Raw genomic sequence first — 57,671 nt, 5'->3', positions numbered from 1 at the left:
GATTTTATCTCATTACAGCTGTTTTGGATTCGATATGGGACTGCTTCAAATCAGCAGGCTTGCTGAAGTAGGTCATCGTCGGCTGGTGAGCCGTCTTTTAGTTTTGAGCTGTTTTTCAATCAAGCCAAAAACCACTATGAAAACCGATGAAACCTTACAAAAGGATGTGATGAGCGAATTACGCTGGGAACCCGTGCTGAATGCGGCTGAAATTGGCGTAGCCGTGAAAGATGGCGTGGTTACCTTAACGGGCGAGGTAGATAATTACCTGATGAAAATGGCGGCTGAACGAGCCGCCAAGCGCGTAAAGGGGGTTACCGTGGTGACGCAGGAAATCACGGTGAATTCTGTGTTTGGCGGGCACAGCGACGAAGAAATTGGGCAGGCCATTCTACGGTCTTTTGACTGGCACAGTCAGGTGCCCCAGTCTATGATTAAAGTAAAGGTCCAACGGGGATGGGTGACGCTTGAGGGGGAAGTTGACTGGAATTATCAGTCACAGGCCGCCGAACGAGCCGTCGAAACTATTTCCGGCGTAAAGGGCGTATCGAATCTAATTCGGGTTAAACCTCAGGTAATTGCCCAGGACGTAAATTTAAAAATTATCGATGCCCTGAAACGAAATGCCGTCGTGGAAGCGCAGCAGATCAAGGTTGAAACGAATGGCAATAAAGTAATCTTACGCGGCAAAGTTCATTCCTGGGCTGAACGAAAAGAAGTAGAGAATGCGGTTTGGTCCGCACCGGGGGTACTGATTGTCGAGGATGATCTGGTCGTTACGACGTACTAGCTATTTGAAAATTCACTCAAAAAGCACTCCACCCGAGAATCTCGGGTGGAGTGCTTTTTCTTTAATAATTCAAACTAGCAGATAAGCCTTGGGTGAAAACGGGATTATATAGTATGTATCGTTGCACTACGTCACTATTTATGGACGTAGCGGATTGTCTGTCAGAAGAAATACTAGGCTGTATGACTCTCGGAAATTTGAGGCAGGTCGAGGGACCGCTGATAGCAGCGCCCCGTTTTGCTTACGATCTTAATTCGGTAAACAACCGGATAGACCACTTTATGACCCCTTGGCGACTCGACACCCGGATAGCCAAACCGTTCGTCAGCAAAGACTGGAATCTTGCGTTGACGCAGGAAAAAAAGGGCATCTTCCCGCTCGTCACCCTGCAATTCCTCATAAATCCCTTCAATAACTACGCTTCGCCAACTGGCCTGGCTGACTACCTCGTCAATCTCAAACGCTACGTTAGGGTTTTTATGCAGCAATTGCGTTTTGGTGCCCTCCCGAGTTAGCCCGTAAATAAAGTGCCCGTCGTAGTAATACATAACGGGTTCAATTAGAACCCGGTTATTGGCGGAACAGCCAATCCGGCCGAAGTACTGATTGATCAGCATCGTTTCGATCACATCGGAAGATAGTTCGCTCAGCATGAGGTTGGGTAGCAGGCTGTTTTATAGGGAACCGCCACTCTAAAAGTACCCTACTGACAAGCCATAAAGAATGCTGACGGTCAGTCAACCAGCTGATTATTGACAGCCCAGGTTTGACCAAGAAGTCATTGCTCAGGCTACGCAGAATAGTTACCAGTTCGCCTGGCGCAGCTTCTCGGGTTGTAGCATCCGAATACTGCCCGACGAGTTTATCTCGATCAGGCCATCCTGCCTGAACTCACTCAGAGTACGTATCAAGGATTCGGTAGCCGTGCCGGTCATGCAACTGCCTGCATTTGTGCTGGTCAGCCAGGGTACGGAGTTATGGTGGCACGAAGGGCTGCCTCCCGAGAACGTACTGAATTTGATTGAGCCTTATATTGTATAAGAAACTGTTTGTTCGGTTTCGCGTTTCCTCCATTTATACACTTCTACCCAAAACGTACCGGCAAAGCTAGCCAGCAAACACTGGCCCAATTGAACACGGCTTAACGGCGCAAACTGCATAAATGAGCGGATAGCAGGAACAAATAAGGAGACAGCCAGGATAAATACGGTAATACCGAGGACGCTCCAGAGAACTGGATTGTTTTTTTTTAGGGTCTGTAGTAGTGAATCCCGATTGGATCGACTTACCAGCGTCAATCCAATGTTGCTCAAGACCAGCGTCGAAAACGTTATGGTTCTGACCGTCTCTATGGACTGTCCCTGTTGCATACCAAAATAATAAACCATCAATGTAGCGAGGGCAATCAGTAATCCCTGAATAATACTCATACCCAATTCATTTGCCGTTAAAAAAGTGGTGCTTAGCGGACGGGGTGGCTGATGCATCAATCCCTTTTCGGCAGGTTCCTGCTCAAAGGCGATCGAGCAAGTTGGCCCCATGATCAGTTCCAGCAGAATGATATGAATGGGACTTAACAGGTTAGCATACTGCCAGTTGACTAGTAGCGGCAACGTAACGATCAGAATGATGGGAATGTGAATGGAAATAATATAGGCTACCGCCTTTTTAAGATTCTGGTAGATGCGACGTCCGAGCGCAATGGCCTCAACCATGCTGGCCAAATCATCTTTCGACAGAATAAGCGATGCTGCCTGTTTGGCTAGTTCAGTACCGCGCTGACCCATAGCTACACCAATATGGGCGGCTTTTAAAGCAGGCCCATCATTGACACCATCGCCCGTCATGGCGACGATCTGTCCGTTGGCTTTGAGTGCCTCAATGACTCTCAGTTTGGCCTGGGGCAGCATACGGGCAAATACACGTATCGAGCCCACCTGCTTCCGTAAGGCTTCGTCGGATAAGAGCATTACCTGCACACCCGTCAACACCTGATTGTCATCCGTCAAACCGACTTGCCTGGCAATAGAAAGAGCGGTTTCAGGCGAGTCACCGGTAATCAGTTTAACGGCAATACCCGCCTGTTTAAACTGATCAATAACCCAACGGGCATTCGGCTTCGGCGGGTTCTCGAAGGCAAGTAATCCTATAAACGACCAGGTAAAATCGTCCTGATCAGTTGGATACGTAGCACCAACCCACTCGCTACTGGCTACGCCCAATACCCGGAAGCCTTCGGCCGCTAGCTGGTTCGCCTGCTGTAAAATAATAGCCGCTTCGGGTTTGGTTAAGCGGCAAACCCGAATGATTCGTTCGACGGCTCCTTTGCCCGCAACCTGTACAGTGCCCGCTTTTGGGTCATATACATGCGTCATCATGGGGGGCGTTCCCGATAGTGGATACTCGTGTACCAGGGGACGCTGGCAGGAATCACCGGGCGGATGATGCGTCCGGTATGCCGTCAGAATCGCTTGTTCCATTGCATCAAAGGGTTCGGGTTCGCTAGCCCAGCGGGCACAAGCTAGTACGTCCCAGGCAGCCGCCGAAATTACTTCCGACAAGGGAACAATACGTTGCTCGGAACCGATATAAAGTTGAACCAGCGACATGCCTTCCTGGGTAATCGTTCCAGTTTTATCGACGCAGATGACGGAGGCCGATCCTAAACTTTCAACAGTCTGTGGTTGCTTGGTCAATACGCCAAATTTCGCCATCCGAGCTGCTCCCAGCGCCATAAAGCTGCTAAAAGCCACCGGAATTTCTTCGGGTAGAATTGTCATGGCCATCGTCAGCCCAAACAGCAGGGATGTGACCCAGTCACCGGAATGAGCGAAATTAACCGCCCAGACCAGCAAAAAAGCACTCAGGCCGATCAACGCCATTCGGTTCACAAACTGGTGAATCTCTTGTTGCAGGGGTGTTTTTTCAACCATAATGGCTTGGAGTGAACGGCCCAGTTTACCTAGTTCGGTGTTAACCCCCACAGCATTGATGCGAATATAAATACGACCCGAGGTGATCACCGTTCCCCCAAAACAAGGTGTGCCAGCTTCCGTTTTAGGCAGAGGAACTGATTCCCCCGTCAACATGGCTTCATCGACGGAGCAATCGTTAGCCTGAAGCAATACCCCATCCGCAGGAATAGTTTGACCTTCTGTTAGCAGCACAACGTCGCCCACCACCAACTGCTCGGTGGGTAAGCTGATCAGTTGGGAAGTACGCAGCACTTGAACCGTGGCCTGGGTTAACTGCCTGAGCACCTGCATCGCCCGGTCACTACGAAGGGTTTCATATACCGAAAGAGCCGCTACCAGTAACATCGCGATGCCCAACGCCACTCCTTCTCGCCATTCTCCCAGAAATCCATAGATGGCGCAGGCTCCGGCTAACAAGCCAAACATAGGTTCGGTAATAATGTCTTTTAAAAGACGCCAGTCCGTTGACGGATCGGGCACAATATTAGTGCCGTAGCGCTCCCGTGATGCATCAACCTCAGGGGGCGTTAGGCCGATTAGGCTGGAAGTGGGTATAAGCACAGGAGACGCCATTGCCGGGCTAAGTATTTAGTAATCACAAAGCTGCAACCAGCTGATTGTAAGGAGTCTGACTTTCGTCAGTAGCGTCTATGAGCTTACTCAGGCTAGTAAGGTAATTTTCGTATCGACCACTGAGTAAAGTCAGACGAACGCCTAAGGCCTGTCAGTTTAGCGCGCTGGGCTGGATGCCAAATTTGTCCTGAGCCAACGTCCGAATTACTTGCCCTTCTATACCCCTTTCATGATAAACCAGACTATTGACATCTCAACGACTGAGCCGACGCACCAGCGACTTGCCAACCTGCATCGCTACTGGCAGGCCACCAATTACCTCGGCGCTGCCCAACTCTACCTACGTGACAATGGGGCTGTACTGCCGATTCTGCACATCAACGGGTGCAAACTGTCGGGCCCAACGATTTATGGGCGCATGAGTCATAATGCGCTGACGAATCTGTTTACGGGCTATGGCTATCAGGTACGTATCGTTGGCGGCAGCGATCCCATGCAGGTTCACACGGCTATGTGGCAGGCTATGAACTGGGCATATGAAGAAATCCAGACCATTCAACGGAACGCCAGAGCGGGACTGCTGACGGGCGTACCGCCCTGGCCCCTGCTGATTCTGGAAACGCCAAAAGGGTGGACGTGCCCGCTGACCGTTGACGGTCAAGCCATGGAGAACACCTCGCATGCTCACCAGTTACCCGTTGCCGACCCGGCGGGCAAACCTGCTCAACTGGCTACGCTGGAAACCTGGCTCCGCAGTTATCGTCCACAGGATTTATTTGATGGCATGGGGCGGCCTTTCCGGAATGTCATTAGCGATTGTCCAACTGACGCCCGACGTATCGGCATGAATCCACATGCTAATGGAGGACAGTTGCTGGTAGGCCTCGAACTTCCAGATTACACCCGTTATGCGGTGGACGTATCGTCGCCCGGCGAATCTACGCGGGGCAACGAGTCCGTCGAAGGGACGCATACGCTGGCGCGTTATTTACGCGACGTGTTTTGTCTGAACGAAACGGCTCAAAACTTTCGCATCGTTTGCCCGGATGAAACAACGTCGAATCGCATGACACCGCTCTTTGACGCTACACAGCGGGCCTGGATGGGACCGATGGTCGAAACGGACGAGTATCTGGCACCCGATGGCCGGGTGATGGAAATCCTGAGTGAGCACACTTGTCAAGGCTGGCTGGAAGGCTACTTACTGACGGGCCGACATGGGCTTTTTGGGTGTTACGAAGCGTTCATTCCTTTGGTCGATTCAATGCTGAACCAGTACGCTAAATGGCTGAAAGTGAGCAAAGAGACGACCTGGCGTAAACCGCTGACCTCCCTTAATTACCTGCTCACGTCGCACGTTTGGCGGCAGGATCATAATGGCTATACGCACCAGGTTCCCAGTTTCATTAATTCGGTGGTGGCCAAGAAAAGCTCGGTTGCCCGAGTATATCTGCCACCCGACGCCAACTGTCTGCTGTCGGTAACGGCTCATTGCCTCCGCAGTCGCGATTACATCAACCTGATTGTAGCGTCCAAAGCGAGTCAGGCCCAGTGGTTGTCTATCGAAGAAGCGAGCGAGCATTGCCGTCGGGGCATGTCGATCTGGGCGTGGGCGGGCAATCCCGGGCATGAGCAGCCCGATGTCGTACTGGCTGCCGCGGGCGATGTACCGACCAACGAGACTATTGCGGCTGCGGCTATTCTACATCAACACCTCCCTTCCCTTCGGGTACGGGAGGTGAACGTAGTGGATCTGTCAACGATCATGCCGCCGGAGGATCACCCGCACGGTTTTCCAGAAGCGGCTTTCGTCCAGCTCTTTACGCTTGACTGGCCCGTGATCTTTACTTTTCACGGCTACCCGACGCTCATTCATGAATTGCTGCATCACCGGACGAATCCTACCCGGTTTCATGTTCGGGGCTATGTAGAAGAAGGTCGTACCACGACCCCTTTGATATGCTCATGCAGAACAATATGAGTCGCTACCAACTAGTACTGGCTGCCCTGAAGCATATCAATAAGCATCCCGGCATTCAGGTGCTGACCCAATGGTGTCAGAACAAACTTGCTGAACATGCTGCCTATATCCGACGAGAAGGACAGGATATACCTGAAGTGAGAAGTTAAGCTTGCTTTTCTACGGTACGATTACTAGACAATCAATCAGGTATAATCGCGCGTATTGAAACAACAAACCAACACCAGTAGAAAGTTACGGGTGTGGCATCATTCTACTATGGACAAGCTATCGCTCTCTTCGCCACCAGTTGAACAACTTTATCGTGCGCTTCACTCATCGCCAGATGGGCTAACGACCCGTGAAGCGACTAACCGCATCCGGGAACAACGCCAGCAATTGCATACGCAAAGTCGCTTCCGTCGTGAGTTGGCCTTGCTGGTCCGTCAGTTTACCAGTCCGCTGGTACTGCTCCTGGTGGTAGCGGTTATTTTGTCGGCGATGCTGGGCGAAACCTCCGACACACTCATTATTCTGGTCATTCTGCTGGCAACCGGTTTTTTGGGATTCTGGCAGGAAATGAATGCCGGGCGCGCCATCGAAAAACTACGTTCAATGATTGCCATGAAGCATGCAGTCCTACGCGATGGGCAGGAACATCAGGTGCCTACCGAGGAAGTTGTGCCGGGCGACGTAGTGATTTTCAATGCGGGCGACAGTATTCCCGCCGATTGCCGGATTCTGGACAGCAATGAACTGCACGTCGATGAGAGCTCGCTAACCGGCGAGTCTTATCCCGTTGAAAAGATGGCCGGAACGATTGCCGAAACGTTGCCTTTGAATCAGAAAACCAACTGCCTTTGGCAAGGTACCAACGTGATCAGCGGTTCTGCCCGAGCGATGGCGGTGCAAACCAGTAGGCAGACCCTATTCGGGCAGATGACCCACAGTCTGGCACAAACGCAGGAAACGGCTTTTGAAAAAGGTATCAAACGCTTTGGCTACTTCCTGCTGCGGATAACCATTACGCTATCGCTGGTCATTCTGGCGGCCAATCTGTACTTCAAAAAGCCTTTTTTCGATTCCGTCCTGTTCTCGCTGGCTCTCGCTATCGGGATGGCTCCTGAACTGTTACCCGCGATCATGACCTTTGCGATGTCGTCGGGGGCCAGGCGCATGCTGAATAAGAAAGTAATCGTCAAAAAACTGTCCTCTATTTTCAATTTTGGGGAAGTAACAATATTGTGCACAGACAAGACCGGCACCATTACGGAAGGAACGGCTACGGTTAGTGATATGGTAAACTGGCAGGGAAAATCCGACGAACGGGCTAAGCTATATGCATACCTGAATGCTTCTTTTCAGCAGGGTTTTACCAACCCCATCGATCAGGCCATCACGTCCTTACACCTGCCGATTGATGACTATCAGAAACTGGATGAAATTCCTTACGATTTCATTCGGAAGCGGCTCAGCATTGCCGTACAAAAAAGAGAGCAACGATTTTTTATCACCAAGGGCGCGTTAAGCAACGTACTGGATGCATGTAGTCAGGTTGAAGCACAGCCCGGTCAGCCGGAACCCATTAACGATTCTATTCGGAAGTCAATCGAAGATCGCTTTGCTACGTACTGTCAGGCCGGGTACCGGGTGCTGGGCCTGGCCTATAAGCCGTTGACTACGGCTAAAATCAGCCGGGATGACGAGACGCAAATGACATTCTTAGGCTTTATTCTTCTGGAAGATCCGCTCAAAGAAAGTGCCCTGGCGTCTCTCAACCAGCTCCGGAAATTGCAGGTAGCCGTAAAAATCATTACGGGCGACAACCGGTTTGCGGCTCTACACACGGCTCAGGCTATCGTAAACAATACACCCGTCATGCTAACGGGCAGCGAGTTAGATCAGTTAACACCGGAAGCCTTACGGGTCAAGGCGCTCCAAACCGACGTATTTGCTGAAATCGAACCACACCAGAAAGAACGGATCATCAAGGCCCTGCAACAGGCCAGAGCGACCGTTGCCTATATCGGCGATGGAATCAATGACGTAGCCGCCATTCATGCCGCCGACGTGGGGATCTCGACCAGCAATGCGGTCGACGTAGCGCAGGAAGCGGCCGATTTTGTGCTGTTGGAAAAAGATCTGTCGGTACTGGCCGACGGTATTCTGGAAGGGCGCAAATCCTTCGCCAACTCGATGAAGTATATTTTTATCACTACGGGCGCTACGTTCGGCAATATGTTCAGTGTGGCGGGGGCTTCCCTGCTGCTGTCGTTTCTGCCGATGCTACCCAAACAAATTTTGCTGACCAATCTAATCACGGACCTGCCATTTCTGACCATTGCTTCCGATGAAGTTGACGAAGACCAGTTGACCAGGCCGCTGCAATGGGATATGAAGCAGATTCGTAATTTCATGATTGTGTTTGGGTTACACAGTTCCCTCTTTGATTTCATTACGTTCTATACCCTCTTCCAGTATTTCCATCTGTCGGGTTCGCCCTTTCAAACGGGCTGGTTTATTGAGTCATCGATTACCGAACTGCTGATTCTATTCATTATTCGTACCCGGCACTCATTTATTAAAAGCAGACCCGGAAAATGGCTGGTGATAACCGGGTTACTAGCGGTAGTAATTACCATTTATTTGCCAATTTCTCCCCTGGCACCCTTGTTAGGCTTTTCAGTCGCTCATGTCCAACAAGTAGTGGCGCTGACTCTAATTCTGATCGCTTACGTCATAACGGCGGATTGGCTGAAGATGCTGTTTTTTCGATTCAATAGTGGGGTGAAAAAAGAATCATTAGACCAAGTTAAACTCATCTTACCCAACCAAGAAACCATTATCACCCTGCACTAGAGGCATCTTCAGGTGCGATACTCTTACGTACAATCAAGACATTGATTTGCAGATATTTACTAAAATTCAACGGCTTGATTACACGTAAAAATCATGAATCTAATTGGTACTTATCTCTTATTTAGCCAGATAACCGCCGTCGACGGGGTAATAGGAACCTGTTACAAACGAGGCTTTCTCCGAAGACAGCCAGACCACCAATTCTGCCACTTCTTCCGATCGACCAAGCCGACCGATGGGATGAAGATCGACCAGCGCTTCTCTAACTTCGTTTGGCAATACGCCCAGCAATGGCGTGTCAATGAAAGCGGGACCAACGGCGTTGATACGGATGCCTTTGGGGGCGTATTCAATGGCGGCCGTCTGGGTTAGTCCAATGATGCCGTGTTTGGCCGCTACGTATCCGGGCGACTGAGCTGTACCTACCTGACCTAGAATAGACGCCATGTTCACAATAGAACCTGGGCTATTCTGTTTCAGCATCGCTTCCAGTTCATACTTCAAGCAATAGAAGACACTGTTGAGGTTGACGTTGATAATTTTCTGCCAGCCTTCCACCGAGTAATCCGCGGTTAAATTCAATTCACCCCCAATAGCCGCATTGTTGAAAGCAATATCTAAATGACCAAAGGCAGAAATAGTTGCCTGAATAAGGCGTTGGCACTGGGCTGCGTCGCCTACATCGGCCTTGAAAAAGTGAGCAGCCCCACCAGAAGAATTGATTTGGTCAACCACTTCCTGCCCTTGAGTTTCATTCACATCCGAAAGCATCAGATGCGCACCATGCTGACCATAGAGTAGGGCAGTCGCTTTGCCAATCCCAGAAGCCGCCCCCGTTACCAGGGCCGTTTTTCCTAGTAAGTCCTTGTCCATAACAGTCCTTTTTGATTTGTGCCTTCAATGACTGGCTATTTTACCCAACCCAGCCGTTTATGGCACAAATCAAACCTTCATGCCCCTTTCTTTTGATGAAGAAAGTCAGGCTGTAACTTGATTAGAATCAATGTATTGACAAAGAAGAGTCATTGGCGAACTGGTAACCATACTCTAGCTTGCAGCCGCATCTGGAAGTCACGTACCGACTTGAATCGGTTTCGGACGCAACCGTATTGATCGTTCTTTCTAAACCCTTGCTAGAATGATAGTCCACAAAAGGAATATATATTGCTTACTCCTAATGCTCTTGTTACAAACCCAAGGGCGGGGGCAGAGAATCTGGGGTGGGGCTGGTTTTTTCCAGGGTGGTCAGAGTGTATGGCCGGGTTTTGCCAATGCAATTCAGCAAGTAAATAAGACAGATAAGACGCTTAGTGATAATCAGTATTGTATACTGGGTGCTGAGATCTATGCCCGTCGAAATCGGTGGCTTGTGGGCGCCGGTGTATCGGCCCTCGTCAATAAACGGGTTCTGGATGTAGTTTCCCAGACGACCATCGAATCGTCGGCCTCGAATGCGCATATCTGGTTAGGCTGGGTAGTCTGGCAGACCAGGCGCGTAAAGCTTTACCCCAGTCTGGGTCCGGGACTCAGTTCATTTAATATCAATTCGACCACATCGTCTGGTACGTTAACGACGCACGTACTCGATGGAATCTCGACCGATATCGGCTTAACAGTTGACTGGCTAGTTTTAAAATCGGGCACTGATCCTACATTACAGGCTGGGCCTATACTTAGTCTTCGGGCTGGGTATCGACGAATGACCGCATCAACGGAATGGCATGGAGATCAACAGGGGGCTACCTTATTGACACCCATGCGCTACGTCCCATATGGTTTCTTCGTCACGTTAGGGGTTGGCGGGGGCGGGTTTCGGCATAAATAACGAGCGGCCAACTGTTTGGTTTAAATCGGATAGTTTGCCTATAAACATGGTCAACTTTTCCGATTTAGGGCGCCGTTGATTGAGTAGTATTTACAGGGTAGTCTTGCCGAAGCGCGTTAATTTGTCTGGCTGTCCAGACGATCCATACAGGGAGAAAGGCCGCGACTAAAATCAAAACCAAAGCTTTACTGTCGAGGGGTTGGATTGCTAATAACTGGTGAATTGCCGGCACATAGTACGTAATCAGCAATATACTTACACAGATCAGCAAGGCAATCCAAACGTATCGGTTCCGGGTGATTTCATTGCTGAGTAACGATGCGTGTTTACCAGTATATAGATTAAATACGTGCGTTAGTTGTGCAACGGACAGCGCATAAAAAGTAAGTGTACGACTTTGCGACGCACTATAAACCCATTGCCAGCGAGCAAACGCATATACCCCCAATACCGAGCCTGTTAAAACGATGGCATAAAACAACACCCGACGCCAGTCGGCCCGGTTGAGCAACTGACTACCCGGGCGCCGTGGAGGAAGTTTCATCAGGACGCTGTTCTCCCGGCCAACCCCTAAGGCTAGCGCCGGAAATATGTCGGTCACGATATTGACAAACAGAATTTGTAAAGGCAGCAGTGGGCTGCCCACCCCCATTAATCCGGCGATGGCTACCACAAAAATTTCGCTCAGGTTACAGGATAGTAGAAATAAAACAAACTTGCGTATATTTTCAAAAATGACCCGCCCCTGACCAATGGCCCGCACGATAGAGGTAAATGAATCATCTCTAAGAATAATGTCTGCTGCTTCTGCGGCCACAGGCGTACCGCGAAGTCCCATGGCAATGCCAATATCGGCTTTCTTCAGTGCAGGTGCGTCATTAACTCCATCCCCGGTCATACCAACGATTTGGCCCTGTTGTTGATAGAAGTTGATGAGGGCTAATTTCTGAGCAGGGCTTACGCGGGCGAATACCCGGCAACGTAGTAGCCGTGCCTGCTCGTCCGCCGTAAGCTCATTCACAGGTTTCAGGTCTTTACCCGTTAGAACCAGTTTGTTATCAGCCTCTATTAGTTCCACTTGCCGGGCAATCGTCAACGCGGTGGTTGGGTGGTCGCCGGTAACCATGATTACCCGAATACCGGCTTTTCGGCAGGCTTGCAGGGCGGGAGTGACAGCCATGCGGGGCGGATCCAGGAAACCAATTAGTCCGGCAAATGTCAGATTATTCTGTGCGAACATAGTAAAATCGGGCTTTTCCAGCGTTTCCCGATACGCAAATGCCAGCGTCCGCAGTCCGTCCTGCGCCATCAATTCGGCCCGTTGCTGCTGCCAGGAACGTTGGTCTGGAGACATCGACGAACAACGAAGTAGTACCTCTTCAGGGGCCCCCTTGACGGTTACCAGATAACCCCTATCCATCTGATGAAGCGTTGCCATGATTCGAGTATCGGAACTAAAGGCCAGTTCGGCTAAGCGGGGAAACATTTGACGTATCCTACTGGGAACGTGACCTGAACTAAAGGCGAATTTGAGCAGGGCTATTTCGACGGGATCGCCAAGTTCATGCGGTTGAGACGTAGCAAGTTCTACTTCGGCATTGTTGCAAAGAACACCCAGGCGCACCAATTGTCTAAAGGCATCCGTTTCGGCTACAGTTGACTCACCCCGCACAACGTTAAATGTATGAGCTACTGGATTGATCTGTACTTCGACATAGCTATCCTTCTCTTGGCCAGGCAATTGCAGACTAAACACCTCAATTCTGTTTTCGGTAAGTGTCCCGGTTTTGTCAGTAAAGATGACACTGGTGCCACCCAGTGTTTCCACGGCCGATAATCGTTTAATCAACACTTTATGGTCGGCCAGACGTAACATGCCATACGCAAGCGCTAGAGTAGCCACCACCGATAATCCTTCAGGAATGGCCGCTATCGCCAGCGCAACCGAAGTCTTGATCAACGGCACGGCTGCTTCGCCCCGAAACAGTCCAACAGCAATAAATAGCGTAGTAAGGCCAAAAGTGACCGCAATCAGAACCTTCGATAAAATATCAAGTTTAGCTTCTAAAGGAGTTGCCGTTCGTTTAGCCTGCGAAACCATGGTGGCGATGTTGCCTAATTCGGTCTGACTGCCAACGGCCGTTACGAGAGCCCGGCCAGCACCAGCCGTCACGGCTGTACCTTTGAAGAGCCGATTACGTTGTTCGCCAAGGGGTGCGTCGGTGGAGGTTGGCTCAAGCGTTTTGGCAATGGGTAACGATTCGCCCGTCAGTGTCGATTCGTCAACTTCAAGTTGATGCACCTCGATTAGATCGGCATCGGCGACAACCATATCGCCTGCTTCCACCAGTAGCAAATCGCCGGGTGTAACTTGTTCAGATGGAATTTCCTGTACATGCCCATCGCGCAGTACATGAGCCCGCGTTACGTCTAACCGGCGAAGTGCCTGCATCGACCGACTGGCGTTCCACTCCAGCACAAATCCAGTCAGAGCATTAATCGCTAGTACAGCCAGTATCGCCAGTCCTTCGGCTGTTTCCCCCATACTAAATGATAGGCCAGCCGCCACAGCCAGTACGCAGACGAGGAGGCTTTTAAACTGGCGAACGAACAGGAAAATCCAGCGTTCGGGTGGTTCCGTCTCCACCACATTGAGTCCGTGTTCGCGTAGGCGTCGTTCGGCTTCCGATGTCGTAAGTCCCTGAAGTGGATGTTTATCCGAAAGCGAAAAAGGAATGGATGGACTTATCATCTGATCATCGGGATTGAGAAGAGATTATAAAGTCAATTTCCATAAACCGTATATATCCCGATATACCTGTACGGCGCCAGCTTGGTCCAGATCCACTACATTATAAGTTACAATGACAGGTACGGCTTCAGGTAGATTAATCGTTTGAGAGCTAGGTTTTTTAGGGCAGCTTGTTAAATAGTTCTTGTCGAAGCGGTTGTATCCCAGCAGCAGGTTGGCCAGTTCGACTGGTTTCTCGACTCGTATACAACCGTGGCTTAAATACCGATTCTCATTGGCAAACGCCCATCGTGCGTTAGTGTCGTGCAAATACACATCGTAGGGGCTAGTTATGTTGAACTTCAATACACCCAGCGCATTATCGCAACCAGTCGATTGCCGTAGCCGGTAGGGAAACGATTTGGCAGAAACAGTCCAGTCGATAGCTTTGGGATCAACTAGTTTGCCGCTTGCGTTCAGTACCTGCATTTTCAGCCCTTCCAAGGTAAGAACAGGGCTTTTTCGAATCATGGGTAGCAATTCATTCACCATAATTGAGCGCGGTACGTTCCAGTAGGGATACATAACCAGGCCAGGAATAAGAGCCGTAAAAACAGGGGTCGGCGTATTAGCCTTTCCAACGACAATTCGGCTCCAGAGCAGTGTATTACCCCGCCGGTCAATAACCCGGAGTGTTGCTGAAGGAATGTTAACGATGACCCGTTTATCAAAGGCAAAGCGATTCAGCCAGCGATAGGTATTGAGCGTTTCCTGCACCTGGCCAATAGTTAGGGAATCGGCCATATAATCATCGACCAGGCAACGCATGCAATAGGCTATTAACTGTCGGTAATGAGGGTCTGATGATTCGAGCGAATCCAACAGCGGGCACCAGTTCAAACCGGCCATAAATTGACTGGTTAGCTGGCTGATACGTACCGAATCAATATGCTCCGATACGCCCTGGTAACCCATTCGCAGGGGCACTCGTCCATAGATAATCTGGGTGAAGTAGCGCTTAAGGCAAATTGGGTCGGGACTGGCGCAAAGGCTGTCTACTCCAATGGAGGTGGCATAATTACGAAGTCGTGCCCAATCGTCAGGACGCTGAGCATTCGCAAACGATGGCAGTATGAACAGGCTGACAATCAGATAACGTAGCATGACAAGGCAGTAAAGATTAATTACTCAAAACTGCTTGTTATGACTGACTTTTATCCTGATGACAATCAGTTTAATAGCTGAATTCAATTAAGTCGAACCCTGTTATTTATCATGGACAGGCGACTCTCCCGGGTGTTAGCTTTGGGTAGCGAATCAATATTCACTACTTATTTTTAAGGTCATGACGTTTGAGCCTGCTTCCCAATTATTAGCATTCGTACTACCAACCTCTTTTCTGAAGGGTGATCTTACGTTCAGCCGTATCAGCAGCGTCCAGGAGATTATCCAGATTCAGGTTACACCCACAGCAAAACCGCGCCATGTTGTATCAACGGCCCACCTTGCCAGAGGGACCTGGCGAGTATGTCTTCATTGGTCAGATGGGCGATTGCAGTACCTGGATGAGAAAGTGATTAATGCGGGCTGGTAGACTCATTTTCATTAAAAGTAAAAAGTCGGTTTTTCTCCTTAGTACCCGACAGGCAGATGTACCATGCCACAGTCTCTAACCGGGCTGTAAACAAAAAAAGCCAGTTCTATGGAAGAACTGACTTTTAAACTATCCATTCACTACACTATGTTAAGGGTATGTGTTAAACCCGGAGAAGCAGGCAGCCTGTTATAACTAACCTCGAGTATATTATTCGTTACTGGGGCGAGGTGGTGCTCATTGGTGATGAGGAACCGCTACCCTGGTTGCCACGATTACGTTTCATTTTACCGCCGTTTCCTTTTCCTGATCCATCCTGGGTAGACATCGTACCCGTTCCCTGACTGCTGTTCATACTACCACTGGAAGAACTGTTAGAGCCTGTCCCCGAGTTCATGTCAGAGGAATTGTTGGATTTACTCCGCTTCATGCGGCCATTTCCCGTCGAGCCTGAGCCCGTTGTTGGCGTTTGGTCCATAGTCGACCCACTGGTACCGCTGGTGGTGCCGTTTTGCGAAGCTGAACCATTGGTAGCATTGCCACTTCCACTACCTGTGCTAGTAGGAGTTGTCTGGGCCTGAGCGCTGAAAGCCGCTACACCTAGTAGCATGGCTCCCATTAATACGATTTTTTTCATGGTCTTACGTTGAGATGTTAGACTTGTTTGAACTAACATAGGATAAACACTCCATGAAAAACAAAAGCTAAAAAATAGTATTTAAGTAAGGCAACGGGGACATGAATGAGATAGGTGATCAGAACATGTATTCGCTAGTACGTCTTTATTTTCGAAAATTAGTAATAGCCTCTTCGTAAATGCGTACGCCAGGGATACTACGTTCACCACTGGCAATAGCAGCTTTAATAGCGGCCTCATCAATTATCCAGTAGCCATTAGGAACCTGATTCGGATCAATAACCTCAAAAGTCCACCGCATCTGTACACCCTTGGGAATAGCTACTAAGGACACTTCAGGCGTTAGCCAGTTGCCATCATCTTTATGAGCCAGCTCAGCCTGATCCGCGGCTTCAGCCTGTTGATGGGCACGAACACGTAAGATTTCCTGATTATAGCGCTCAACAGCCTCTTTCAGTGGTTTCAGAGCCTCTTCAATGGGAGCCGTCAACTCTGCCTCCACCTGCATCCAGTCGTGCTTCTGTTTATCAAGCTGGCGGGTGATCTTAAGCCGTTCAGCCGCCACCAGCTTGATCAAATCATGCCCTTGAGCAATATGCTTGAGTAGCGCTACCTGCTGTTCAGCACTGCCACAGACCGCAGGCTGTCGTCGTAAGAAAGTGATATAATTGGTAATTGAGGCTTTTAACAGGTCGCGTCCACTGGAATCGTTGAGCGACAGATCGGTATTAGGCTTGGTTTGCGTATCCATGTACCTAAAAACAGATAGCTTGTATAAATGTTAACAAGAGCATGCTTGTTTTTATTACCGTCTGTCTTCACTGTGACTCCTGCATCTATCCTGACTAAGCTCTTCTTTCAACTGCTTAACCACGCTGCCCCCGTCAAACCAGCCAGCAGAACACAGGTATAAAAGGAAAGTCCTTAAGCACCTTCAGTCAGTTTACCAACCCTGACTCTCCTCCTTCCAATAAGAAACTCTGCTTGGTTTTTGCGGATCGATCTGCTTTCCAATGTCTCTGATCAGATTCAGTAAACGTTGCTGTTCATCGGGGGATGCCTGTTCGATGAAGCTATCAGCAACCGTAAAAACATAATGCTCCAGCAAGTTTTGAAAAGATGAGTCAATATTCATAACGTCTTTAATTTAGCTAAGGGAGTTTACCAAGCCTACCAGTTCTCCTTCAAATAATCCCACCTCACTTACCAGTTTAACCTGTTGAGATCGGTGAAATACTTAATTCTTTTACACACGTAGCAACATTCTCCGTACTTTCCTGATCGTTCTAGAGCCCTTTCGCCTGGATGATAGCCTGACTTATTGCGGTCTAAGCCAAAAGAAGACGTGAACTCAAGAAACAGCTTATAGCTATGCACCTACTGGTTAGCGAGTGCATAGTACATTGGCTCTGGAACAAAGCTAGCTATTTAGTTGTCCAGCCACTTTCTAAAGTAGTGAACGACTGAAAAATGGTCGTAAACGACAAAGGTTGATGGATAAACCTATTTTATAGCTGGTTTGGCTCACGATTTAGGTTGATGTAAAAGCCAGTTCTCGCCTTATAAAGTAGCTCTTTCTCTATTACCAGCCAGAAAGGCAATTCAAGGGCCTATATCAAGTGGCGAATTCTCATTAGTATACACTATGTATTAGAGTAGTATGTTACTTAAATATTAACAATTACAACAGAAATATTTCTTTTACGATTACAGCGACCAAATAATAAATAAGTGAATTTACTAAAATGTGCATATATATATTTGAGGTGTATCAATTAAACAAAATATATGACATTACGCTCTACATATCCTCTGCCTGGTCTTTACCTTTATGCATACCCCACTTTTGTAGATACTCCACAACAGATCTGCGTTCATTTTTTTACCCCTGACCGGCAAAAAGTCTTTGTTAGTTATCCTCATCATCGGAATCACAAAGCGGCTCAACTTATTGATGTGAGCTGGTTTGATTCCGTAGATCTGGTAAAACTGGATGGGCATCCCCAGTTGATGCACTTTTTAGACGTAGTACTCCCAAATTTACTCAATAATTACCCTGCAAAGGTGATTCCTCTTGATTCATTGGCTACCGGGCGGATTACCTGTGGAATCAATGAATTACGTATCGCATTTGGCTAAATAAGCAGAAGGACATTGACATTGTGCTGGCAGACCAACTCTGGATTTGATTGTTATGATCGGCAAACATTGCCTGTTATTAAGTTCAACTACGCATGCATACATCGGGATTAGTTTCAACACCTACGCCGGGGCGGGGTGTTGAGGTCTACTTTCGACGTTGTTTCCAACCTTTCATCTTGCCTGGAAGCCATAAAATCTTCTAATTCTCATAGTTGCCTAGGGCTCGGGGGATGGCCGTGGCTGAGCGCAGGAAGGGCCGTCAGGATGTGGAAGCAAATCGGATTAACCGCTCACGGTAAAGATCAAGGGACGGATCACTGGCCTGCTCAGCGGCCACCTCCAGCCGTAGCCATTCATGGCGGTCACCCAGGCGCTCGGCCTGGATTTCGAAAAACAGTTCAGTCAGTATCCAATCTGGCGATCTACCGAGCTGGTCGGCCTGGTAGATCACCCCTTCTACGATGGCCTTGGTGCGTTCTATATGGTTGGTGAGGTTTGAAGTTCCTCGAAGGCCATTCTATACTGGCTAAAATTCAACATACCAGCCTTGTCTTCCACTTGTTCCCAGTGGAGGACCATTTGACGAAATAACTCATTATTAGTAGGCTCCATGGGCTTCTTATTGCTACTCCTTAAGCTACTCAATTATCCCTTTTTATAGCTGTGTTGTGGGTATGCTTAATAGGTTAAGTGTTATGTCTGGCCTACCCTCCTGTCGATCCCCTTGATTTTTTACTTCCTTTTCTTACTCCTGACCCGCACAATAATGGCCACGACTACAATAATGACTCCAAGTAATGGGATGAGAAACGGACCTTTGTAGACGGTACCATAATAATCACCCGGTTGCGCTATAGTATCTGGTTGGCTTGTGCTCATCATAGGAAAGAAATGATTGCGGTTACCCAAAAGTTATCTTTCAAAGTCAACACAAACCGGCTTATACCCGTGACTTTCCTGTGGTTCGAGTAAACGGCAAGCTACTATAAAAAAACAACATTCCTACGTATTCACCTCTGCTTCAATTATACCCGCAGATATGCTGAGCAAAAAGTTGTACCCCATGTATTCAGTAAGATTCCTGGCTTGGCACCTGTCAAACTCTATCCGTACTGTTGTTCGATCCAAAATATCCGGACCTCTTCCCACCATGAGCGATGATGACGATGGTTTAACCAGCCATGACTATATGCGTATGCTGCTTAAAACCCGTTAATTAATGAGTTAGCCACACTTGCTGTGTAAAGGCGCCATTGATGGCAGCATCCCACACTTCGACACGTACCCAGGCTCTGTTTTTTAGGTTGGTTTCAAACTGATACTGCTTTTTGCCGAACGGCGTCGTGTTGGTCAGGTCGATTTTCTCCCGAAATACCTGCTTGCCGTCTCCGGAGATCAGTTCGGCAAATGTGAGGGGGAAGGTCCAGTTAACGTCCAGCAGGATCGTCGCTTTGCCGTCGGTCGGTAGCGTAAGGGTTTCGCCGGCGCCTTTCCCGTTGACGGTGAATGCGGGTAGCATAATTTCGCCCGTGGTCACGAAGAACTTACCCTGTTGCATAACGTCTAAAATGGGTTGCCAGCCCTGACTATAATCGGGCAGTTTGTCCAGTTGCAGGTAGTTGACGTTCAGGTGCGCGTAGGTTTCGTTTTCAGGTTCCATCGTGAAAATATCCGACTCCGCGATCACATGCTTTTTAAAACCCCAGTTAGCCATATCGTCCATCAGGTCCAGTACGCGCCGACTTAAGCGGGGTTCTGACATATCGGCGGGGATATTTTTCCAGGCGGCCCCGAAGAAATGATCCGATTTGTAAAAGTCTTCATCCTTGTACTTATCCGGATACCCTGTTGACCCTTTGGTACGTGCGTGAGCCGTCCAGGCCAGTCCGTTTTCAGCTTCCAGCAGTTTCAGCATGTCGTTTTTATCAGCAATACGATACACCGTTCCATACGGCGGATCATTCATCACAAACGGCATTTCGGGTTTGCGCGACATGATCCAGTACACGGGTTTTGGAAAGAACTCCAGCCAGTGGCCACCAAAAAAATTGTTCGGCTCTTCGCCGGGAAGCAACAGGAAATCTTTGCCGGATAATCGTTTACACTGGTCGAACAACGTTTTCAATTCCAGCAAACGCAGACTGTCGGGACCTGTTGGGTGGCCGGGACCGTGAAACTCAGCCAGATGAACAATATTGACGCCCGAGTTCTTGAAAACCTTTACGAAATTGGGCACTTCAGGAACGGGTTTACCAGCCAGCACAACTTTCGTCGTAAATTCATTGTGAAAATGACTCGACATGGTTTTATAGCCGGGTACTTCCGGGTATTTGTCGTTATGTGTGAATCGCTTCACCTCATCAAGCGCTTTGCCGGGCGTATCGGTGCTTAGCAGACAGAAAAAATTAAGTCGTTGGCGTGTTTTCGGTGGCGCATTGACCCAGGGCACCCAGCGTTTGTCGCCCATCAAATCCTGACGAATGCCAATTCCGAATGCTGGAATGAGGCTCCGATAATTGATTCCATACCACGTAAAGTCCAGGTTAAAGGCTTCATCCAGTGGATAAAAATACTGGTGAGGGGCTGGAAATACGGCCAGACTGCCACGGGTGTTCGTTCCAATTATAGTTCGGTATTTCACCGCCTGCGCTTTATTGGGCTGCTTCAGATCGGCCGGTACGCTTTGCATCTGGTTATCGGTATCCGACCAGGCAATCGACTTCCAAACCGGCTGGGTAGTCACCAGACCCGCATCGTAGAGAATGGCGGTCGAATCAATGTCCGTCGCCATCACAGCCGCTACGTTAAATAGCGGACTACCATTGTAAACGGTAATCTCAAGATCGCCCGCAAACGTTGGCGTTTTAACCTCCGATACGTTCACGACAGTTCGGGAGCCAATGGTTTTGACACTGGCTGTCCGTTTGTTCAGCTCAACCGCGTATACCTTATGGGGCAGTTTATTCGTCTTATCGAAAAAGATATTCCAGCCATTCTGCGAGATTAAGTCCCGTTTGCCGACGGTCAGCACAAAGGCTGGGTCCAGAGACGTAGCAATCTCGTTGAACTTTCCTTGTCGCGACAGCTGAATGCTGTTGAAAAGCGGTTTCCCTTTATCCAGATTAATGACCAGTTTAGCCGTTTCCTTACCACCTGCCGGCCAATTAACCACCAGGTTATTACTCTGGCTTGTTACGCTAACACCACTATTTTTCTGAAAACCAGACAGATTCACCGGCGTCTGCGCATTGACAACCGAGCAGGCAATCACGAATAAAATCGGGAGGTAACCTTTCATTATCATTCAGATAGTAAATTCGGCAATATCAGACGCGGGTTGCTGGTCAGGTTAAACAATCCTTTCCTGAAAAGGCGATCGAGTCGGCTCAACGTTGTCTTTTCTACAGGAGAATAGCCCTACTTCACGGAAGAATATCAGCGCTTGAATTTACTTGTAATTTGTGTTCAGGCTGCGGTGGCTGGGCAGGCTCTAAGGCTGTAGGCCGCTCCTACCAGGCTCATATTGGCTTAACCAATACCTGAATAGTTAAACTGGCCGAGGCTAGTCAATAACCAAAGGGCGATTTGAAGAACTGATCGTTGGATGGCGACGAGGTAACGAGATGGTGAAGGTTGTTCCCCGATCAAGTTCGGAACGTACCGTAATGGAACCACCGTGCATTTTAATGATTTTTTCCGTCAGCGAAAGCCCAATTCCACTGCCTTTGATGGTGTGCGCATTGGTAGCCCGGTAAAAGGGTTGAAAAATATAATCCAGCTCCGCGTCGGCGATACCAATACCCTGATCGGCAATCGTTACCTGCACGGACGTATCACTAAGGTTAACAAGAAGTCGGCTATGGTGATCTGAGGAAAACTTACAGCCATTTTCGATCAGGTTTATAAAGGCGGTTTTTAATAACGACTCCTCTCCCTCTACCTGCATCGTTGGCAGGGCTTCGTCCGACGGGTCCGTTACTATGGTTATGGTATACGTAGGATTTTTTTGCAGGATTGTTGCTACGGCTTCGTACAGCACCTCATCGAGTTCAACGGGAGCCCAAGCAATATGCATCTGCTTCACATCAAATTGAGCCAGTTCGAGCAACCCGTTCGACAACGTATTGAGCTGTCTGATATCTTCGAGTAAGGATGCCAGCAAGTGCTGATACTCGTCTACCGATCGGGCTTTAATGAGCGCGACTTCAATCTGATTGGTTAAGAGCGTCAGCGGAGTACGCAGTTCGTGGGAGGCATTGGCCACAAAGCTCCGCTGAAGTTCAAAGGCCGAAATCCGGTCGAGCATCTGGTTAAACGTAGCGGCCAATCTGCCTAATTCGTCATGATCGTTACTCACGGTCAGATGGGCCTCTAAATTCGACACGCTGATCTGATCGATTTGATGCATCATGTTGGCAATGGGCTCAATGGATCGGCGGGCAAAAATCTGGCTTAATACAATGACCAACAGAAAAGCGACTAAAAACGAGGCTCCCGACACAAAAATGGCTTCCCGCGTTTTGCGAATGCCATAATCGTCAATTCCGTAGCTGACGACTTTAAAAACCCGTCCCTGATACCGAATCAGTAACCCGACCCCCGACCGTTTCCCATCGCTTATGGTCACTTCCTGCTGCTGGCCAATCTGACTTAGTAGTGTGGGCGTTATCGATAATGAAGGGCCAATTTTACCGGGGTTATCCAGTTCACCGCTATCGTAGAGTAAGTGGTTATGCTGGTCGAAAATGGCTACCCGCCGGTCGGAGAAGGATGTATACGTATCTTCATCGATTCGCCGAAGCAACGACTCATTGATTGACCGTTTTTCGACCAATAGATGCGTCATGGTAATGGCCCGGTTTTTCAGCTTGATCAAAAAATCTTCCTGTTTCGAATTCGCAAAGTAGTAATAGAAATTACCCAGAAAGAGTAATAAAATTGGCGATACGACGGCGATAAACGTCAGCGAAAAACGAGTACGAAGATTCATCAGGTGGCTAGGCCTCCACTTTCATCATATACCCAATACCTTTCCGGGTATGGATGAGCTTGATGGGGAAGTCATTGTCGATTTTTTTACGGAGCGAATTTATATAAACATCGATCAGATTCGACCCCGAGTCAACGGGAATATCCCAGACATTTTCGGCAATTTCATTGCGGGTCAGTACCGTGCCCTGGTGCCGGAGAAAGTATTCGAGCAGGGCAATCTCGCGGGGCGTCACATTAATGGGGTGCCCCGCCCGGCTTACTGATTTTTCGCGCAGGTCAATAACCAGATCAGCTAATATTAATCGGCTGGCATCCAGCGGGTTATTGGCCTGTATGCTCCGCTTCCGGATTGCCTGGATCCGGGCCAGTAATTCGCTAAATTCAAAAGGTTTCATCAAGTAGTCATCCGCGCCGGCATCAAAACCCGATAATTTATTTTCGATGGTTCCCAGCGCCGTAAGCATAATGACAGGTATATAGGCGTTACGGGTTCGAATTTCCCGACATAATGTGAAGCCACTGACGTCGGGCAGATTAACGTCCAGAATGACCAGATTAATGTCGCCAAAGTCAATGGCACGCCGGGCAGACTCCCCATCTAAGGCTACGGAGGCCTGAAAGCCAAACTCCTCCAGCCCTCTTTTTAGGGACACAGCCAGCTTAAGTTCATCTTCAACTACCAGTATTCGCATAGGTATTACAGAAATTAACGACTGCCAAATTAATAGAACCAGTTGGCCAAAACACGGCCTTCATAAACTTCTAATCGTTTCTTAAGGATTCCTTAATGTCGACCATTCCCCCAAAATCTACTTTTGTAACAGGCAGTTACGGGTTTTATCAGCCTGGTGAAATCCGTTGACTACGCTTGGGAGATGCCTTCACATCCCATATATCGAATACAACTATGAAACTGAAATCCGCTTCATTTAATGACTTGACAGTGCTTGAGGAGTTAGCACTCTTTTTTCCTACCCACGCCCCGCCCAGTGGCCGATGCCTATCTCTTAAAAATTGTCAAAATAGTTTAGCGTAAAAAATAAGATTATGATGAAGAGAATTTTCGTACTCACGCTTGTGAGCTTATGTACCTTGTTGGGTTATACAAGCTGTAAACATAAGGAAGAAGAAAAGGAAGAAGAAGTTAAGTTCCAGGTCACCAGCCCCTTAAAGAGAGACACCACAATCACTAATGACTACGTCTCTCAAATTCACTCTATACAGCACATCGAAATAAGAGCGTTGGAGAAGGGCTACCTGCAGAAAATTTTTGTGGACGAAGGTCAGTACGTCAAAAAAGGGCAACTCATGTTTCAGATTCTGCCTATACAATATCAGGCCGAATTGCTGAAAGCCCAGGCCGAAGCCAATTATGTAGACGTCGAATTCAAAAACACAAAACTGCTGGCGGATAGTAATATCGTTTCGAAAAATGAATTGGCCCTGGCTAAAGCCAAGTTAGATAAGGCCAAAGCTGAAGTATCCGTCGCGCAGATTCACCTTGGATTTACGGAGGTACGAGCACCTTTCGATGGGATCATGGACCACTTCCAAGTTCGACTAGGCAGCCTTGTTAATGAGGGCGACTTGCTGACCACACTCTCCGACAATAGCAAAATGTGGGTGTACTTCAATGTGCCGGAAGCCGAATACCTGAACTATAAGACGCACGCTCAGGAAGAAAACCTGAATAGTGTCAACCTGCTGATGGCCAACCAGCGAGTATATGATCATCCTGGTGTGGTTCAAACCATTGAAGCTGACTTCAACAACGAAACGGGTAACATCGCGTTCCGCGCTACGTTCCCCAATCCTAAAGGACTGTTACGGCATGGCGAAACCGGTAATATTCAAATGACTTTGCCGATGAAGAACGCCCTGATCATTCCGCAGAAAGCTACCTTCGAAGTCCTGGAAAAGAAGTACGTATACATAGTGGATAAAGACAACAAAATCCGGTCGAGGGAAATCACCATATCCGCCGAAATGCCTCACATTTTTGTTGTTCGAAGCGGTCTGACTAAAGATGATAAGATCCTTCTGGAGGGCTTACGCCAGGTAAAAGAAAACGAAAAGATAAACTACACATTCGTAAAGCCTGAGTCTGTCATCTCGAATTTAAGCTTGTATGCCGAGTAGATAAATGTAAAATGGATAATGAAAATGGATAATGAAAATCACCTCATTATCAAGTCATTATTCTGAGTGGGCAGGCCCGGTTATTCATTTTACATTATTCATTATCCATTCTTTAACGCAGACGTTATGTTCTCAAAATTCATCCGCAGGCCCGTTTTCGCTATTGTGATTTCCATCATGATAGTTTTTATCGGTGTACTGGCAATTAAGCAATTGCCTATTTCTCAATTTCCGGATATTGCTCCCACAACCGTCAATATATTTATTGCATATCCCGGCTCCAGTGCCGATGTATTGGTAAAATCTACCCTGATTACGTTGGAACAGGCTATCAACGGCGTTCAGGATATGCGGTATATAGCCACCGATGCTACCAGCGCTGGTGAAGCTACCCTTCGGATTATTTTCGAACCGGGAACGGACCCGAACGTCGCCGTTATTCGGGTGAAGACCAGGGTGGATCAGGTTATGCCGCTTCTACCCGAACTGGTTCAGCGGGAAGGGGTTATTATTTCGCCTGTCCAACCCAGTATGTTGATGTACGTCAATCTCTATGCCAAGGAAAAGAGTATTGACGAAAAATTCCTGTTCAACTACGCCACCGTAAAAATGATCCCCGAAATCCAGCGGACCAAAGGGATCGCCAGAGCCCAAATATTGGGTAGTCGGCGCTATGCAATGCGCCTTTGGTTAAACCCGGAGCGCATGCGGGCTTATAATATCTCCACAGAAGAAGTCATGAAGGCCGTTGGGGAGCAAAGTATTGTAGGCCGACCCGGCCGGATTGGCCAAAGCTCCGGTATAGCGGCTCAGTCACTGGAATATGTGCTTACCTACAAAGGACGTTACAACAAGCCGGAAGAATATGAAGGTATTATTATCCGGGCCAATTCAGCCGGTGAAAGCATTCATTTACGGGATATAGCCCGCGTTGAGCTGGGAAGTGAGTTCTTTGATATCTACTCTAACTTGGATGGCCATCCGTCGGCAGCTATTGTGTTGCGGCAGAACTATGGCAGTAATGCCAGTGATGTTATTGAAGAAGTAAAAAAGAAGCTTGAGGTAATGAAAGAGTCCTTTCCTCCGGGAGTGGACTATAAAATCAGCTATGACGTGTCCAACTTCCTGGATGCGTCGATCGAGCAGGTAATCGATACGTTGCGAGACGCGTTTATCCTGGTTGCCCTGGTTGTGTTCATATTCCTGGGTGACTGGCGTTCAACCCTGATCCCGATCCTGGCGGTTCCGGTATCCTTAATCGGGGCGTTTTTTGTCATTCAGGCGTTTGGCCTCTCCATCAACTTAATTACGCTCTTCGCCCTGGTGCTGGCCATCGGTATTGTGGTGGATGACGCCATTGTGGTGGTAGAAGCCGTGCACGCCAAGATGGAGGAAAAACCTTATCTAACACCTTTCGGGGCCGTTAAACAAGTGCTTGGGGAGATTAGCGGAGCCATTATCGCTATTACGCTGGTGATGGTCTCGGTATTCCTGCCTATCTCGTTCATGTCGGGACCGGTCGGTACGTTCTACCGGCAGTTCTCCATTACCATGGCCAGTTCCATCGTGATTTCGGCCCTGATCGCCCTAACGCTTACACCCGTGTTATGTGCCATGTTGTTGAAAAATCACCATGGACATGCCCAAAAGAAGAAAAACTTCCTGACCAGAGGGATCGACAGTTTCAACCGGGGCTTCGATAAAATGACGGGATGGTACGTAGGCCTGTTACGATTAATCGTCAGCCGCCGATTCGTTACGTTCGCCATATTGGTAGGCTTTTGTCTGGGAATAGCATTTGTGAATCAAATTCTGCCAGCCGGATTTATTCCGAACGAAGACCAGAGTACCATTTATGCCATTATTCAGACGCCACCGGGGTCTACGCTGGAAAAAACCAACCAGGTGTCGAGAAACCTTCAGAAAATTTGTGAAGAAGTTCCAGGCATAGAATCGGTATCGTCGCTGGCCGGTTACGAGATCATGACCGAAGGGCGGGGCTCCAATGCCGGTACGTGTCTGATCAACCTGAAATCCTGGGGCGATCGCGACAAGAACGTGAAGGAAATCATGGAAGAACTGGAAGGCAAGACGAGGAATCTCGGAGCGGTGGTCGAATTCTTTGAACCACCCGCTATTCCTGGATTTGGTACGTCAGGCGGTTTTTCCATGCGCTTGCTGGATAAGACAACCGATACGGACTACCGTGAATTTGATAAAATCAACAAGAAATTCATGGAGGATTTGGGCAAACGGAAAGAGCTCACTGGCTTATTTACCTTCTTTGCCGCCAATTATCCGCAATACGAACTGGAGATCGACAATAACCTGGCCATGCAAAAAGGCGTATCCATCGGAAAAGCGATGGACAACCTCAACATCATGATTGGTAGTACGTACGAACAGGGCTTTACCAAATTTAACCAGTTCTTCAAGGTGTATGTGCAGTCCGATCCTAGTTTCAGACGGCTTCCCTCCGATCTTTTAAAGCTCTTCGTCAAAAACGATGCGGGCGAAATGGTACCTTATTCGGCGTTCATGACGCTTAAAAAAGGTCAGGGTCCCAATGAAATTACCCGGTTCAACTTGTACAATTCAGCCGCTATTCAGGGTCTTCCAGCCAAGGGATATACCACGGCGGATGCCATACAGGCCATACGGGAAGTTGCCGCCAAGACGTTGCCAAGAGGATACGACATCGCGTTTGAAGGTCTTTCCTACGACGAATCGATCCGGGGAAATGAGTCACTGTATGTGTTCCTGATCGTCCTGTCCTTCGTCTACTTTGTGTTGGCCGCTCAGTACGAAAGCTTTATCATTCCATTGGCCGTAGTCTTCTCGCTGCCGGTCGGGATATTTGGCTCGTTCCTGCTGCTCCAGTTAATGGGGCTGGAGAACAACATTTATGCGCAGATCGGACTCATCATGCTGGTTGGTCTGTTGGGTAAAAATGCCGTACTGATCGTCGAATTTGCCGTTCAGAAGCGCCACCAGGGAGAAACGATTCTGAACGCAGCCATTGAAGGGGCCAAGGTTCGTTTCCGCCCGATCTTGATGACCTCATTCGCCTTTGTGGCCGGCTTGATCCCCTTGATCAGCGCAACCGGTGCCGGGGCTATCGGTAACCGTACCATTGGTGCTTCTGCCATGGGAGGTATGTTATTTGGTACCATTTTCGGGGTCATCATCATTCCTGGTTTGTACTACATATTTGGCAGCCTGGCTGATGGAAGAAAGATGATTAAAGATGAAGAAAATGATTCTTTGACCGAAAATCTGGTTCACTCAGTCGACATTTTTCCACAACCAGAAGAAATTGAAGATAATGCGTAATAAAAGACAATTGACTCAGGTAGGGATAACCCTGGTTACCCTATTCCTGGGTGGCTGTACTGTACCTCGCCTGGTTCAGAAAACAGAGAATAAACTAGTACCTGCGAGCTACAACAGCTCGCAGGATTCTACCAACTCGGCAAAGACAACGTGGCGGCAGTATTTTACCGACCCGTACCTTACGGCCCTGATTGATACGGCATTATATAATAATCAGGAGTTGAATGTTACGTTACAGGAAATCCAGATTGCCAATAACGAGGTATTTGCCAGAAGCGGGGCCTATCGACCCTTCGTTAGTCTTGGCGGGGGTGCCGGTATTGATAAAGTGTCGCGCTACACCAGTCAGGGAGCGGCTGATGCAGCTACCGAAATCCGACCAGGGGTAGAAACACCAGAGGTTTTGCCGAACATGTATTTTGGGGCTACAGCCAGTTGGGAAGTGGATATCTGGCACAAACTACGTAATGCCAAAAAAGGAGCCGTCGCCAGTTATCTGGCTTCCATCGAAGGGAAAAATTTCCAGGTGACGAACCTGGTGGCTGAAGTCGCCAATAACTATTATGAGCTTCTGGCGCTTGATACGCAACTGGAGATCATACAGAGAAACCTGGTTATTCTTAACAATGCCTTGTCTATCACGAAGCAGGAAAAAGAAGCGGCCAAAGTAACGGAACTGGCTGTACGCCGATTTGAGGCCGAAGTATCCAAAACGCAAAGCCTTCAGTACGAAATTAAGCAGAAGATTGTCGAAACGGAAAACCGTATTAATTATTTGGTGGGGCGCTTCCCGCAGCGTGTTCAACGGGACTCCCAGAGTTTTACCAACTTAGTTCCACCTACCATCCAGGCAGGCATTCCATCGCAGTTGTTAGCCAATCGGCCTGACATCCGGCAAGCCGAATGGAACCTGGAGGCCGCCAAGCTGGATATAAGTGTGGCCAGAGCAAACTTTTATCCGTCGCTAACGCTGCGAGGATTTTTAGGTGTGATGGCCTACAATCCGTTGTATCTAGTGTACACTCCGCAAGCGTTGGTTGCTTCACTAGCCGGGGACCTGGTTGGCCCGATCGTCAATAAGAATGACATCACGGCCAGGTATAAAAGCGCGAATGCCAAGCAAATACAGACCGTTTATAACTATGAGAAAACGGTGTTGAATGCGTATATTGAGGTGGCCAATCAGCTGTCGAATATCGACAACCTGGCAAAAAAATATGACGCAAAAAACAACCAGGTTCAGGCACTGACCGAGTCAACGAATATATCGATTAAGTTATTCACCTCAGCCAGAGCCGACTATATGGAGGTACTGCTGACCCAACGGGATGTACTGGAGGCAAGAATGGAGCTTATTGAAACCAGAATGCAGCAAATGAATGCGCTGGTCAATACGTATCGGGCCTTGGGTGGCGGCTGGAAATAAGCTGATTTATATAGTCCACAGCGACGAAAAATCGTCGGCTTCGACATGTTCAAAACCGCTATATGCACAGCATGTAGCGGTTTTTGCGTTACAAAAACAACCGTGAAGAGTTACCTGCCTGAATCGCACTAATACAAGCGATTTCGCTAAGCAAGTTGCCACAGGCGGATGTCTTCAGCAATGCCTTTCAAATGCACGATACCTAGCTGTTTGGTGCCATTGGGCATATTTGGCAAATCATTCACTACGTCCTGACTGATCAGCATTTGGGAGCCATATTCTTTGTTAAGTTGCTCAATACGAGCAGCCTGTATCACAACTTTACCCGTAATATTGTATTGCTGACGGTTATCCGTCCCGATATTGCCAACAACGGCGTCACCCGACTGGATACCAATGCCAATGGATGTAGGTGGAATAAGTTGCGTCCGGCTAGCATCCTCAACGGCTTGCAGAATAACCAGGCCAGCCTTAACGGCCTGTTCTGCCGGGTTATCGAGCGCAAGTGGAGCGCCAAAGGTAATCATGCACCCATCGCCCAGAAACTGATTAACAATACCGCCGTACTCCTGCACCACCTTGGCCACCAAGCCAAAAAAGGCACTTTGATAGGCAATGACGTCTTCGGGCGAGTGGGTATCCGCATAGATGGTGAAGTTCCGGATATCCAGAAACATAATGCTGACTTTACTATGTCGGGGCGCCAGCACGCCGTTCTGGTCGAGAATAGCCTGCACAACTTCGGGCGATACCTGCTGGCCAAACAATGTCCGGATCTGTTCATTGGCTTCCATTCGCTGGATAGATAGCTGAACACTCAGGCTAATCTGGCGGGCAACATAGGCCGCCAGTCCCCCCGTTATCAGCATAATTATTGATTTCACTACGTAGGGGAAGGCGCTGCTAAGAAAAAAAGTAATTTCCGTAAAGTGGGCTGCTCCGGCGGGGGATTTCGCCAGCAAATAACGGCTCAACAGGTAATATTCAAGCCCGGCTAATCCGCCGGTCCAGAGCGATACGGCGATGCTTAGCCGAAGCGTCGATAGCACGATAAATACAAAATACAGATACGTAATGGGCGACAATAGCATCAGAATCGGCTGCCCAAACGATTGACTGCTGATATACAAGACGACCGTCAGAGCCGTGATTTCGACCGTAGCATTCCCGAATTTAGCCATATAGGGCAAGCCCCGTACGTACCGGCTGATTGTCCCCAACATCCGCCATATACCGAATTCGTAGAGCAACATACCGCCCATATAGATGGCGATGGAGCGCGTAGTTGTTTCGTGGCCCGGCAGGTCGTCAATCGACCGGGAGAAGAAGTGGATAATGACGCCATAGAGCACAAAACCCAGGCTGAACAGGACAACCAGAACACCCGCCCGCTGGCGCTCACGCCGAAAATCTTCCTGTTCAAATTCATACTGAAACGACGTAATTGCCTCTTTCTGTCGATTAGGAAGCCAGTTCATAAGTATACCGCTGATGCGTAGTGATTCGCAGTCCTATAATAGTGTAAAAATCAGCCAGAATTGAGCCATCGGCTACGTTACTGGCAAAATAAGTTTAACCTTCTTGTCTAGAAGGGCAACCCATTTAACCGTTTTTGTTTCGTTTACCAGTCTATAGGAAGGTATTGAAAGAGGATATATCTGGTATACGTATCAAAAAATGAGGCAAAATTCCGCCGGGTCGAATCAGTAGAATTCAGCCTTATGTTGGGTTTACTATCATTAGCCTGCTGATTGGCTTTTACAAAAACTGCTTAGAAACCCCTACCCGTTCGTTATGGCATTTTCACGTTCCATTTCCCGCAACCAGTTTCTCAAAACCAGCGCTCTTGCCCTGACCTTACCGCTGCTGAACAAAGTCGATGCCTGGGCTAAACCAATAAAAAATGTTGGTTTACAACTCTACACGGTACGTAATGAAATGGCGAAAGATGTAGAGGGAACGCTTAGAAAAATAGCGCAGATCGGCTACACGGAGATTGAAACGGGCAATTATTTCGGCAAAACACCTAAAGAATGCAAGGCATTTTTGAGTGGTATGGGCCTGCGTGCACCCAGTGGTCTCTACATGACAACCGTCATGAAAAAGGATTGGAACAAGACCGTCGATCAGGCGGTTGAGGGCGGGCAGTCTTTTATGGGATGTGCTTATTTAACCCCGGATGAGCGTAAAACAATTGACGATTATAAAAAGATTGCAGAGTTGTTCAACCGGTCGGCTGAGGTTTGCAAAAAAGCAGGCATCCAATTTATGCACCACAATCACGATTTCGAGTTTCAGCCACTGGAGGGACAGGTTCCTTACGATATTATTTTAAAAGAAACTGACCCTAAACTCGTTAAGCTGGAATTAGATGTCTACTGGGCAACCAAAGCTGGGCAGGACCCGGTAGCGCTGTTCAACCAGCATCCGGGGCGTTTCCCCATTGTTCATCTGAAGGACATGGAAAAAACACCCGACCGGGCCTTCGCTCCGGTGGGCACCGGCTCCATTGATTTTCAGCGTATTCTGGATGCCCGTAAAATTGCTGGCATTGAACACTACTACGTGGAACAGGACGTTTGCAAAATTCCCCCGCTGGAAGCCATCGCCATCAGCTTTCAGAACGTTAAAAAATTGAGTGTTTGATCATTTTTTAACGTTCTGATATTACAGCTTTCGATTGGCAATCGCTTTGTTGATTACGTTCATCGTGGACGCTTGCTGCTGCTGCACAAAGGCCATAGCGTTGGCCACTTTTTTCTTTGCTCCGGCATAGTCCTGATGGATTAACCGTAACTGCTTTGTCCAGTCGGCGGCTGATGATTGATCGACCTGAAACAGCCAGTCTGGCAACCCAATATCGCGAAACATCCAGGCTTTCCGTCCGTGCGAGGGTGGCCAGGCATGCATGACCGGTACGCCCAGGGTCACACCCATAATGAGCGAGTGCGGTTCCATCCCAAACAGGCTATGCGCCCGAGCGTATACGGACATGGCTTCGTCGGCGTTCCAGAACGTGTCGCGCCAGACAACGTTTGCCTGCACATCGGCGGGCAACTGATCGTACAGAAACGTTTTGGCGGGCTCAATTTCTTTGGTCACTTCGGGCGCTAACAGCACCTTTAGCCCCGTTTCGCGGACCCATTTCGTAATCATCTCCCGAATTTTCGCCATGCGAGATCGGTCCTCTTCCTGCCAGTCCGCAGGCGATTTGCCCAGATCAATGGCATTAGGTCTTCGGTTAGCGTAGGGCGTATTGGTGAGGATCACCACGGCCAGGAATTTCTGGGCTTCCAACCCTGCTTTTTTCAGATACGCGAGTCCTTTTTCTTCATCTCGTACGTTGATACCGAAACAACCGTCCGGTCCAAACTCAAGTACGGGTGTCCGAAACTCATTCTCTTTCAGAAACTTGAGTGATTCGCCATCCCGGCAGTACACGAACGCAGCCTGACTTAATACGTTCCGATACGCATACATCGAGGGAAAATCGAACCGGTCGAATGATTGGCCGTAAATGCCAAACGGAATGTTGTTTTCAGCACAATAGATGTACGGCGTCAGGCTCGACATATTTCCGCCCCAGTCTTTGCCATACAAGCCAAAGTTCATGGCCATACCCGAGTTGAAGATGAACATATCAGCCCGTTCGAATGCTTCTTTGATCTCTCCCTCGAATGGCTTCCCTGACTCATAGAACTTCCCTCGAATGACGCGTACCTTCGGGAAATTCCGGCTAATTAATTTCTCCGTTTCGGGCCGTGGATCGGTATGCCAGAGTAGAATTTCGGCATTAAGAACGTACTGCGCTAACAAGCGAATCGTGCCGGGCGTGTGTCCCTGATCGCCAATATTGCCATCTCCCCAGGATGATCTCAGAATGATAACCGGGTTCTTCCCTGGCTCAACAATAGAGCTTCTTTCTGACAACAGAAACGACTCCGTCGGCCTTACGACACTCGCCGACGATACGGCTGTCAACTTAATAAAATCCCGTCTGGATGGCATCGGTTTAGAGCGAAATCAGGTTTTTCTTCACTACGTTCATCGTTTCCCGTTGCCGCTGTTCAACGAACTTTTTCGCTTTCGCTACGTTCCTTTTCGCGGTTTTGGGATCTTTGGCCATCGCCAGCACTGCCGGAACAATTCGGGCAACATCGCTCGGTGTATCCATATCGAAGAGCCAGTCGCCCAGACCAATATCCCGCCACATATACCCTTTGCTCGTCTGCTCATCGAACCGACAAACAATGGCCGGAATGTCATTGGCGATGCACATGATGGGTGAATGCATTTCGAGTCCAAACAAGCCTGCCGATCGGACATACGTACTGATGGCCTCGTCGGTCAGCCAGTAATGATCGCGCCAGACTATTTTCGCTTTCACATCATCCGGCAGCGGATCGTAGAGCATTTCCTTGCCGATCCTGACCTGGGTTTCGTTCTCAGGAACCAGCAAGACTTTCATCGGCGTCTGCCGGACAACGGCAATGATCGCTTCGCGGATGGGGGCGTTGTCATGCTCTTTCATCTGCTCGTTTCGGGCATGTTTCGCGTCATTTACGGCTAGCTTTTTCTGCGGGAGCTCCCACCAGGGTGTAAATCGCAACTGCGGAATGGCACACATAAACTTGCCATCTTCCAGGCCATGCTCTTTTAAAAAGGCGATGGCAGCAGCGTCGTTTTTTACATCGACCGCAAATGCGCCATCGGGACAAAACTCCATTATAGGGCAATTGACACCCTCCTTCTGGGCAAACGCCAGCGAAACCGAGTCCCGGAAATAGGCAAACCGAGCCTTGCTGAGCAGATCAATATCGACGGGATTCACCTGTTGCCGTTCGTTCGGAAGTCCATATACGCCGGGGAACGTAATGCCATAGATGCCATACGGTTTGCCGGTTTCCTTACGCCAGCGCTCTACATCGTTGCGGGCTACCAAAGACGGACCAGAACCGTGCAGCAGAAAAACGCATTCCGCAAAAGCCCGATTGATTTCATCAGGGGTCCGAATGATCGGTACGTTCGGAAAGCGCTTTTTCAGCATTTGCTCAACGCCATTGTCAACATTAGATGGCCACAAGCGTACGTCAACGTCGGGCAGATATTTTTCCAGTAGCGTCAGTACGCCGGGCGTGTGGCCAATATCTCCGATGTTTTCTGTCTGCCACGACGAGCGAAGAATGATGGATTTTCTAGCTACAACTGGTTGCGCCAAAGTGGGTATACTTGCCAACAGCCCAACCAGCGCGGGGAATTGGTTCAGGAACGTTCTACGATCTTGCACAGGCTCAGACGGAGATTATGTTCTTTTTCACTAAACCCATCGTTTCCCGTTGCTGCTGCTCAACAAATTTCCGGCCTTTGGCGGCTTTTGCTTTGGCCGCTTTGGGGTCTTTGGCCATGGCCAGCACCGTTGGGACGTAGCGGGCAATGTCCTGTTCATTGTCCATATCGAAGAGCCAGTCGCCCAGGCCAATGTCTTTCCACATAACGCCTTTACTGGTCTGCTCGGCAAAACGACCAACTATAGCCGGAATGCCATTCCCGATGCACATAATGGGCGAGTGCATTTCAAGCCCAAACAAGCCCGCCGAACGGATATACGTACTGACAGCTTCGTCGGTAATCCAGTAATGGTCGCGCCAGACGACTTTGGGTTTTACATCGTCGGGTAGCTTATCAAACAAAATCTCTTTGCCCAGTTTTACCTGCGTCTCATCTTCCGGGCAGATCAGAATTTTCATGGGCGTCTGCCGAACAATGGCAATAATAGCTTCCCGAAGCGGGGCGTTGTCATGCTCTTTCATGGCCTGATTTCGAGCGTCACGTGTTGCATCGAAGGGCGTTTTTTTACTGGGGATCTCCCAATACGGCGTAAATCGGGTGCGGGGAATGACACACATAAACTTGCCTTCTTCCAGGCCGTGTTCGTTCATGAATGTGATGGCCGCCTGATCATTCCGTAAATCCACGGCGAACGCACCATCAGGGCAATACTCCATAACGGGGCTGGTTACCCCATTGGCTTTCGCAAAGCCCAATGAAATCGAGTCTCGAAAAAGAGCGAAACGCGCTTTGCTCAACAACTCAACATCCAGCGGATTAGCCGTAACAACTGCCTTGGGATCAGGACTGTAGACGCCGGGGAACGTAATACCGTAGATGCCATACGGCTTGGCCGTTTCTTTATGCCAGCGCTCCACATCCTTACGAGCCACCAACGATGGGCCGGACCCATGCAGCAGAAAGACACAGTCGGTAAAAGCCTTTGTAATTTCCTCCGGCGTTTTGATAATCGGTACGTTGGGGAACCGTCGACGTAGTAACTCATCAACGCCATTATCGACGCTGGATGGCCACAGCCGCACCTCCACATCGGGCAAATATTTCTCTAAGAGTGCCAGCACTCCGGGCGTATGGCCAATGTCGCCGATATTGACCGTTTGCCAGGAGGAACGTAGTATAATGGACTTTTTGGCGGCTATCCCAAAAGGAGACACCTGAGCTAAGGCCGGAATGCTCATCAGTAAGCCAATCAAGGAGGGTGTTTGCTTGAGGAAATCTCTGCGGTTAGTCATGATTCGATAGGTTTGATTTACAGTTTTTGGTATTCGGCTTATGGCGTTGCTACGTTAGCTGGCGCGACAATCAACCGACCACCAAAAACCGTATACTGAAATTAATAGCCAGGATTTTGCTTTAGATTTGGGTTAGCATCCATGTCCGCCTGGGGAATGGGCATCAGCACGTGGAAGGGCTGAATCGTGGCATTGCGGGCGAAACTGTTCTCCGCTTTTACCGCGTCGAGCAAGCGACCCGTGCGGACCAGGTCGAAGCGACGCATATTCTCAAAGGTGAATTCTAACCGGCGTTCCAGCCAGACAGCTTCCTTGAACTGCTGATAGGTTAACCCCGTCAGCGCTGTCAGCCCGGCCCGTGTCCGAACTTTGTTCAGGGCCGCATAGGCGTCGGCCGTTGGCCTGTTATTGGCCTCATTTGTCGCTTCTGCATACATCAACAATACGTCCGAATAGCGCAGAATGGGTTTGCTGGTTCCCTCGCTCGATACGGTTTTTGCGGTTTTATCCCACAATTTCTGGTACGACACCGCCTTCGTAAAATCAGGATCAGTAATGGAAAGCGTGGTGGTAACGCCGTTGTAGACATAGGACGTAATGAACGTCACGGCTTTGCGCGTATCTTTGTCCGAGTAGAGATTGAACAGACTCGCGGTAGGGCGGGCAATGCCGGAACCCGTTCCCGGATAAATGGGCGCCGAACGAACCCCGTAGCCGCGGCCGTCGCCGTGACCTTTCACATCGGTGAGGTATTGAATTTCGAAGATGTTCTCTTTCCCACCCCGCGCCGTAAGCGCAAACGCATCGGCAAAATTGGCGTAGAGGTCATACACGCCCAGATCCATGACTTCTTTGGCTTTAGCTGCAGCCTGTGCCCAGTAGGGAGAACCGGCAGTGGTGCCCGCCCGAGTTAGATACACACGCGCCAATATACCTTTCGCAGCTCCCAGCGACGCCCGACCCGATTCGCTGGCTGGGTACGTTTTGGGCAGGACACTTTCGGCCTCTTTTAAATCAGCTTCAATCAGTTCATATACTTTATCGACGGGGTCGCGTGGAACAGCCAAGCCTTCGAGTGACGTGGTTTCTGTGGTTACGATCGGAACGTCGCCATACAGCCGCACCAGGTTAAAGTAATGGAGCGCCCTCAGAAACTTCGCTTCGGCGATATAGCGCTTTTTCAGGCTTTCGTCCATCGGGATACCCGGTAAGCGTCCAATCACCGTGTTCGAGCGGTTAATGCCGTTGTAGGCACCGGCATACTGGGAGATGAAAGTGTTGGACGGCGTGATGTTATACCGCCAGAGCAAGGGTCGGTCGGCAGAGCCCGTCAGAAAGGCGATGGCATCGTCGGTCGTGACCAGATCCAGAAAGGGGTCAGTTCCGCCAATCTGCGCATAACAGGCGCCCACAGCCGCTTTGGCATCTTCAGCCGTTTTGTAGTACGTAACATTGGTGAGGTTGGTAACGGGCGACAGATCTAACTGCGTTTCGCAGCCCGTGAGCGCCAACAACAGAACGAGTATATGAGTAGGTTTCATGATGTAAGGCAGGAGTTAGAATTTCAGATTCAAGCCAACCAGCAGGGTTTTAGCGGCTGGGTAGCCGCCGTAGTCAAGTCCCTGGCTCAATGATGAACTGCCGTAGCGATTCACTTCGGGATCGTAGCCCGTATACTTCGTAATCGTGATCCAGTTCTGAGCCGTTACGTAGATTTTGGCGGACGATATAGCGAGTCGGTCTACCAATCCTCTGGGCAGATTATAGCCCAGCGATATATTTTTAAAGCGTAGATAAGAACCGTCTTCAACGTTAAAACTGGACAGAATACGAGAACCTCCGGCCGCATTCGCGCGGGGAATTTCGTTGCTCGGGTTCGTGGGCGTCCAACGATCCAGCGCTCTGGCCGACTGGTTATTGCCGCCCGTCAGGTTTAGCAGATCGAAGGTTCCGTAGTTCAGAATCTGGTTACCAGAATTACCCTGAACAAAAATATTCAGATCAAATCCCTTGAACGAGAAGGTATTATTAAAGCCACCGAAGAGTTTGGGGTTAGCGTTGCCAATGATCGCCCGGTCGTTGTCATTGATGGTGCCGTCGCCATTCAGGTCCTTGTAGCGAATGTCCCCAGGTTTGGCGGTTTTCTGCGCCGACGCATCTACGTCGGCCTGGTTTTGAAAGATACCATCCACAACCCGTCCGTAGAAATTGCCCAGCGGGCTACCGACCCGCAACAGAATCGGGTTGACGTTCGTCGCGAAAATAACGGCATCCGTACCCGTCGTGAATTCCTGACGACCATCCAGCGTCTGAATTTTATTCTGGTTGAACGTAATGTTGAACTCCGATGTCCAGCGGAAGCCGTCCTTGTCGACGTTGATCGTATTTAAGGACAGCTCAAGCCCTTTGTTCTGGACGCTGCCAATGTTTTTCAGGGTTTGGGAAAAGCCCGATGAGGTGGGCACACCCACATTGAACAGCAGGTCCGACGTTGTTTTGATGTAATAGTCGGCTGTAAACTGGATTCGGTTATTGAGGATTCCCATGTCTATACCCACATCGAATTGGGCATTTCGCTCCCAGCGCAGATCAGGATTGGCAATACTTGAGGTATATGAGCCGGAATTGAGCGTGCCCCCCAGAATATAAGGCGTTGAGCTGATATTGCCCAGGTATCGGTAATTCCCAATTTCCTGGTTGCCCGACAGACCGTAACTCACCCGAAGTTTGGCATCCGAAAGCGCCGTCAGGCTCTTCATCCATTGTTCATTGGCCATTTTCCAGGCCAACGCGCCGGACGGAAAGAAACCGAATTTCTGATTCGGTCCGAACCGGCTGGACCCATCCCGCCGACCCGTCAGGGTGAGCAGAAAGCGATCGTCGAAACCATAATTGATCCGGGCGAGGTACGAAATCAATCGCCAGTCACTCGCTTCCGATGTTGGCGCCACCAGCGTTGAACCGGCGCTCAAATTGTTGTATAGCGCAAAATCATTGGTGAACGTATTGGCATTGGCACCTACTTTTTCTATTCCCAGGCCTTGAATGGTGTACCCCAGCAGCGCATTCAAATTATGTTTTGGAGCGAGTTGCCGGGTATAATTGAGCGTGTTTTCATTGAGCCAGCCAACATTCTGCGTCGTTCCAACGGAAGCGGTTCCTCCCAGGCTGGACCCCGCCAGCGACAACCGGGTGGCGTAACTATTGGATTTTGTCGCCTGCAAATCCGTGCCGAAACTGGTGCGAAAATTCAACCCTTCGATAATGGTATAGTCGAGGTAGGCATTGGCCAGCAGCCGAATCGTGTTATTGCTGTTCGTAATTTCGTTCGCCACCGCCAGCGGATTATCGACACCATAGCCATTGAGCGCACCCGTATTTTTATAATAGCTTCCGTCTGCATTGTAGATAGGGAAGTTCGGTGCATAACTCAGCGCCGAACTGGTCACCCCTCCCCCATTGTTGCCATCTACATCGGTTTTGGCGTTACTTCCGGTCGTATAAGCTCCCTGAATAGTAAGGCCTGCTTTCAACTTGGATGTCAGGTTGTTATCGAGATTGGCCCGTAGCGTATAGCGTTTGAAGTTGGAGTTGAGAATGATTCCCTGCTGATTGAAATAACCAAAGGAAATCGCGTAGCGCGACTTGTCTGAACCACCCGAAGCTGCAAGCTGATGGCTCTGGATGGGTGCTGCCCGAAATATCTGCGCCTGCCAGTCGGTGCCCTCGCCTAAGGACGACGCCAGCGGCTGATCGGCCGTACTGCCATCAAAATACGGTTTACCGCCCCCATTGACCCGCGCTTCGTTCACAAAATCAGCAAATTGGCGGGCGTTGAGCAGCGGAATTTTCCGCCGGACAGTCTGAACCCCGTAATACGCATCGTAGCTAATGATGGTCTTGCCCGCTTTGCCCCGTTTGGTGGTCACCAGCACGACGCCGTTTGAGCCGCGTGAACCGTAAATAGCGGTAGCTGAGGCATCTTTCAGGATTTCGATGGATTCAATGTCATTGGTATTGATGGAGTTAAGGCCGGTTGTCGGAAAGCCATCGATCACATAAAGTGGGTCGTTACTGGCATTGACGGAGCCCGATCCCCGGATACGTATCGTTGAGTTGCCACCCGGAGCCGCCGAATTTGTCACCACCTGCACCCCGGCAGCCCGCCCCTGCATCGCCCGATCTAACGAAGGAATGGGCGTGGCTTTAATATTCGTTTCACCCACTTTAGCAACGGCCCCCGTCAAATCCGATTTCTTCACGGTTCCATAACCAACTACTACGACTTCGTTCAGTTGCTTATCGTCCACGGCTAACGTAACGTCGATGGACGTGCGGTTACCGATAACAACTTCCTGCGTGGTGTAGCCAATAAAAGACAACACCAGCGTAGTGGTTGCATTGACGTACTGTTCGGGAATGGTAAGCCGGTAATTCCCCTCTCTGTCGGTGATAGTGCCTAAGCGGGTGCCTTTCAACACCACGCTAACACCTGGCAATCCAGCATTATTAGCCCCATCGGTGACCCGGCCCGAAACTGGCCTGTCGGCCACTTCTCTGGCCGGTAGCTGATTGAGCAATTCCTGTTCGTCGCCAGGGATTTCGCCGGATTTGCTACGTCCTGTGGCCGGATTTTTGAACAGCGCAATCTGTTTACCCGACACTTCGTAACTGATGTGCAGGGGCGTAAGCAGTTCGGTCAGGAAATCCTTGAGCGTGCCAGACCGGGAAACAAGTTTCACTTTCTGATCGGCCTGAATTTCTTTGGGGTTATAAATGAACCGAACGTTGGTGCTACGTTCCAGCAACGTCAGGGCACCTTTCAGGTTTGTACTTCCGGTTTTTATCAGGATGTGCTGGTCGAGAACTTCCTGCCCATGCGCCAGGCGAGCCCAGGTGGTACTCACAAACAACACCGCTATCAGAAGTTGCGTAACCGATAGTTTCATGAGCTGGGCGAGGGACGGGTACGTCGTATAAAGTTTATCCATGAGTGAAACGGTTATTTACTCACGGATGGCAACTGAATCGGGCAGATACTGCTTTTTTTTGTAATTATTTTTATAAATAATTCTCAACTATCCCCTGACCTATTCAACTATACCTACTTATTATCACATCCCAGACTGTGAATAACGATCTGACCATCCACAATTTCATAGGTAGCCCGGGATATTCGGCAGATCAGATTCAGCTTTTCGAACAGGGATTCCCCCGTGAGATTGGCGGTAATGAAGCAATTCTTAATCGTCACCGGATCATATAGCACCGGGAGGCCGTAGGTCGTTTCGAGCTGCCTGAACACTTTTTCCATCGGCACGTCGTCAAATACGTATTCGTTGACGGCAACTTTCTGTAAAACAATAGGTTGCGTAACAACAGACTTCACCAACCGATCTTCTTTTTCAATGAACGCCACCTGTTGATTGGCGGTAAGCACCACGCCAACAGATTCATTTTTCTGCGACTGGCGGGCCTGCCGAATATCTTTCCGGGTGTAGACCGACACCCGTCCCGAACGTACTTCCACGGATGCGTTTTTGCCTTCGGTCGTCACCAGAAACGACGTTCCCAACACCTGCGTAGAGATCCGGTCGGCATGAATCCAGAACGGCTTTGTAGGATTTTTGGTCACCTCAAAAAATGCTTTTCCCCTCAGGTAAACTTCCCGGCGATTATCCACAAATTGCTTTGGATACCGTAACGTACTGTTTGGGTAGAGCGTAACGGAACTCCCATCCTGAAGCACAATCCGTTGTGAATCAGCCTTATCATTTTTAAGTTCGGTATAATTTGAAATCAGCACCGGACTGATTCCCTCCAGACCAGCCACGTCCACCGGCTCAGATTTGTCGAAAAAAAACCAGTAACCAATGCCCAGAACGAGTATAACCGATGCAGCTACCCGGAAAGCCAGTGTCGACCAAAGCGGACGTACTGATGTCTTATCCTGCTGAATAATGGCGTTGGCAATATGCGTTAATTCATCGTCGGGCAGAGCCGTGTTTTTTTCTTCCAGCGCATATAGAAAAGCCCTGGCCAGCTGCACTTTCCCGGATGCTTCGGGATGGGTAGCCACCCAGTGAGACCAGAAGGCTTCGCTCTGCGGGTTCCGATGGATGACCCATTGTCGAAACTGTTCGTCGCGCGTAAATTCTTCGACGCTATAGTTCTGGTAGTCGGGATTCATGATGCGTACGTATCTAGCTTGGTAATAGATGGCCAATTGGTGGCTCAGATACCTGTTTTTAGCAATAATTAAAAAGATGTCTCACGGAGCAAAGCAGTCAGCAGGATAAAGCCCACCCAGTTTTCCCGAAATGTTTTGAACGCGGCCTGCAACAGATTCGACACCGACTGGGGGTTAACACCCATGATATCAGCGATTTCGTCCCGTTCCAGATTCTGGTAATAGCGCAGATAAATGACTTCGCGCTGGCGTTTGGGTAGCTGGTTGAGGGCTTCGGCAACCCGGTGAGTCGTCTCGGCTAAACTCTCCTGCTCGATCAATGACCACTCGGGCGAAAACTCAACAAAGTTCAGGTCATTTTCCAGATCAGCGGGCTCGTCTTCGTTGATGATACGTTGCCGATAGCCTTCCCGGATCACCCGTTTCCGTACGGAACTCAACAGGTACGCCCGCACGCTATCCGGTGTGCTGATGCGATCCCGGCGGTTCCAGATTTCGATAAACACTTCCTGCACACAGTCTTTCACGAAATCTTCGTTCCGCACAAACTTGTAGCCGTAATTCTGTAGCGAATTGAAATAGTTAGCCAGCAACTTTCCTAAGGCCAGCTCACTGCCGTTTTTCAGTTGTTGCCAGAGCTGGATATCGGAAGTTGGTGTACTTAAAGGCATGGCTGTAGCGGCAAAAAAGATTCATCTATAGAAGCAGGTGCGGTGAGTCAATTACTGATAATTCAAGTTGCGATATGCTCTTTTACTTCCCGTCGGCATGTAAACATAGCCTTTGCGATCACTTTACACGAGAGGATTGGGAAAGATAACCGGACCCATAATACTGTTCAATTCGCTCGGTTTGGCCGTTTGCATGCTTAACCAGCGATGTTGTTTCAGTGGTACGCCATCGTTGCTGCGGGCGATGGTCCGTCCGAAGCGGTGTCAGACAGTGTACCGGACCGTTATTGGACGTGGCTACGTAACAGACCGACGTACCTGTCGACAACAAGGCCAGCCCCTTGCTATCGCCGTCGAGCTGCACGCCAGCTTCGGTCGGCGGTATGGCCCGAAAGTGTCCTTTGCCGTCGCCTAACAAAAGCGTTCCCCGGCTGGCGTCATACCAGCCAGAATACGTTTCGGGCGCGTATGAATTGCCGACCAGTAATACGTCACGCCAGCCATCGCCGTTGAAATCGTCCGTTTGTATACCAAAAACGGGGGCAATCTGGGCCATAATAGGCAACGCGTGAATGGCAAAATCCGCCACGCCAGACCGCCCATTTCCCTTATTTTCGATATATACGCTTCGCAGTTCGGTAGCTTCCAGCCGAATCGCTCCGGCCCGCTCTTCGTCGGTGAACATCTCGGCGAAGGATTTTTGGGCGTAGGCCTGAAAACTGGTAAACCGTTTTCGGGACAGGGTTGTCATCTGGTCGTTTACTACGTCACGGATGGCTGCCACCTGTTCCGTCCCCTGGAGGTAATACGTCAGGATAGGATCTATCTTTCCGTTTCCGTCAAAATCCTTGCCATACACGCGCAGTGGCTCGGTAGCCGATGCCCTGTATTTGGTATTCAATCCCGTGTTTCCGGCAACGTAGTCAATGTCGCCATCCCGGTCGAAGTCGGCACCGGTAATGGAGTTCCACTGTCCAGCGGGTAACGTGGTGGGCTGAAGCTGGAATCTTGTTTTCAGATTGCGGAACAACGTAATGGGCATAAACTCCCCGGCAAGCATCAGATCAGGCCAGCCGTCGTTGTCGTAATCGGTCCAGAGGGCCGAGCAAATCATGCCCACCTGCCGCAAACCGGGTGCTAACTGATCGGTTACGTCGGTAAATCGGCCGTTATCATTTCGTAATAAGTAGCTCCGTGGAGGATAAGGATAATGGTCTACTTTCACCCGCCCACCCCGAAATAAATCAAGATCGCCATCGTGGTCAAAATCAACCGCCACCACACAGGAGCCCGACGAGGTGGTAGGCGGAAGCATACCCTGCGATCTGGTAAATTTCCCATGCCCGTCATTCAGGTACAGCCGGTCCTGATACACGCTGTTGCTGTCGGGTTGCTGCGTACCACCACTCACTACGTATAAATCGGGGTCGCCATCCGCATCGGCATCGAAAAATAAGGCGCCCATATCTTCGAGCGCATTGGCACCCTGCACCAGCGCCGAAAACTGCCCCGGTTTTGTCTGCAAATAAATGGTGCGCAGCTGGCCGGGATCAGCCCCGATAAAAACATCATCCAGTCCGTTGCCGTCTACATCGGCAATTGCCACCGCCGGACCGTTTTTCGCGTACACCTGAGCAAGCATCGGCGTTCGCTGCCAATCGGACGACAGGGCTTCCTGATGCTGGAACGGAATGCCAATTAAGGCGGCTGGCTGGGTTTTGAAATACGGTTCTCTTACGGGCGGAGGCTGCGGAGACGCAGCCGTTGGTTGATAGGTAATCGTGTGCACCCGATCAGCCTGCAGCAGACCAAGCGTCTGTATTAGGCCATCGGCCCAGCGAATGTCAACCGTTGCCGCACGATGTTTTCCCAGTCCGAAATGAGCCATCGACTCAACCGACGACGTATAGCCACGAACGGGATGGGCCAGCAGCGTTTGCGTAGAACCATCTGGTAACGTCAGGCGGATTTCGGCACCGGAACCGTGCGCATCGGCGGGCAATTTAAAGCGCAGAAAATGGCGCTCAACGGGCTTGCCTGTCTGGTTGGTTTCGTTGCGGTACAGTCCGGCGGGTTCATCGATGTTATTGAAAACCAAATCGAGGTCGCCGTCATTATCGAGGTCGGCATAGGCGGCACCATTTGAGAAATTCAGGTCGCCCAATCCCCAGTCCAGCGATTTATCATCAAACGTCAAATCGCCCGATCGGTCGCCACCGTTATTGCGGTACACGTAGTTGTGCACCTTTATTTCGGGCAGTTTGTAGAGTGCATCCAGAGTTTGCTGGTGCGTAGCGGACAGGCCATAGCGGGAAATTTGCTCGTTGAGGTAAACGACATAATCCAGATTGGTGATGTCGCGCCGATACCCGCTGGAAATGGTCAGGTCTTTCCAGCCATCATTGTCTAGATCAGCGAGCAAGGGTGCCCAACTCCAGTCGGTGCGCGCTACGCCTGCCAACTGGCCAATCTCACTAAACACCGGCGAAGGGATGGCACCGGTTGCCGACGGGCTTGGTTCCCCCTGATTGAGTTGCAGCGTATTGCGAACGTATTCATCCTGATAACCCTGTTGGCGGGCCAGTGTGAAGAAGTCCCAGTTGGTTTTGACAAGCATCATTTTCTGCCGCTCATTCGTTTCCGGCATCATGTCAACCACCATCACATCGGGTCGGTCGTCGTTGTTAACATCCTGAATATCAACCCCCATACTATTGTAACTGGTATGCTTGAAATAATCCGCAGCCCGATCGGTGAACGTACCATCCTGATTATTAATCCAGACGACATCATTCGAGAGAAAATCATTGGCGCAGTACACATCCAGCCAACCATCCTGATTCAGGTCAGCAACGGCCAGCCCCAGCCCATAGCCTTCAGCTACTACCCCAGCCTGCCGGGAAACGTCGGTGAAGTGGGGCAAAGGGTGTGGAGCATGGGGCGTGGAGCTTGATGCATTTGAGGCACGACTTTGCTTTTCGGGGTTTTTCTCCATGCCCTCTGCCCCATACTCCACGCTCCCTGCCCCTTCATTCCGATACAGCCTGTCCGTACTTAAACCGCTGCCATCCAACCGGCGCGGACGGATGCTGTTGCGCCCTGTTTTCTCGAACGCATTGTTCAGTATGTAGCAGTCCAGATCGCCATCGTGGTCATAATCGAAAAAAGCGGCCTGCGTATTCATCCCGCTATCGGCCAGCCCAACCTGTTCTGCTACGTCCCGAAAGGTAGGAATGCCTCCTTTGGCACAAGTCTGGTTCAGGAAAAGCATGTTTTTACGCACCGCCCCTACCGCGTCCGGCCCGGCAACGCTCACGTAAATATCCAGCCAGCCATCCTGATTCACATCAACGACCGAAACTCCCGTACACCAGCGTTTCGTTTGGAGGCCTGCCTGCTGCGTTACGTCCTCGAATCGAAACCCGGTATTTGCCGATGCAGCCGTGTCGATCCGGTTGAGATACAGGCGGCTGGTTACCTTATTACCCGCAAAAAAAAGATCCTGCCAGCCATCGTTATTGAAGTCACCAACCCCAACGCCTGCCCCATTGTACATCGGGTCGTACGTATTGGCATTCAGCGTTTCACCCTCGAATGGCTGGATCTGATTGTTGAAGTTTACGCCCGATTCATCGACCCCGATTTTGGTAAATAAAGGCGGATTATCGGGCGTTGACCGACAGGACGCAAGCAGGCTACTTAACAGCAAAAACAGCAGGAAATTAAGGGGTCGCAGAAGCATACTCGTTAAAAGAAGCAAACGGCTGATTTTATCCCTATTTAGAAAATAAACATTACTTTTCACTGAGTAGTTATTACTATTCTCAGGAATAGTGGTAAATTTAATCTGCCAATAACACGATAAACGATTGGATTCTTTACAGGATAATTACCGCTATACAACCGATGCTGCGCTTTGGGACAGTTTTCTGGAAGGCAGTAAAATTGCTTACGCTTATCTATACAGTAAATACGCTCCGACTTTATATAATTACGGCTATAAAATTGCCCAGAATCGGGAGCTAACGGAAGATTGTCTGCAAGATCTTTTTCTCACTATTCTGGAAACCCGCGAGCGGCTGGGACGTACTGATTCAATCAAGTTTTACCTTATGCGCTCGCTTCGGCGCGACATTGTTCGCAAGCTAACGACCGAGCAACGATTCAACCACGAACCCGACACGCTTGACTTCACTATTGAATTTTATTACGAACCGACCTGGCTCGACAAACAGATTTCGCAGGATCAGTCAACATTGTTGCTTTATGAACTGAATAACCTCCCTGCCCGCCAGAAGGAAGCCCTCTTTCTTAAATATTTCGACAACCTCAGCTACGAAGAAATTTCAGGTATCATGGGAATAGAGCAAACCTCGGTCTATAAAATCGTTTATAAAGCCATAGCGACCCTCCAGAAACGGATGCCCCCGCAGGTCGTTTTTTTGTTGTTGACGCTAATTCAGTAATACTTTTGCTTGTCAAGTAGTACTCATCCGATAAAATTTAGCAAAAATTCATTAGTATCCGAGGGATAATCTGGACCGTAAGCTCCTTTTACAGCATATATCCAGATAGGATCACTGCATGAATTCATCTCAACTGCCTGATTACACCCAGTATTCGATCAATGATTTTGTACTGGACGACTCGTTTCGCCAATGGGTATTTCACCCGGATGAGCAATCTATGTCGTTCTGGAACACATTTCTGCTGCGAAATCCTCATCAACAGTTGATTGTCAACGATGCCAGTTCGATCCTGCTTCACCTGCGCATTCAGCACGACGATTTGCCGGAAGCCAGTCGTGAACGTATCTGGCAGGTACTGGCGGCTGCTCACGACCGGCTCTCGCCCGTGCAACCGGAAAAACAGCCATCGCCTTTTCTGAAGCGGGTCATCAGCCATCCGTTCACAAACTGGCAGGTTGCGGCATCTTTAACGGGCCTGCTATTGTTGGCCGGGGGCGGCTGGGCGTTTCAACACGTCTGGAACCGACAGGAAATTCATACCAGGTATGGCGAAGTGACGACGGTTACACTGCCTGATGGCTCATCGGTACGACTCAATGGAAATTCGACGCTAACGTATCCGACCAATTGGCGGGAGAACGACGACCGTGAAGTGTGGGTGGAAGGGGAAGCTTTTTTTAACGTGTCTAAAAAGCAAACCGCCACCGGACGCTTAAAATTTATCACGCACACGCCCAATCTGGACATTTCTGTGCTGGGAACGCAATTTAATGTCAACACACGCCGGGGCAATACGTTGGTGCTACTGGCCGAAGGCAAGGTTGAACTGTCTAAACCCGATGATCAGAAAGCCGGGGTCATTCTGATGAAACCCGGCGATCTGGCGACGGCTCAGGTGGGTATTGAACAGGTGGAAGTCCGGCCGGCCAAACCGCAACTGCACACGGCCTGGGTTCGACAACAGTTTGCCTTCGACAATACGCCCCTGCGTGATATCGCCCAGCAACTTACGGATACCTGGGGGATCAGCCTGATTTTCGAAGACAAAAACCTGGCCGACCGACGCTTTACAGGAAACCTGTCCAGTCAGGATCTGGAAACGCTGATCACGACCCTGTCTACCACATTTGACGTCCAGGCCGACCGGGAAGGGGACCGGATTTATTTGCGTCGCCAGCCAGAAACAGACCGCTAACACACTTCAGGACTACTAAACGCCTATACTTAACATTTTTTCAGATGAGAAAAGTATCCTTATCCCTCTCGCTCTGGATGGCTGGAACGGCACTATTTAGCTTGCCATACACCTCAGCCGCCCAGTTGCTGACCCGGGCACAAACCAATGTCGAGCATCAGACGCCCGACGACCGCCCGAACCGAGCGCGTTCCCTCAAAAAGGTGCTCAGCGAACTGGAGCATCGGTACAAAATTAATTTCGCCTACGAAGAGCCTCTGATCACGGGGCGACTGACGGAACAGGGCCCCGAGGGCGCAACATTGGAGCAGGTGCTGACAAACTTGCTCACCGAACAGGGATTACGGTATCGAAAAATCAAAGATAATCTCTACGTTATTCAGCCAGCCGCAAAGCTAGAGCCGGTCACAGCCAACTCTCCCGTAACGCCCGACGCAAATCAGGCGGTCACAACGAGTGAAGTGGCTGTTGCCCGGCGCATTACCGGACACGTAGTCGATGAAAAAGGGGCTGATCTACCCGGTGCGAACATCATTGAAAAAGGCACCAGCAACGGCACCACGACCGATGCCAGTGGCAACTTCGCCCTGAATGTAAGCGATGCCGCCACTGCATTGATTGTCTCCAGCGTGGGCTACGTCCGGCAGGAAATAGCGATTGGCAACCGCACTGTGGTTGACATAAAACTGGTGGCCGATGACCGCACGCTCGACGAAGTAGTCGTTGTTTCGTATGGTACAGTTAAAAAGACGAACCTGACCGAAGCTGTCAGCATCGTCAATGTAGCCGATGCCAAAAAAGTACAGGCCGCGTCGGTCGTTGACCAGATTCAGGGCCGCGCGGCCGGGGTTACGGTGGCCTCGACCGGGGGCCAGCCAGGAGCGACAGCCAGCATTAAAATTCGGGGTTCCAGTACGTTTGGCTCCAATCAGGACCCGATCTATATTATCGACGGCGTCATTATTGGCAGCGCGGCCTCTGACTTCAATCCAAGTGATATCGAGACGGTTACCGTATTGAAAGATGCGGCTGCTACGGCTCTATACGGATCAAGAGGCATGAACGGGGCCATCGTTATCACCACAAAAAGGGGGAAAGCGGGTAAGGCCGTCATCGACTACAGCGGCTATTATGGGGTGCAGAATATCGACCACCAATTGCCGCTAGCTGGCCGGGACCAATACATCAGAACCTGGACGGCGGCCTACCAAAATGGCAAACTGCCCGTACCGGATTTGGGTCAGGGTGGCTATAATACCGACTGGCAAAAGGAGTTGATTAAAACCGGTGCCATCACCGATCATAACGTCAGCATTTCGGGTGGGGTCGATAACGGAGCTAATAAATCGAACTACCGAATTTCGGGCGGCTATTTCTCGCAGGATGGAACCATCCGGGGCCGAAAGCCCGATGGCACTGAAGTGAGTCCGTATTTCAAACGGTATTCGGCCCGGATCAATGCCGGTACGACGCGGGGTAAACTGACCATCGGCGAATCGGCTTATTTAGCGTACACCAACGAACGACGGGTAATTGGTCAACCGTTTGACAACGTTATCCGGATGCCGCCAACCATTCCCGTTTTTGACCCTGGCAACTTAAGCGGCTACGGCTATGGCAGTGCCAACAATGCTACGTTCGGCACGAATCCCATTGGCCAGCAGGCCAAAGACGACAACCTGGTCAATAGCTACAAGCTGTTGGGAAATATCTTCGGCGAGTACGCGATTCTTCCCTGGCTGACGTATCGACTGAGCGTTGGGCTTGACTTCAGCAATTACCAGAACAAGTATTTCGCTCGTCCCGGTGCGCTCAGCTATAATAGCCCCAGTCCGGCGAACGGCATTCTTGACGACCGCAACGGACGCTTTTTCAATACGTTGATTGAAAATACACTGAACTTTAATAAGGTTATCGGCAAGCATCAATTCAGTGCTTTGTTAGGCTACACCCGGCAACGGTTCGATCAGAATGAAATCTATTCCCATACTGAAGGCATCGTGGGTGAATTCTATCAGCAGGGAGCGGGTACGTCGAGTCCGCGCACGGACGGTTTTTCAACCATTTCCGGACTGATTTCGTACCTGGGCCGCGTAAATTATACGTTCAACGATAAGTATAATATTCAGGGAAACCTGCGCCGGGATGCGTCGTCCAACTTCCCGAAAGATAATCAGGTGGCCTACTTCCCGTCGGTATCGGCCGCCTGGAACATCAACAAGGAAGCGTTCATGCAAAACATCCCGGCCATTGGTGATCTGCGGCTGCGGGCCAGCTACGGTTCGGTGGGAAACCAGGCAATTGCTCCCTACTCGCTCGACCCAACCATTCAGCCTAACCTCAACTACGTGCTGGGTGGCGGCAACGTGATCGTGCCGGGTGCATCAAACCGCCAGTTGCAGAACTCGAACCTGAAATGGGAAAGCAAAACCACAACCGATATAGGCGTTGACGCTACGTTCCTGAACGGCAAAATTCAGTTGCAGGCCGATTATTTTTACTCGCTCTCTAAAAACCTGTTGCTACGGGTGCCGCTCCCCATCACCGCCGGAAATCAGGGCGATAATCCCTACGATAACCTGGGTAAGATCGAAAATAAGGGGTTTGAGCTGAGCGTAACGTATCAGGAGAAAAAAGGCAATTTCCGGTATAGCATCAACGGGCAGCTGACCAGCATTAAAAACAAGGTTCTGCAGCTAGTGCCGAGCAACGGAAACCAGCCGCTGTATGGCTATGGACAGATTACACGCACCGCCGTTGATGGTCCGCTGGCCGCTTTTTACGTACTTAAACAGGACGGCGTTTATCAAACGCAGGCTGAAGTTGACGCTGGACCAAAAGAGGCTATTGGCCCAGTAACGCCGGGCGATGTTCGGTACCTTGATACAAATGGTCGTGATAAAGATGGAAATCTTACGGGTAAACCTGACGGCATAATCAATAATGATGACCGCCAAGTTGTAGGCACGCCGTTCCCGAAATTCGAGTACGGGGCTAACATTTCGTTGTCCTACAAAAATTTCGACTTCACGGTTTTCTTTCAGGGCGTATCGGGCAACCTGCTGTTCAACCGCAGCCGCAACTGGACCGACCGCTTCGATGACGTCCAGAATGTACGGTCAGACGTAACGTTCTGGACGGGACCGGGTAGCTCAACCACAACCCCGAAACCTATCAAAGGTGATCCGACGCTGAACCCTGCTTTCAACACCGATCGATGGGTGGAAAGCGGGGCGTATGGCCGGATTCGCACGATGCAGTTAGCCTATAATTTTCCGTCGGGGATGCTGACCAGACTCAAAATGGGATCGGCCCGGGTTTACCTGAATGCGCAGAATCTGCTGACCATCACAAAATACTCGGGCTATAACCCCGATGTGATTGGCGATGTGGGCTCCGGTGCTCAAAACAGCAGCAACTTCATCGGTCGTGGCATCGACCAGGGAAATTATCCGGTCGCCCGCGTCATCAGTGCAGGCTTGCAGCTGAGTTTCTAAGCCGTTAACAAAATCATTGGACAATCGTATAACACGACTTCATTATGAATACGAAAACACTGGCGCTGACGGCTATACTGACCGGCGGCATCCTGTTCAGTTGCAGTGAGAGCAAACTGCTCGACCAGGTCAACCCTAATCAGGCGTCGACAGCCACGTTCTGGCAAACCTCCGACGATGCCATCAAGGGCGTCAATGCGGCTTATAGCGGGATGCAGGATCGACGGTTCTCGCTCTGGATTCGCTTCCTGACCGACCTCAGTTCCGATGAGGGGTATAGCCAGAGTCCCTGGACTGATCTGGGTAACATAAGCAAGTTTATCGTATCCAATTACGATATCGAGATGAACCGGGAGTCGTTTCAGGCGGCTTATCAGGGCATTTATCGCACCAATCAGGTGCTGGAGAATGTGCCCAACATCAAGATGGATGCTACGTTGCAAAAACGGCTAGTAGCCGAGGCCAAAGTGATTCGGGCCTATTTCTACTACAACATGGCAAACATCTGGGGCAACGTACCGCTGGTCCTGAAATCGCAGACGCTGGGCGATCGGCCTGCCCAGAATACCCAGGCCGAGGTATTCGCGCAGGTCATTAAGGACTGTCAGGAAGCGGCCACCGATCTGCCCGAAAGCTACACGGGGCAGGATGTCGGTCGGCTGCACAAGTACAGTGCGATTGCGCTGATGGCTAAAGCCTATATGCAGCAACGCAAATGGACGGAAGCAGCCGCAGCCTTGAAACTGATTATCGACCAGACGCCAACGCGGTTCGATCTGATTCCCGATTATAAGGACAACTTTACTGTCGGGCTGGAAAACAACAAAGAGTCGTTGTTCGAGATTCAGTATTACGACGAAAATGAGAGCAAAGTGGGGGGCGCCGTCAACTACGACGTAGCAGGCGGCTCCGAATCGTCTGAACATGCCCAGTTTTTTGGCCTTCGTAATATCAACGGATTCAGCAAGGGCGGCTGGTGCGACGGACAACCCACCAAGTGGCTGCTGAATGAGTTCATGAAGGAAAAAGATAAAAACGGCAAAGTTGACTACCGACTTGACTATACCATGTTCTACAGTGGCAGCACCCTAAAACCGCATGGCGTGTCATACGAGGACCTGACCAAGTTGGCCGCCGGTAGCGACTACCTGCCCGAGCGCGATCGTTTCTGGATCAAATACACCAATTATTACCAGGCAACGGACAGCTATTTTTCGGGTATAAACGACCGGGTGATTCGTCTGGCCGACATCTATCTTCTCTACGCCGAAGCGCTGAACGAATTGGGGAAAACGGCCGACGGCATTCCGTTTGCCAACAAAGTTCGTGCCCGGGTCAGCATGAAAGATTTGCCATTAACCATGAGCCAGACTGATTTTCGGTTGCAGTTACGGCATGATCGGGTGGTGGAGCTGGCGGGCGAAACGCAACGCTTCTGGGACATGAAGCGCTACGGCATTCTTGGCCCCGAACTGGCGGGTCCCGATGCAGGCAAGAAACCAGCGAACGAATCGGATTTCGATACCGATTTCACTACGTTCCAGAAGGGCAAAAGTGAATTGTATCCGATCCCACTTTATGAAACGGATGCCAACCCGAACATCAAACAGAATCCAGGTTGGTGAGAACTGAAACCCGCCCCGTCGGACCGCCCCTAAATCCCCTGAAGGGGATTTAGGGGCGGTCCGACGGGGCGGGTTTCAGGCGAATCGCACTATAACTTTCGGACTACTCTAATCCCATTGCCATCACCAAGAAGCCGATTCCAGCATAGGGTCGGCTTTTTTAAATCAGCTCCCGTATGAGACGGCTTCTACTTCCTTTACTCCTGTTGAGCGCGCTGTCGATTTCGCCGGTTGCCTGCAAAAAACTCCCGGCGACGAGTTCAACGGTTATCCCGGTTTCGCCGTCGGTGCCAGATACCGCAACGCGGTTTCAGAATCCGTTGCTTAGCTCCGGACCCGATCCGTGGGTCATTTATCAGGATGGTTTTTACTACGTCATGCATACAACAGGAGGTGATTTGCGGCTTTACAAAACCAAAAAAATGAGCTTGCTTGGGCAGTCTCAAACGAGTGTCGTTTGGTCGCCACCCGCCACTGGACCCGCTACTCGCGACATATGGGCGCCCGAACTGCACCGCGTGAATGGTCGCTGGTACATCTATTATGCTGCGGTTGTAGCGCCCGGCACGACGCACCGGATGTGGGTGCTCGAAAATGAATCGGCGGACCCGATGGCTGGAACATGGGTAGCGAAAGGACAGCTACAACTGCCCGACGACCGATGGGCCATTGACGGTACGCTGCTTCAGGTAAATGGTGGACTGTATTACGCCTGGTCGGGCTGGGAGAATGCGGAACGTAACAACATTCAGTCTATTTACCTCTGCAAACTAAAAAACCCCTGGACACCCGACGGTCCACGCCTACGTGTGTCAACGCCCGAATACGACTGGGAGAAACAGGGCACGCCGTTGGTCAATGAAGGACCGGAATTTCTGAAACACGGCAGCAACGTATTCCTGGTGTATTCGGCAAGCCATTGCAGCACGGATGGGTATGCGCTGGGCATGCTCACAGCCGATACAACCGCGAACTTGATGAGTGCCAGTTCATGGAAAAAATCGGCTCAGCCCGTGTTCGGCCCGAATGCGTCGGATGGTGCTTATGGCGTGGGGCATAATGGGTTTTTCACTACGTCCGATGGCCGCGAAAACTGGATTGTCTATCATGCCAACCCGCTGGCGGGTCAGGGGTGCAGCGACAACCGCTCACCCCGCATGCAGCGTTTTACGTGGAAAGCCGATGGCTCACCCGATTTCGGCAAACCGATACCACTGACCGAGTGGCTCAAACGGCCAAGTGGCGAATAGGTTTCTACATCCTAAATCCAGTAATTCGCTCAGCAATCACCTTCCAGCATGACTACCAATCACTTTAACAGAACCGCCCTTGTCGTTAGTTTATTCTTCTGTCTATCAACGGCTTTGTCTGGACAGAATCTCCCCAAAGGAAAAACCTTTACGAATCCTTTATTAGCTGCCGGCGCTGATCCGTGGGTAATTTTTAAGGATGGTTATTACTATTACACCAACACAACGGGCCGTGATCTGACGCTCTGGCGCACCAACGATTTCACCGATTTAAGTCAGGCCGAAAAGAAGATCGTCTGGACACCGCCTGCTTCGGGGCCAAATTCGAAGGATATCTGGGCTCCCGAACTGCACAATCTGAACGGAAAATGGTACCTGTACTATACGGCAACGGACAAAGCCAAACCCGGCGACCAGAATCGATACGTTTTTGTGCTGGAGAACGCATCGACCAATCCGTTAATGGGAAACTGGACCGACAAAGGCAAGATAAATACGAACTACACGGGGCTCGACGGGTCCATATTTGAACATAAAGGCAACCATTATTTTCTGTACTCAGGGTACGTAGGCCCCCAAAGTAATCTGTTCATCGCCGAGATGGTCAACCCCTGGACAATCAGCAATAAACAGGTTGAAATTGCCCGGCCAACCCTGCCGTGGGAAAAGTATGATGGGCGGGAAATTTGTGAAGGACCGGAACTGTTGAAGGGCAAACGAGGGCAGCTTTTCATTGTCTACTCAGCCAGCGCCTGCTGGGACGACAATTACGCACTAGGTATGCTAACAGCTTCCGAAACGAGTGATTTGCTCGATCCCGCTTCCTGGACGAAAACCAATCAGCCTGTTTTTGCCAAATCGACGGCCAACAGTGTGTTTGGCCCTGGGCATAACTGCTTCACGAAATCGCCCGATGGTAAAGAAGACTGGATCGTGTACCATGCCAAAGCCGAAGCGAACAAGGAATGCAAGGACAGAACCCCACGCGCCCAGCGGTTCACCTGGAAACCAGATGGCAGCCCAGACTTTGGCATTCCTGTAGCGGCTGGTGCGCCCCTACCAAAACCCTCATTCCTAGCCAAATAGCGATGGTGTGCTGGCGGAATGGGGCGGTTGATGCCTTGCCTTAAATTCTGCTACACCACTACGTGGGAATCTTTAATTATATCCATGACAAATACGCTTTTCGCCTTCCGGATGCCTTTGACCTCGCCCAGGTAGTTGATAAAAAAATCATGGTAGCTCTCGATACTCTCGGCTAAAATCTTGAGCATAAAGTCGTAATCGCCCGAAATGTTGTAACACTCCACAACTTCCCTGAAACCAATAATGCCATTCACAAAATCGTGGGCGGTTTGTTTATCGTGCTCTTTCAGGGCGACCTGGCAAATGACCATAACTTTCCGGTTCACTTTCCGATTGTCCACCAGGGCAACGTACTGCCGGATGACCTGAAGCTGTTCGAGTCGTTTGATACGTTCATGCGTGGGCGTGGGGCTCAGGTGAATGCGCGATGCGATCTCCCGCACGGTGAGTTTGGCGTTTTCCTGAACGAGTCGCAAAATAGCGTAGTCTTTCTCATCCAACTCGATGACGACTCGATCAGACTGTTCTATTTGAGGCATAAATGAAAAAGATGATTAAGCATTTGTTCTACAAATCACAGAACAAATCAGTACTTGTTCTAAAAGTAACGTTGTTTTTTTATCTCTATGCTGTAAATAGTTGTTTTGCAAAAACAACCAGGCAACCATGTCATTTATTTCCCGTCCTAACCTAGCCCTGCTTATTGCTTCGATTAGTGTCTTTTTTGAAGCGTTGGACATCGCCATTATTAACCTGACGATGCCTCTGATTCAGGACTGGTTTACGCTCTCCTTCACTCAGGTCCAATGGCTCCAGACACTCTACGTCCTGCTGTATGGCGGCTTGCTAATTCTGGGTGGGCGGCTGACGGATACATTAGGCCGACGTAACATCTTTCTAACGGCGTCCACCTTATTTCTGCTTACATCACTGGGGGCTGGCTTAGCAGGATCATTTACCTGGCTGCTCATTTTCAGGGCTTTACAGGGCATAGCTGCTGCCTTGCTAATGCCTTCGGCGCTCTCGATTGTCACCCATACGTTTACGGAACCCAGTGCCCGTAGTAAAGCGATCGGCATTTTCAGTTCGTTTGCGGCTCTGGGCTCTGGCAGCGGTTTATCGGTTGGCGGT

The 57,671-nt window shown here is 49.9% G+C and carries 39 protein-coding genes and 1 pseudogene (1 of these 40 cut by a window edge); 18 read left to right on the top strand and 22 right to left on the bottom strand.

Features of this window, described 5'->3' with window-relative positions:
- Positions 1-136 precede the first annotated feature (136 nt).
- On the top strand, positions 137-790 hold the full coding sequence (locus ACYVEA_RS09290; RefSeq protein WP_461113153.1) for a BON domain-containing protein: 654 nt from the start codon (positions 137-139) through the stop codon (positions 788-790).
- 173 nt (positions 791-963) lie between these two features.
- On the opposite strand, the gene ACYVEA_RS09285 is transcribed toward ACYVEA_RS09290, so the two are convergent.
- The 3 genes from ACYVEA_RS09285 to ACYVEA_RS09275 form a co-directional block, all read right to left on the bottom strand.
- Positions 964-1,443, bottom strand: coding sequence for a pyridoxamine 5'-phosphate oxidase family protein (locus ACYVEA_RS09285; protein ID WP_461113152.1), 480 nt, complete (start codon positions 1,441-1,443; stop codon positions 964-966).
- Between the two features lie 150 nt (positions 1,444-1,593).
- Positions 1,594-1,725: a helix-turn-helix domain-containing protein gene (locus tag ACYVEA_RS09280; protein ID WP_461113151.1), complete on the bottom strand. Its 132-nt coding sequence runs from the start codon at positions 1,723-1,725 to the stop codon at positions 1,594-1,596.
- A 93-nt stretch (positions 1,726-1,818) separates the two neighbouring features.
- Positions 1,819-4,338: a cation-translocating P-type ATPase gene (locus ACYVEA_RS09275; protein ID WP_461113150.1), complete on the bottom strand. Its 2,520-nt coding sequence runs from the start codon at positions 4,336-4,338 to the stop codon at positions 1,819-1,821.
- Between the two features lie 229 nt (positions 4,339-4,567).
- Here ACYVEA_RS09275 and ACYVEA_RS09270 point away from each other — a divergent pair.
- Positions 4,568-6,468, top strand: a pseudogene (locus ACYVEA_RS09270) (phosphoketolase family protein).
- A gap of 109 nt (positions 6,469-6,577) precedes the next feature.
- Positions 6,578-9,157, top strand: a complete 2,580-nt coding sequence (gene mgtA, locus ACYVEA_RS09265; protein WP_461113149.1) for a magnesium-translocating P-type ATPase — start codon at positions 6,578-6,580, stop codon at positions 9,155-9,157.
- A gap of 117 nt (positions 9,158-9,274) precedes the next feature.
- On the opposite strand, the gene ACYVEA_RS09260 is transcribed toward mgtA, so the two are convergent.
- Positions 9,275-10,030 carry an SDR family NAD(P)-dependent oxidoreductase gene (locus ACYVEA_RS09260; protein WP_461113148.1) on the bottom strand — a complete coding sequence of 252 codons (756 nt, stop codon included), beginning with the start codon at positions 10,028-10,030 and terminating at the stop codon, positions 9,275-9,277.
- A gap of 310 nt (positions 10,031-10,340) precedes the next feature.
- Here ACYVEA_RS09260 and ACYVEA_RS09255 point away from each other — a divergent pair, with 310 nt between their 5' ends.
- Positions 10,341-10,982: a hypothetical protein gene (locus ACYVEA_RS09255; RefSeq protein ID WP_461113147.1), complete on the top strand. Its 642-nt coding sequence runs from the start codon at positions 10,341-10,343 to the stop codon at positions 10,980-10,982.
- Between the two features lie 64 nt (positions 10,983-11,046).
- Here the strand turns inward: ACYVEA_RS09255 and ACYVEA_RS09250 are convergent, their stop codons facing one another.
- Both ACYVEA_RS09250 and ACYVEA_RS09245 read right to left on the bottom strand, forming a co-directional pair.
- Positions 11,047-13,734, bottom strand: a complete 2,688-nt coding sequence (locus tag ACYVEA_RS09250) for a cation-translocating P-type ATPase (protein WP_461113146.1) — start codon at positions 13,732-13,734, stop codon at positions 11,047-11,049.
- Between the two features lie 24 nt (positions 13,735-13,758).
- On the bottom strand, positions 13,759-14,877 hold the full coding sequence (locus tag ACYVEA_RS09245; RefSeq protein WP_461113145.1) for a L,D-transpeptidase family protein: 1,119 nt from the start codon (positions 14,875-14,877) through the stop codon (positions 13,759-13,761).
- Between the two features lie 181 nt (positions 14,878-15,058).
- Between ACYVEA_RS09245 and ACYVEA_RS09240 the strand changes: the two genes are divergently transcribed.
- Positions 15,059-15,307, top strand: a complete 249-nt coding sequence (locus tag ACYVEA_RS09240) for a hypothetical protein (RefSeq protein WP_461113144.1) — start codon at positions 15,059-15,061, stop codon at positions 15,305-15,307.
- Positions 15,308-15,524: 217 nt separating this feature from the next.
- Here ACYVEA_RS09240 and ACYVEA_RS09235 read toward each other — a convergent pair whose 3' ends face one another.
- The 3 genes from ACYVEA_RS09235 to ACYVEA_RS09225 all read right to left on the bottom strand — a co-directional run bounded on the left by ACYVEA_RS09235 (position 15,525) and on the right by ACYVEA_RS09225 (position 17,079).
- Entirely contained in the window at positions 15,525-15,944 is a 420-nt protein-coding gene (locus ACYVEA_RS09235; RefSeq protein WP_461113143.1) for a hypothetical protein, read from the bottom strand.
- A gap of 145 nt (positions 15,945-16,089) precedes the next feature.
- Positions 16,090-16,695 (bottom strand): hypothetical protein, encoded by a 606-nt coding sequence (locus tag ACYVEA_RS09230; protein ID WP_461113142.1) that lies wholly within the window; start codon positions 16,693-16,695, stop codon positions 16,090-16,092.
- A 192-nt stretch (positions 16,696-16,887) separates the two neighbouring features.
- Positions 16,888-17,079: a hypothetical protein gene (locus tag ACYVEA_RS09225; protein ID WP_461113141.1), complete on the bottom strand. Its 192-nt coding sequence runs from the start codon at positions 17,077-17,079 to the stop codon at positions 16,888-16,890.
- A gap of 653 nt (positions 17,080-17,732) precedes the next feature.
- Between ACYVEA_RS09225 and ACYVEA_RS09220 the strand changes: the two genes are divergently transcribed.
- Together ACYVEA_RS09220 and ACYVEA_RS09215 are read left to right on the top strand one after the other, a co-directional pair.
- On the top strand, positions 17,733-18,083 hold the full coding sequence (locus ACYVEA_RS09220) for a hypothetical protein (RefSeq protein WP_461113140.1): 351 nt from the start codon (positions 17,733-17,735) through the stop codon (positions 18,081-18,083).
- Between the two features lie 358 nt (positions 18,084-18,441).
- Positions 18,442-18,585: a hypothetical protein gene (locus ACYVEA_RS09215; protein ID WP_461113139.1), complete on the top strand. Its 144-nt coding sequence runs from the start codon at positions 18,442-18,444 to the stop codon at positions 18,583-18,585.
- A 717-nt stretch (positions 18,586-19,302) separates the two neighbouring features.
- On the opposite strand, the gene ACYVEA_RS09210 is transcribed toward ACYVEA_RS09215, so the two are convergent.
- From ACYVEA_RS09210 to ACYVEA_RS09200, 3 genes are all read right to left on the bottom strand, one after another.
- Entirely contained in the window at positions 19,303-21,384 is a 2,082-nt protein-coding gene (locus tag ACYVEA_RS09210; protein ID WP_461113138.1) for a CehA/McbA family metallohydrolase domain-containing protein, read from the bottom strand.
- A gap of 264 nt (positions 21,385-21,648) precedes the next feature.
- Positions 21,649-23,076: a sensor histidine kinase gene (locus tag ACYVEA_RS09205; RefSeq protein WP_461113137.1), complete on the bottom strand. Its 1,428-nt coding sequence runs from the start codon at positions 23,074-23,076 to the stop codon at positions 21,649-21,651.
- 7 nt (positions 23,077-23,083) lie between these two features.
- Positions 23,084-23,770 carry a response regulator gene (locus ACYVEA_RS09200; protein WP_461113136.1) on the bottom strand — a complete coding sequence of 229 codons (687 nt, stop codon included), beginning with the start codon at positions 23,768-23,770 and terminating at the stop codon, positions 23,084-23,086.
- Between the two features lie 358 nt (positions 23,771-24,128).
- Here ACYVEA_RS09200 and ACYVEA_RS09195 point away from each other — a divergent pair, with 358 nt between their 5' ends.
- The 3 genes from ACYVEA_RS09195 (at position 24,129) to ACYVEA_RS09185 (ending at position 29,976) form a co-directional block, all read left to right on the top strand.
- Positions 24,129-25,217, top strand: a complete 1,089-nt coding sequence (locus ACYVEA_RS09195; protein WP_461114062.1) for an efflux RND transporter periplasmic adaptor subunit — start codon at positions 24,129-24,131, stop codon at positions 25,215-25,217.
- Between the two features lie 126 nt (positions 25,218-25,343).
- Positions 25,344-28,550, top strand: coding sequence for an efflux RND transporter permease subunit (locus tag ACYVEA_RS09190; RefSeq protein ID WP_461113135.1), 3,207 nt, complete (start codon positions 25,344-25,346; stop codon positions 28,548-28,550).
- Positions 28,543-29,976, top strand: a complete 1,434-nt coding sequence (locus ACYVEA_RS09185) for an efflux transporter outer membrane subunit (RefSeq protein ID WP_461113134.1) — start codon at positions 28,543-28,545, stop codon at positions 29,974-29,976. Before ACYVEA_RS09190 ends, ACYVEA_RS09185 begins: the two co-directional genes overlap by 8 nt.
- A gap of 146 nt (positions 29,977-30,122) precedes the next feature.
- Here the strand turns inward: ACYVEA_RS09185 and ACYVEA_RS09180 are convergent, their stop codons facing one another.
- Positions 30,123-31,454: an adenylate/guanylate cyclase domain-containing protein gene (locus ACYVEA_RS09180; RefSeq protein ID WP_461113133.1), complete on the bottom strand. Its 1,332-nt coding sequence runs from the start codon at positions 31,452-31,454 to the stop codon at positions 30,123-30,125.
- A 316-nt stretch (positions 31,455-31,770) separates the two neighbouring features.
- Here ACYVEA_RS09180 and ACYVEA_RS09175 point away from each other — a divergent pair, with 316 nt between their 5' ends.
- Complete coding sequence (locus ACYVEA_RS09175; protein ID WP_461113132.1) at positions 31,771-32,622, top strand: sugar phosphate isomerase/epimerase family protein; 852 nt, start codon at positions 31,771-31,773, stop codon at positions 32,620-32,622.
- A 21-nt stretch (positions 32,623-32,643) separates the two neighbouring features.
- Here the strand turns inward: ACYVEA_RS09175 and ACYVEA_RS09170 are convergent, their stop codons facing one another.
- The 8 genes from ACYVEA_RS09170 to ACYVEA_RS09135 form a co-directional block, all read right to left on the bottom strand.
- Complete coding sequence (locus tag ACYVEA_RS09170) at positions 32,644-33,984, bottom strand: polysaccharide pyruvyl transferase family protein (protein ID WP_461113131.1); 1,341 nt, start codon at positions 33,982-33,984, stop codon at positions 32,644-32,646.
- Between the two features lie 4 nt (positions 33,985-33,988).
- Complete coding sequence (locus ACYVEA_RS09165; protein WP_461113130.1) at positions 33,989-35,263, bottom strand: polysaccharide pyruvyl transferase family protein; 1,275 nt, start codon at positions 35,261-35,263, stop codon at positions 33,989-33,991.
- Between the two features lie 4 nt (positions 35,264-35,267).
- Complete coding sequence (locus ACYVEA_RS09160; RefSeq protein WP_461113129.1) at positions 35,268-36,557, bottom strand: polysaccharide pyruvyl transferase family protein; 1,290 nt, start codon at positions 36,555-36,557, stop codon at positions 35,268-35,270.
- A 101-nt stretch (positions 36,558-36,658) separates the two neighbouring features.
- A complete protein-coding gene (locus tag ACYVEA_RS09155; protein WP_461113128.1) occupies positions 36,659-38,098 on the bottom strand; it encodes a RagB/SusD family nutrient uptake outer membrane protein in 1,440 nt (479 codons plus the stop codon).
- A 15-nt stretch (positions 38,099-38,113) separates the two neighbouring features.
- Complete coding sequence (locus ACYVEA_RS09150) at positions 38,114-41,548, bottom strand: TonB-dependent receptor (RefSeq protein WP_461113127.1); 3,435 nt, start codon at positions 41,546-41,548, stop codon at positions 38,114-38,116.
- A gap of 113 nt (positions 41,549-41,661) precedes the next feature.
- Complete coding sequence (locus tag ACYVEA_RS09145; RefSeq protein ID WP_461113126.1) at positions 41,662-42,747, bottom strand: FecR family protein; 1,086 nt, start codon at positions 42,745-42,747, stop codon at positions 41,662-41,664.
- Between the two features lie 68 nt (positions 42,748-42,815).
- Entirely contained in the window at positions 42,816-43,418 is a 603-nt protein-coding gene (locus ACYVEA_RS09140; protein WP_461113125.1) for an RNA polymerase sigma factor, read from the bottom strand.
- 118 nt (positions 43,419-43,536) lie between these two features.
- Entirely contained in the window at positions 43,537-47,160 is a 3,624-nt protein-coding gene (locus tag ACYVEA_RS09135) for a VCBS repeat-containing protein (protein WP_461113124.1), read from the bottom strand.
- A gap of 127 nt (positions 47,161-47,287) precedes the next feature.
- Here ACYVEA_RS09135 and ACYVEA_RS09130 point away from each other — a divergent pair, with 127 nt between their 5' ends.
- The 6 genes from ACYVEA_RS09130 (at position 47,288) to ACYVEA_RS09105 (ending at position 56,540) form a co-directional block, all read left to right on the top strand.
- Positions 47,288-47,884 carry an RNA polymerase sigma factor gene (locus ACYVEA_RS09130; protein WP_461113123.1) on the top strand — a complete coding sequence of 199 codons (597 nt, stop codon included), beginning with the start codon at positions 47,288-47,290 and terminating at the stop codon, positions 47,882-47,884.
- Between the two features lie 118 nt (positions 47,885-48,002).
- The gene (locus tag ACYVEA_RS09125) at positions 48,003-49,082 is read left to right on the top strand and encodes a FecR family protein (protein ID WP_461113122.1); all 1,080 of its coding nucleotides are present in this window, start codon (positions 48,003-48,005) and stop codon (positions 49,080-49,082) included.
- Positions 49,083-49,126: 44 nt separating this feature from the next.
- Positions 49,127-52,579 (top strand): SusC/RagA family TonB-linked outer membrane protein, encoded by a 3,453-nt coding sequence (locus ACYVEA_RS09120; protein WP_461113121.1) that lies wholly within the window; start codon positions 49,127-49,129, stop codon positions 52,577-52,579.
- A gap of 44 nt (positions 52,580-52,623) precedes the next feature.
- On the top strand, positions 52,624-54,204 hold the full coding sequence (locus tag ACYVEA_RS09115; protein WP_461113120.1) for a RagB/SusD family nutrient uptake outer membrane protein: 1,581 nt from the start codon (positions 52,624-52,626) through the stop codon (positions 54,202-54,204).
- A gap of 176 nt (positions 54,205-54,380) precedes the next feature.
- Positions 54,381-55,454, top strand: a complete 1,074-nt coding sequence (locus ACYVEA_RS09110; RefSeq protein WP_461113119.1) for a glycoside hydrolase family 43 protein — start codon at positions 54,381-54,383, stop codon at positions 55,452-55,454.
- Between the two features lie 48 nt (positions 55,455-55,502).
- Positions 55,503-56,540 (top strand): glycoside hydrolase family 43 protein, encoded by a 1,038-nt coding sequence (locus ACYVEA_RS09105; RefSeq protein ID WP_461113118.1) that lies wholly within the window; start codon positions 55,503-55,505, stop codon positions 56,538-56,540.
- A gap of 50 nt (positions 56,541-56,590) precedes the next feature.
- On the opposite strand, the gene ACYVEA_RS09100 is transcribed toward ACYVEA_RS09105, so the two are convergent.
- Positions 56,591-57,079 (bottom strand): Lrp/AsnC family transcriptional regulator, encoded by a 489-nt coding sequence (locus ACYVEA_RS09100; protein WP_461113117.1) that lies wholly within the window; start codon positions 57,077-57,079, stop codon positions 56,591-56,593.
- A gap of 127 nt (positions 57,080-57,206) precedes the next feature.
- Here ACYVEA_RS09100 and ACYVEA_RS09095 point away from each other — a divergent pair, with 127 nt between their 5' ends.
- A protein-coding gene (locus ACYVEA_RS09095; RefSeq protein WP_461113116.1) for an MFS transporter crosses the window boundary here: on the top strand, positions 57,207-57,671 show its beginning. The gene runs 960 nt beyond the window's last position; only the first 465 of its 1,425 coding nucleotides appear in the window; the start codon lies at positions 57,207-57,209; its stop codon lies beyond the right edge, outside the window.

It is taken from the genome of Spirosoma jeollabukense, assembly GCF_054777855.1.
This window is presented reverse-complemented; position numbering and strand designations above follow the sequence as displayed.

Excerpts from the sequence above, each read along its gene's own strand:
- ACYVEA_RS09200 (WP_461113136.1), bottom strand. The coding sequence starts at position 23,770 with ATGCGAATACTGGTAGTTGAAGATGAACTTAAGCTGGCTGTGTCCCTA.
- ACYVEA_RS09240 (WP_461113144.1), top strand. The coding sequence starts at position 15,059 with ATGACGTTTGAGCCTGCTTCCCAATTATTAGCATTCGTACTACCAACC.
- ACYVEA_RS09125 (WP_461113122.1), top strand. The coding sequence starts at position 48,003 with ATGAATTCATCTCAACTGCCTGATTACACCCAGTATTCGATCAATGAT.
- ACYVEA_RS09150 (WP_461113127.1), bottom strand. The coding sequence starts at position 41,548 with ATGGATAAACTTTATACGACGTACCCGTCCCTCGCCCAGCTCATGAAA.
- ACYVEA_RS09220 (WP_461113140.1), top strand. The coding sequence starts at position 17,733 with ATGACATTACGCTCTACATATCCTCTGCCTGGTCTTTACCTTTATGCA.
- ACYVEA_RS09180 (WP_461113133.1), bottom strand. The coding sequence starts at position 31,454 with ATGAACTGGCTTCCTAATCGACAGAAAGAGGCAATTACGTCGTTTCAG.
- ACYVEA_RS09280 (WP_461113151.1), bottom strand. The coding sequence starts at position 1,725 with ATGACCGGCACGGCTACCGAATCCTTGATACGTACTCTGAGTGAGTTC.
- ACYVEA_RS09155 (WP_461113128.1), bottom strand. The coding sequence starts at position 38,098 with ATGAAACCTACTCATATACTCGTTCTGTTGTTGGCGCTCACGGGCTGC.
- ACYVEA_RS09275 (WP_461113150.1), bottom strand. The coding sequence starts at position 4,338 with ATGGCGTCTCCTGTGCTTATACCCACTTCCAGCCTAATCGGCCTAACG.
- ACYVEA_RS09190 (WP_461113135.1), top strand. The coding sequence starts at position 25,344 with ATGTTCTCAAAATTCATCCGCAGGCCCGTTTTCGCTATTGTGATTTCC.
- ACYVEA_RS09105 (WP_461113118.1), top strand. The coding sequence starts at position 55,503 with ATGACTACCAATCACTTTAACAGAACCGCCCTTGTCGTTAGTTTATTC.
- ACYVEA_RS09145 (WP_461113126.1), bottom strand. The coding sequence starts at position 42,747 with ATGAATCCCGACTACCAGAACTATAGCGTCGAAGAATTTACGCGCGAC.
- ACYVEA_RS09235 (WP_461113143.1), bottom strand. The coding sequence starts at position 15,944 with ATGAAAAAAATCGTATTAATGGGAGCCATGCTACTAGGTGTAGCGGCT.
- ACYVEA_RS09100 (WP_461113117.1), bottom strand. The coding sequence starts at position 57,079 with ATGCCTCAAATAGAACAGTCTGATCGAGTCGTCATCGAGTTGGATGAG.
- ACYVEA_RS09160 (WP_461113129.1), bottom strand. The coding sequence starts at position 36,557 with ATGACTAACCGCAGAGATTTCCTCAAGCAAACACCCTCCTTGATTGGC.
- ACYVEA_RS09110 (WP_461113119.1), top strand. The coding sequence starts at position 54,381 with ATGAGACGGCTTCTACTTCCTTTACTCCTGTTGAGCGCGCTGTCGATT.
- ACYVEA_RS09230 (WP_461113142.1), bottom strand. The coding sequence starts at position 16,695 with ATGGATACGCAAACCAAGCCTAATACCGATCTGTCGCTCAACGATTCC.
- ACYVEA_RS09210 (WP_461113138.1), bottom strand. The coding sequence starts at position 21,384 with ATGAAAGGTTACCTCCCGATTTTATTCGTGATTGCCTGCTCGGTTGTC.
- ACYVEA_RS09120 (WP_461113121.1), top strand. The coding sequence starts at position 49,127 with ATGAGAAAAGTATCCTTATCCCTCTCGCTCTGGATGGCTGGAACGGCA.
- ACYVEA_RS09185 (WP_461113134.1), top strand. The coding sequence starts at position 28,543 with ATGCGTAATAAAAGACAATTGACTCAGGTAGGGATAACCCTGGTTACC.
- ACYVEA_RS09170 (WP_461113131.1), bottom strand. The coding sequence starts at position 33,984 with ATGCCATCCAGACGGGATTTTATTAAGTTGACAGCCGTATCGTCGGCG.
- ACYVEA_RS09245 (WP_461113145.1), bottom strand. The coding sequence starts at position 14,877 with ATGCTACGTTATCTGATTGTCAGCCTGTTCATACTGCCATCGTTTGCG.
- mgtA (WP_461113149.1), top strand. The coding sequence starts at position 6,578 with ATGGACAAGCTATCGCTCTCTTCGCCACCAGTTGAACAACTTTATCGT.
- ACYVEA_RS09285 (WP_461113152.1), bottom strand. The coding sequence starts at position 1,443 with ATGCTGAGCGAACTATCTTCCGATGTGATCGAAACGATGCTGATCAAT.
- ACYVEA_RS09290 (WP_461113153.1), top strand. The coding sequence starts at position 137 with ATGAAAACCGATGAAACCTTACAAAAGGATGTGATGAGCGAATTACGC.
- ACYVEA_RS09260 (WP_461113148.1), bottom strand. The coding sequence starts at position 10,030 with ATGGACAAGGACTTACTAGGAAAAACGGCCCTGGTAACGGGGGCGGCT.
- ACYVEA_RS09205 (WP_461113137.1), bottom strand. The coding sequence starts at position 23,076 with ATGAATCTTCGTACTCGTTTTTCGCTGACGTTTATCGCCGTCGTATCG.
- ACYVEA_RS09225 (WP_461113141.1), bottom strand. The coding sequence starts at position 17,079 with ATGAATATTGACTCATCTTTTCAAAACTTGCTGGAGCATTATGTTTTT.
- ACYVEA_RS09140 (WP_461113125.1), bottom strand. The coding sequence starts at position 43,418 with ATGCCTTTAAGTACACCAACTTCCGATATCCAGCTCTGGCAACAACTG.
- ACYVEA_RS09175 (WP_461113132.1), top strand. The coding sequence starts at position 31,771 with ATGGCATTTTCACGTTCCATTTCCCGCAACCAGTTTCTCAAAACCAGC.
- ACYVEA_RS09250 (WP_461113146.1), bottom strand. The coding sequence starts at position 13,734 with ATGATAAGTCCATCCATTCCTTTTTCGCTTTCGGATAAACATCCACTT.
- ACYVEA_RS09195 (WP_461114062.1), top strand. The coding sequence starts at position 24,129 with ATGAAGAGAATTTTCGTACTCACGCTTGTGAGCTTATGTACCTTGTTG.
- ACYVEA_RS09135 (WP_461113124.1), bottom strand. The coding sequence starts at position 47,160 with ATGCTTCTGCGACCCCTTAATTTCCTGCTGTTTTTGCTGTTAAGTAGC.
- ACYVEA_RS09115 (WP_461113120.1), top strand. The coding sequence starts at position 52,624 with ATGAATACGAAAACACTGGCGCTGACGGCTATACTGACCGGCGGCATC.
- ACYVEA_RS09215 (WP_461113139.1), top strand. The coding sequence starts at position 18,442 with ATGGCGGTCACCCAGGCGCTCGGCCTGGATTTCGAAAAACAGTTCAGT.